Raw genomic sequence first — 57671 nt, forward strand, 5'->3', positions numbered from 1 at the left:
GCGATCAGGCCCTTGAGATTTGTGTGGGTCTTGGGGGCGCTATCGCTGGCAAGCCAGCTCCTACAAGGGGGCTGTGTGAGCGACGGTGACGCACAATCCTGTGGGCGCCGGCTTGCCGGCGATGAGGCTCTTGAGATTTACGTGGGTCTTGGGGGCGCTATCGCTGGCGAGCCAGCTCCTACAACGGGGGTTAGGCTCGGGCGCGTAGGAGGTCGTCGGCGAGGCTGGCGGCGCGGTCGCGCAGTTCGACGAAGCGTTGGTTGAGGTCGCCATAGCCGGCTTTCCAGGACAACACGCCCCCTGCATAGGCCTGGCCGAGGATCAGGTCATTGATCGAACCCATGCCGCCATAGGCGCGGCGCAGGTAATCGAGGCCCGAGTCATCGCCGTCCAGCAGGCGGGCCCGGGCGGTGCGCATCCAGCGGCTCCAATGGGTGTCGCCGTCGCTCTCCAGGACCCAGGCCAGTTGTTCAAGCACGTCGATCAGTTCGGCAGTTTTTGCATCCATGGCGGGGCAACTTCCAGGGGGGAACGGGGCGGCGCTACTTAGCGCGCCGTCAGCAGGGCTTCGAGTTTTTCCTGGTCACGGGCGAACTGGCGAATGCCTTCGGCCAATTTTTCGGTGGCCATGGCGTCTTCGTTGGACGCCCAGCGGAACGCCGCCTGATCCAGGTGCTGGCGCGGTTCGCCGGCCTGGCCGGGAAGCAGTTTGCGTTGCAGCGGGGCGACGTCTTCATCGAGTTTTTGCAGCAGTTCGGGGCTGATGGTCAGGCGGTCGCAGCCGGCCAGTTGCTCGATCTGACTGAGGGTGCGGAAACTGGCGCCCATGACCACGGTGGGGATGGCGTTGGCCTTGTAGTAGTTGTAGATCCGCGTCACCGACTGCACGCCCGGGTCCTCGGCGCCGGTGTAGTCCTGGCCGGTGCTTTTCTTGTACCAGTCATAGATGCGGCCGACAAAAGGCGAAATCAGGAACACCCCGGCATCGGCGCAGGCCACGGCTTGGGCGAAGGAAAACAGCAGGGTCAGGTTGGTCTGGATGCCGGCGCGCTCCAGGCGTTCGGCGGCACGGATGCCTTCCCAGGTCGAGGCCAGTTTGATCAGCACCCGCTCGCGGCTGACGCCCGCCTGGTCGTAAAGGCCGATCAACTGGTTGGCCTTGGCCCACAGCGCCTCTTCATCGAAGGACAGGCGTGCATCGACTTCAGTGGAAATGCGCCCCGGAATCACCTCAAGAATGCCGCAGCCCACCGACACCGCGAACTGGTCGCAGGCCAGGCCGACATCGCCCTTGGCGTGGGTCACCGCGCGCTGCAACAGCTCGGCGTATTGAGGAATGGCCGCGGCCTTGAGCAGCAGGGACGGGTTGGTGGTGGCGTCCACCGGGCGCAGGCGGGTGATGGCGTCGAGGTCGCCGGTGTCACAGACGACGGTGGTGAATTGCTTGAGTTGTTGCAGTTTGGAAGTCATGGGCAGGGTCTATCCACGTCGCAGGTGATTGATAAGGGGCTACTGGTTCAGGGCCTGGGCGGTTTCCAGGTCGGTGATCAGCACGTCCAGGTAGCCGCCCTGGAGTGCGCCGCGAATGGCCTGCACCTTGCGCTGGCCACCGGCCAGGGCCAGCACCCGGTTGATCGAGCGCAGCTTGGGCAGGGCCACGGAAACCACGAATTCTTCGTCTTCTTCCAGCACCGGGCGCCCCTGGGCATCGAAGTAGCGCAGGCAGATGTCGCCCACCGCACCGCGCTCGGCCAGCAGGCGCAGCATGTCTTCGGTGTAGTAGTTGCCGCTGTTGCGCAGCAGTTGCGAGGGCTCCAGCTCACCGATGCCGACAATCGCCAGGGTGATGCTGTCGAAGCGGTTGAGCACCTCCTTGACCTCTTCCATCTCGACGATGCGCTGTTTGCTTTCCACCGACTGCTCGATGCTTTGCGAGGGCAGCAGGAAGGCCGGGCAGTTGAGCAGGGTGGCCAGGCGCTGGGTCAGCAAGGTGGCTTCGAAGGCGCCCTTGTTGCCCACGCCCCCCAGCAGTTGCACCACTTCCTGGGCCCCTTGCTTGCCTGGCTGGGCGTGCATATGGCCGACCATGGCGCGGATGGTGCTGCTCCAGGACGAGATACCAATGTGGTCCTGAGGGCTGAGGCTGGTTTCCAGGTAATGGGCGGCGGCCGAGCCGATGGCCTGCTTGATGCTTTCTTCGTTGCCGGCTTCGGTGGCTTCGACCACGATCACCCGGCGCACGCCGTACAGGCGCTGCAACTGGTTTTCCAGTTCCAGGTGCAGGCCCTGGGGGCGCATCACGGTGATTTTCACCACGCCTTCCTGCAGGGCACGGCGCAGGGCGCGGCTGATAAAGGACTGGGACAAATCGAGCTGCGTGGAAATCTCGGACTGCTTGAGCCCTTCTTCGTAATAGAGGCTGGCGATCTTGGTGATCAGCCGTTGTTCTTCGATTTGGCTCATGCAGGCCCCAATAAATGAAATCAATACCTAACGTGCCGGCGAGGATAGCAAACCGACGGCGGGTCGTGCCCGCCGCCGAAATCACGACATGATCAGCCCGCCGTCGATATTGATCGCCTGGCCGGTCAGGTAGGCGGCGTCATCGGAGGCCAGGAACGCCACCAGCCCGGCCACGTCCGAAGGCTTGCCGGCGCGGCGCAGGGGAATGTTCTTCACCCACTCGGCCATCAGCTCGCCCTTGGCGTAGCGTTTTTCCTCGGTGCTGAGAATCTCGCCCCAGACCCGGTCGTTGTAGTCCCACATTTCGCTTTCGATGATGCCGGGGCAGAACGCGTTGACCGTGATGTTATGCCGCGCCAGCTCCAGGGCCAGGCTTTGGGTGATGCCGATCACACCCATTTTGCTCGCGGCGTAGTGGGGGGTGTAGATGAAACCCTGGCGGCCCTGTCCCGACGAGGTGTTGATCAGCCGGCCGCTGCCTTGCTTGACCATGTACTTGGCGGCCTCGCGGCAGCCGAGCCAGACCCCGGTGGTGTTGACCTGCAGGACTTTGTCGAAGTCGGCCCGGGGCATGCTGTCGAAGTGGTCGATGGTGATGATGCCGGCGTTTTGCACCGACACGTCGATGCTGCCGAAACGCTCATGGGCGCTGCGGTACAGGCGCTGGATATCGCCTTCGTCGGTGACGTCCAGGCTCAGGGCCAGGCTGCTGACGCCGTATTCCCGAGCCAGTTGGTCGGCGGTGAAGGTCACCCGTTCCAGGTCGTTGGACGCCAACACCAGGTGGGCGCCTTCCTGGGCGAAACGCTCGGCGATGCCGGCGCCGATGCCTCGGCAGGCACCGGTGATGACCACGGTTTTTCCGCTAAAACGTTGGGACATGAGGGGTGCTCCAATTGTTCGCAGGGGCTGGCTTACCAGCAGACAAAACCACCGTCCACCAGCAGGTCGACGCCGGTGCAGAAGGACGAGGCCTGGCTGACCAGGAAGATCGCCGGGCCGACCATTTCTTCCACGCTGGCCATTCGGCCCATGGGCGTGGTCTGTTCAAAGATCTTCACCTGGTCCGTCACTTCGGGGCGCGAGTTCATCGGCGTGGCGGTGTAGCCGGGGCTGATGCAGTTGACCCGCAAGCCCTTGTCCGCCCATTCCATGGCCAGGCTTTTGCTCAGGTGGATGACCCCGGCCTTGGACGTGTTGTAGTGGGCCTGCAGCAGCCCGCGGTTGACAATGCTGCCGGACATCGAGGCGATGTTGACGATGGCCCCTTTGCCCCGTGGCAGCATCACTGCGGCCTGGGCCTGGCAACTGAGGAAGATCCCGGTCAGGTTGATGTCCAGGGTGGTTTGCCAGCGTTGCAGTTCCAGTTCTTCGGCCGCCTGGGCATTGGCGATGCCGGCGCAGTTCACTGCCACGCTGAGCGCCCCCAGCTCGGCTTCGGTGCGGGCCACGGCGGCATCCAGCGCCGCACGGTCGGTCACGGTGCCAGCCAGGGCCAGGCCGCGGCGGCCCAGGGCGTTAATGCGTGCCACGGTGCTGTCGATGCCCGGGCTGTTGGGCAAGTCAAAGCAGGCCACATCGGCCCCGGCTTCTGCCAGGCCCACGGCGATGGCCTGGCCGATGCCGCTGCCGGCGCCGGTGACGAAGGCTACCTGGCCTTGAAGACTAAAAAGTTGCATGGGTTGCTCCGTGTCAGTCGTGATGTCCATCCCGCCGCACCCCCCCTTTGTAGGGGCTGGCTTGCCAGCGATGACGGTGTGTCAGTGGATCGTTATGCCAGCCTTGCCGGCCATATCGCCGGCAAGTTGGCCTCTACAGTTAGGCGTTAATCGCCTTTGCAGCGTTATGCCGTGGCCATTTCCATGACCGACACCGGGGTGGCGGCGCCGCGTTCGAGGATGCCCATCTGCCGACCACGGCTCATGACCATGACCCGGTGGGACAGCCCGAGCACTTCGTCGAGGTCGGAACTGACCACGATCACCGCCATGCCGGTGGCCGCCAGTTCGGCGATCACCTCGTAGATCGCTGCCCGGGCGCCGACGTCAATGCCCCGGGTCGGCTCATCGAGGATGAACACCTTGGGGTTGCGCGCCAGCCACTTGGCGATGATGACCTTTTGCTGGTTGCCCCCCGACAGGGCGCCGATGCGTTGCTCCGGCGCGCCCTTGACCCCCAGGCGCGACACCGCGGTCTGGGCGAACTCCCGCAGGCGCTTGGGCAGCACCCAACTGCCGCTGTGCAGCAGGTCGGTGTTGCCGTAGACCAGGTTGTCTTCGATCCGGTGTTCGACCACCACCCCTTGCTGCTTGCGGTCCTCGGGCACCAGCACCACGCCGGCCTGGATCGCTTCCGAAGGCGAGCGCAACTGACGGGGCTGGCCATCGAGTTGCATCTGCCCATGAATGTCCTGGGCGGCGCCGGCGATCACCCGGACCAGTTCCGTGCGACCGGCACCGACCACTCCGGCAATGCCGAACACTTCCCCGGCGCGCACGCTGAAGTCGATGCCGTGCAAGGCGAACTCCCGGCACGTCAGGTCCTTGACCTGCAACATCACCCGTTCCTGGGGCGCTTGCAGGGTCGGGAATATCCGTTCCAGGCTGCGCCCGACCATTTGCTCCACCAGCTCGCGCACCGGCACTTGGGCGTTGGCATGCAGGGCAATCTGCCGGCCGTCGCGCAGCACCAAAATGCGGTCGGCGATCCGGGCGATCTCTTCCAGCCGGTGGCTGATATAGATGAACGACACGCCTTCGGCTTTCAGGCGTTCGACCTGCCGGAACAGCAGCTCGGTTTCCTCGCCACCCAGGGCCGCGGTGGGTTCGTCGAGGATCAGCAACCGGGCGTTGAGGGTCAGGGCCTTGGCGATTTCCACCAATTGCTGTGCGGCGACGCTCAGGCCTTCGACCTTGCGCGACGCCGGCACATTCAGCCCCAGGCGCTGCAGTTGCTTCTGCGCCTGGGCCTCGATGTACTCGCGGTCGACCCGGCCATGGCGCATGGGCAGGCGACCGACAAAGATGTTTTCGGCAATCGACAGCTGCGGCAGCAAGCGAATCTCTTGGTGGATCAGGCCGATGCCAGCGCCCAGGGCGGCCCCCGGCGAGGCGGGGGCATAGGCCTCGCCGAGCCAGGTCATGGCACCGCCCGGCTCGGGTTGGACCACGCCGGCGATGATCGACGACAGGGTCGATTTGCCGGCGCCGTTCTCGCCGAGCAGGGCCAGCACCTCGCCGGGGCGGATGTCGACGTTGATCTGCGCCAGCACTTGCACCGTGCCGTACGACTTGCCGATGTCGCGCAGGCACAACACCGCAGGCGGCGTGGTGTCCTGGCGCTGGCGGTTATCCAGAGCTGCTTGCATACCGAACTCCCGGGCTCAGGGGTGCTGTTGCAGGAAAGGCGCGACGTTGTCTTTGGTGGTCAGCACTGTTTCCAGCAACTGTTCCTTGGGCACGGCCTTGCCCGCCTTGAGGTCCAGGGCGGAGGCCACGGCCATGCGGCCCATTTTCTGGGTCTGCTGGGTCATGGTCGCTTGCAGCACGCCGCTGGCCACGGCCTTGAGCCCGGCCACGTCACCGTCGAAACCGACCACCACCACGGGCTGCGGCAGGTTGGCGACTTTCACCGCTTGGGCAGCACCCAGGGCCATGGCGTCGGCGCGGCCGAAGAACACGGTGATGTTGGGGTCACGCTGCAGCAGGTCCTGGGCCACGGCAAAACCTTTGTCCTGGGCCCACTCAGCCGGTTGTTCCGCCACCACCTTGAGGCCCGGGAAGCCTTTCAGGCCTTCCTGGAAACCCTTGGCGCGATCGTTTTCCGGGGTGGTGCCCAGTTGGCCCTGGAGGATCGCGATGCGGCCCTTGCCTTCGGTGATCTTGCCCACGTACTCGGCCAGGGTGCGGGCGCCGGCCACGCTGTCGCTGGCAATAAAGGTATCGCCCGGGGCATCGGGGGCGTTGCGGTCCACGGCAATCACCGGAATCCCGGCAGCCTTGGCGGCCTTCACCGGCACGCCGGCGGCGGTGGCCCCGGCGGGGATGTAGATCAAGGCATCGATCTGCCGAGTGATCAGGTCTTCAATCTGGCTGACCTGGGTCGAGGAGTTGCCCTGGGCATCGACGGTGATGATCTTCACCCCGCGCGCCTTGCCCTCGGCTTCCACCGACTGTTTGATCTGGTTGAAGAAGTCGGCCTGCAGGTTGGCCACGGCCAGGCCGATGGTCAGCTCCTTGGCCCAGGTCGAGCCGGCGCTGGTGAGGGTGGCAGCGGCCAAGGCCGTCGCGAGCAGCAGTTTTTTGGTCATGAACATGGCGGTGACTCCTGATTTTATTTTTGGTGGTGTCAACAAGGATCAAGCGCACAACGAGACAGCTTATCGAGCAGTGTTGGAACGGCGACGCAAGGTATCGATGGTCACGGCGAGGGCAATCACCACGCCAATCACGACCTGTTGAATAAAGGGGGAAACCCCGAGCAGGTTCAGGCCATTGCGCAGCACGCCAATGATCAGCACACCCACCAGGGTGCCACCGACACTGCCGACGCCGCCGCTGAGGCTGGCGCCGCCAATCACTACGGCGGCAATGGCGTCCAGTTCCAGGGTCAGCCCGGCGCTGGGTTGGGAAGAGTCGAGGCGGGCGGCCATGGTGACCGCAGCGATGCCGGCCAGGGCGCCGCTGATGGCGTACACCCAGAGGGTGATGGCCCGCACCTTGATTCCGGAGAGGCGCGCCACTTCAGGGCTGCCGCCAATGGCATAGAGGTTGCGGCCACCGGCGCGAAAGCGCAGGAACACCCAGGCCGCCACCAGCATGATCAGGAACAGCCCGACCGTGGCCGAGAGAAAGCCGAAGTGACGCACCGTGGCCAGGCTGGTGAACCACTCCGGGTAGCCGACAATCTGCCGGCCTTCGGTGAGGATATTGGCCAGGCCCCGGGCCACCGACATCATGGTCAGGGTGGCGATAAAGGCCGGCAGCTTGGCGTAGCTGATCAGCAACCCGGAGACCAGCCCGGCGAGCATGCCGGTGGCGATCGACACCGGGATCGCCAGGCCTAGGGGCAAGCCCTGATCCTGGTACAGCCAGCCGAGCATCATCATCGAGAAGGCCAGCACCGAGCCCACCGAGAGGTCGATGCCGCCGATCACGATCACCGCGGTCATGCCGATGGCGAGGATGCCCAGCACCGTGACCTGATCGAGGATGTTCAGGCCATTGCGCAAGGAGAAGAAGAATTCGGAACTGAAGGAGAAGACCAGCACCAAGAGGGCGAGGCCGATCAGCGGGCCGCCGATGTTGCTGGGCAGCAGTTTGAGTAACCGCGAACGGCCGGACGGCTTGACAGCGGCCTGATGGACAGAGGCTTTGGCGTCCACATTGTTCTCCTGATTTATTTTTTTTGGAGTTCGTTCGGGCTGCTTGAATATTTATGCATGCCTGACTGTTAATTCAGATTCCGGCTCCGGCGAGGCAAAGTCAAGCGGTTTAATTTTCTGCGCTGCCCCTCGGCACCGTTGCGAATATCCCTGTAAGCCTCTTTCCAGACGCTCGCGCCGGCTATTCAGGCTACCTGTCGAGGCGACTGGCGGTGTGGTTTTTTGATTTTTCCGTACCGGGCTCCCTTGACCTGCTGAGCGAACGGCGTCTAAATAGAAATATATTGTCACTGCTGAATAAATATTCAAAAGACAGCCTTGGACACTTTTACCCCGCGTGGTCAGCCCCACAGGAGCCGCTGCATGAATGCCTTCCAGTACGACGCCCAGCAGATCAAAGAACAGGCCCGCCTGATCAGGCGCCATGTGATTACCCTGAATGCCGAGTCGCCGGCGGGCGGGCACACCGGCGCCGACCTGTCGGAAACCGACATCCTCGCGACCCTGTATTTCCGCATTCTCAATACCGGGCCCGAGCGCACCGAAGACCCGGAGCGCGACATCTACATCCAGAGCAAGGGCCATGGTGTCGGCGGTTTGTATTGCTGCCTGGCCCAGGCCGGCTATATCCCCAAGGAGTGGCTGGCGACTTACCAGCACTTCAACTCCCATCTGCCGGGCCACCCGGTGCGCCAGAAAACCCCGGGCATCGAACTCAATACCGGCGCCCTGGGCCACGGTTTGCCGGTGGCGGTGGGCCTGGCGCTGGCGGCGAAGATGTCCGGCAGTGCGCGGCGCATTTATGTGCTGACCGGGGACGGCGAGCTGGCTGAAGGTTCGAACTGGGAAGCGGCCATGGCGGCGGCCAAGTACGGCCTGGATAACCTGTTCGTGATCGTCGACAAGAACAAGTTGCAGCTGGCCGGCCTGACTGCCGAGATCATGCCCCTGGACCCTTTGGACGTGAAATGGGCGGCCTTTGGCTTCCAGGTCAGCGAGTGCGACGGCAACGACGTCAGCCAACTGGTGGCCACACTGGAGCAGATGCAGAGCCACAAGGGCTCGCCCCAGGTATTGATTGCCCACACCATCAAGGGCAAAGGCGTGTCGTTTATCGAAGGTCGCCCCGAATGGCACCACCGGGTGCCCAAGGGTGATGAAATCAACGCGGCACTGGAGGAGTTGAATCATGGCGAGTGAACATTTGGCCAGTGTCATGGTGGAGGCGTTCATCGCCGCCGTCGAAGAGGGGCTGGACCTGGTGCCGGTGGTCAGCGACTCCACGTCCACCGCCAAGATCGGGCCTTTCATGCAGCGTTTTCCTGAGCGCCTGATCAACGTCGGCATTGCCGAGCAATCCCTGGTGGGGGTGGCCGCCGGCCTGGCCCTGGGCGGCAAGATCGCCGCCACCTGCAACGCGGCGCCGTTCCTGATTTCCCGGGCCAACGAGCAGATCAAGGTGGACGTTTGCTACAACCAGGCCAACGTCAAAATGTTCGGCCTCAATGCCGGCGCCAGTTACGGCCCGCTGGCCAGCACCCACCACAGCCTGGACGACATCTCGGTGATGCGCGGCTTTGGCAATGTGCAGATTTTTGCCCCGGCCGACCCGCTGGAATGCCGGCAGATCGCCGACTACGCCTTGCGCTACCAGGGGCCGGTGTACATCCGTCTCGACGGCAAGGCCCTGCCCGAACTGCATGACCCCAGCTACCGTTTCGTGCCCGGGCAGGTGGACATTCTGCGCCAGGGCCAGGACCTGACCATCGTCGCCCTGGGCTCGGTGGTCCACGAAGCGGTAGACGCTGCAGCGCAGCTGGCAGAGCAGGGCATCCAGGCCCAGGTCATCAACCTGTCGTCGATCCGCCCGTTGCAGCGCGACGTATTGCTTGAGGCCCTGCGCGGCACGGGCGGGGTGATTACCGTCGAGGAACACAACATCAATGGCGGGTTGGGCAGCCTGGTGGCGGAAGTGCTGGCCGAAGGGGCGCTGGGCATTGCCCTGATCCGCCTGGGCATCGGCGACGGTGAGTACGCCGCCGCCGGCGCCCGCGAGCCCACCCGCGCCTTGCATTGCATCGACGCGGCTGGGATTGTGGCGGCCGCTGCACGTTTGCGCTGAGGCGGTCCATGTCGAGTAACCAGACCATGAATGAACACTCCCCGCTGATCCTGGCGATCGATGAGGGCACCAGCAACGCCAAGGCGGTGCTGGTCAACGAGCACGGCCAGATGATTGCCCGCGGTTCGCGGCCCCTGAGCATCAGCCATCCGCAGCCCGGCTATTCGGAGCAGGACCCGTTGCAGATCTGGCGCGCTACCCTGGCCGCCATTGACGAGTGCCTGGCGGGGTTGGAGCGGCCCATCACCGCCCTGGCCATCAGTAACCAGCGCGAGTCGGTGGTGGCTTGGGACCGGGCCAGTGGCGAGCCGCTGTCGCCCTGCATCAGTTGGCAATGCCGGCGCTCGCTGCCGTTGTGCACCGAGCTGCACGCCCAGGGCCATGAAGCGACGATCCTGGCCAAGACCGGGTTGGCTCTGGACCCGATGTTTTCCGCCGGCAAGTTCCGCTGGATCCTCGACCACCTGGACAACGGTCACGCCCGTGCTGCCGCCGGGGACATCTGCCTGGGCACCATGGACAGCTGGCTGTTGTGGCAGCTCAGTGGCGGCCAGGTCTTTGCCACCGACGGCTCCAACGCCGCCCGTACCCAACTGTTCAATTTGCAGACCGGCGCCTGGGACGGGCAATTGCTCGAACTGTTTTCGATTCCCGCCGAAGCCCTGGCGCCGATCCAGCCCAGTGCCGGTCTGTTCGCTCACACCGTGGCCTTGGGCCGGCTTGCCGCAGGCATTCCGGTGCTGTCGATGATCGGCGATTCCCATGCGGCGTTGTTTGGCCAGGGTGGGTTCGCTCCGGGGCTGGTCAAGGCCACCCTGGGCACCGGTTCGTCGCTGATGACCCCGATGGCCGGGCCGATTGCTTCCCGTCACGGGCTGTCCACCACCCTGGCCTGGCACGACGGCACGGCGCCGACCTACGCCATGGAAGGCAATATTGTGCACACCGGCGCAGCGGTGCAGTGGGCCTCACGGCTGGTGGCCGGCGAATCCCTGGACCAACTGACCGAGCACGCCGCGCAACTGCCGGACAATGGCGGGGTGTACTTTGTCCCGGCGCTTTCCGGGCTTGGCGCGCCGCACTGGCAGGCCGAGGCCCGGGGGCTGATCTGCGGCCTGACCGAAGGCACCTCCGGTGCGCACATCTTGCGTGCCGCGCTGGAATCCATTGGTTATCAGATTCGTGATGTGTTTGACGCCATGCAGGCTGACATCGTCAGCCCGCTCAAGGAGCTGTGGGTGGACGGCGGCGCCACGCGCAATCGCTGGCTGATGCAGTTTCTTGCCGACCTGCTGCAACGCCCGGTGATTCGCAGCCTGTCTCCGGAAGTCTCGGCCCTGGGCGCCGCGCACCTGGCGGGCAAGGCCCTGGGCATCTGGGCCAGTGATGCGGCGCTGCAAGCCCTGGAGCGTCCGCGTGAACGCTTCGAACCTAACCCCGGCTCGAACCTGGACGGCCTGTACCTGGAGTGGAAAAAAGCCCTGCAACGAACCCTGTGTTAAGCCCTGACTGCCGCCGGGGCTGAAAAGGGTGGGGCGCCGCTACGGCAACGGCCCCAGCACCTGGCGATAGCGTTCCTCACCCTGGGCGGTCTGCCGGGTCAGGATGATTTCCAGGCCCCGGGGGTTGTCCTTGCGGTTGCCGCTCAGTTGCCGCCAACCCTCGTCCGGTTCCCAGACGCGCACCTGCAGGTCACGGACCTGGGTCAACACCGCCACCGCGTCCTTGGGCGCCGGCAGCGGATAACGATCACGGGCCGGCGCCGCCGCGCGGTACAGGGTGTCGCCCTGGAGCCACCAGCGCACCCGCTGCAAACCATCCCCTGGGGTGGCCGCGCTGCGAATCACGTCCAGGCGAAATACCCGGGCATCGGAACTGCGCACGCTCAGCGCTGCCGGTGTGACAGCCTCCGCTGGCGGGCTGTCGTTCAAGGTCGGTTCGCGCAACTCGACCCCGGCGCGCAGGGCCACATCACGCTCCAACTGATTGAGGGTGCGCAGCAAGGCTTCGGTCTGTTCGGCGCTGGCCTGCAAATGACTGTCGGCGCGGGTCACGCTGTCCAGGCCACGCCAGGCGATCAGGCTGACAATGGCCATCAACATAATCGCCACCATCACTTCGATCAGGGTAAATCCGCGTTGCCGACTGTTCATGGGCGGTTCACCACGCGCAGTTCGCCGGCGCCGTTACGCTCCATGCTGACGCGGTGCTGGCCGTCGGAAAGCACCACCCGCAAAGGCGGGTTGATCCATTCGGCGGTGAGCACCAGGGTTTGTCGAGGGGTGATGCGCACCTGCATCGGCACTGACTGCCAAGGCCGTGGCCGCAGTTGCGGGTCGTTGTCGAAACGTTCGATACCGGTTCCCTGTTCCTGGTGTCGGCTGAACGCAAACCCCTTGGCATTGGCCTGCCAGGTGATCGGGCGGCCATCGGCCCGGGCCTCGGCCTGGGCACCCGCAGCAGTTGCGCCAGGCGTTCGGCGTCCTTGCGCAACACGGCTGCCGGGTCGGGGCGGATGCTCAGGCTGACTGCGGCGCTGGCGATACCGATGATCACCAACACCACCATTAATTCGATCAGGGTGAAGCCGCGCTGACGGATGTTGCGCATCAAACCGGGCTCCTGTGCCGAGGGTCAAGGCCGTTGCCGGGAAGAATCGCGCGCTGGAAATAGCCAGGCGCGCGTTGTCCTGTAGACTGCGCCCACGGACAATCAGGAGGTCCCGCCATGGCATTTGCCACTCGTCTATCAGCCCCACGTCTGCTGCAGGCCGTGGCCTTGTTCGTGGCCCTGGCCGGTGTGGTCACCTGGTCCTCGCTGCTGCTGACCCGCGCCGAGTCATCCGCGCCGGCAGCAGTACCGCCGATGCCGGCACCGCGTTCCGATAACCCGTCGTTGCAGTGGTTTTCCAGCCAGCCGGCGGCGGTGTCGATCAAGGTGTCCGGGGTTATGGCCGGGGCCCATGGTTCGGTCGCGGTGCTCAGCATCAATGATGGCCCGCCGCGCAGCGTCATACCGGGCGAGCGCCTGACCCAGGGCGTGCGCCTGGTCGCCATCGAGGCGGACGGGGTGGTGATCGAGCAAGGTTCGCAGCGTTCGCGGCTCAAGGTCGGCACCTTGCCCGACAGCGTGGCGCTGCCGTCGTTGATCCGCCGTTGAAGACCTTCACAGGCGCTGCACCAGGGGCCGGCTGAGCAGGGTGTCCAGGCGCGCCAGGGGCGGTGCCTCACGGCTGCGGTCCCAGACCCGCAGGCTGACCCGCAGCAACTGTTCATCGGCGCTGGGGCTGATGGCTTGCTCGCAACGCAACTTGAGTGGGCCCTGGTCGCAATCGAAGGCTTTGCGTCCGGGGCGCAAACGCTCTTCCAGGCGCAATTCCGCCAGCCGGTTCTGCGCGGCCAACTGGGCCAGGGAGCGGTCTCGCAGCAGGCCGTTGCTCTGGGTCATCACGCCGGCCACACGCACGGCCGCCGACATGGCCACGGCAACGATTGCCAAGGCCACCAGCACCTCGATCAGGGTAAAACCACGCTCCTTGCGCAACCGCTCCATGGGTGACTCTTTGCGGCAAAAACAGGTCGGCAGAATAGCACTGGGACAGGGCGCGATGGCGAGCAAAAACGGATGTTTATTTTCCCTTTTCCAGCCATGTAGTTTTGCTACACTGCGCGCCGAATACGAATCACTCAAGGAAGTCGATATGGATATCGCTTGTGTAAAGTCCCTGCCCGGAGGCCCTCGCGGCCAGCGCGGTTTCACCCTGATCGAAATCATGGTGGTGGTGGTGATTCTCGGGATTCTCGCGGTCATGGTGGTGCCCAAGGTGCTTGACCGCCCGGACCAGGCGCGGGCCACCGCCGCCAAGCAAGACATCGCCGGCCTGATGCAGGCGCTCAAGCTCTACCGTCTTGACCACGGCTCCTACCCCAAGCTCAACCAGGGCCTCAAGGTGCTGGTGGAACGTCCCGCCGATGCCCAGAACGGCCAATGGCGTTCCTACCTGGAACGCCTGCCTAACGACCCCTGGGGCCGTCCTTACCACTACCTCAATCCAGGCGCCAACGGCGAAGTGGATGTGTTCTCCCTCGGCGCCGATGGGCAGCCGGACGGTGAGGGTGTGAACGCTGATATTGGGTCCTGGCAGCTCTAAGGGCTGCCCGTGAACATCGCTTCGCCGCCAACGGCGAAACAACGTGGTATGGCGATCATCGGCGCCTTGCTGATCGCTGCCGTGGTCGCGGTCATCGCCGGCGGCATGCTCACGCGCCAGGCCGCGCTGACCCGTACCCTGGAAGCCGAGCAGTCCCGGGTCCAGGGCAGCGGCGCCTTGCTCGGCGGGCTTGAAGCCAGTCGGCAATTGCTTTGGCAGGCCCGCCAGCAGAACGCCGTGACCCGCCTCGACCAGCTCTGGGCCCAGCCGATCCAGACCACCGCCTTTGACCCTCAAGAAGGGGGCTTTTCAGGGCGCCTGGAAGATCAGCAAGGCAAGTTCAACCTGCGCAATCTGGTCAGCGAAGAGCAAGTCGATGGCGGCCAGGTGCGCAACCTCGAACGCCTGTGCGCCTTGCTCGGGGTCAATGCGGTGATCAGCCAGCGCATCAGCCAGCGGGTTATCGCGTCTTATCCCCGGCGCCTGCCTACGCCCCCTGGCCATTCGGGCAGCGCGTCAACCTTCAACAGTGGCCGTGACACCTCGCCCAATGGCGGCCAGCAATGGCTGCCGGCGACCCAGCCGATGCTGCGCAGCCTGGAAGAGTTGCGCGGTATCGACGGGCTTGACGACACCGTCCTGGCCCGCCTGACCCCGTACCTCAGCCTGTTGCCGGGCAACACCCGGCTCAATGCCAACACCGCCAGCGCTGAAGTGCTGACAGTGGCCGTGCCCGGGCTGTCGTTGCCCCAAGCCAAGGCCCTGGTGGCGCAGCGTGACGCCGGGCAGTGGTTTATCAATCGTGGGGATTTTCTCAACCGTCTGCAGATTCCCGGGTTGAGCGTGGACAGCCTTAATGTCGGTATCAGCAGCGACTGGTTCCTGCTGCGCGGCCAGGCCCGGCATGACCGGCGCCGGGTAAGCGTGCAGGCGTTGCTGCACCGTCCGGAAGATCGCCTGCCCCAGGTCATCTGGTCGCGGGTGGGCGTATGAGCCGGGTACTGCTGGCCTTGCCGCCGCTGCACAGCCTGAGCCTGGACAGTGCCTGTGAATACGCTCGTCTGGACCGCAACGGCCAGGTCAGCGCCACTGGCCAGTGCACCCTGGCGCAGTTGGGCCAGGGCGCTAAAACCCCGGCGTTGGAATGCTTTCTCCACCCCCAGGACAGCCTGTTGGCCAGCATCGAACTGCCGCCCTTGTCGGCGTCGCGGTTGAAGTTGGCCGTGGCCTGCGCCGCTGATGCACTGATCCTCGGCCAGCCGCAGCAGATGCACGTGGCCCACAGCCCGCGAGAGGCCAGCGGCCAGGTGCACCTGGCCTGGCTCGGCACATCCAGCCTGCAGGCGTTGGGTGGCCTGTTGGCTGAGGCCCGCCTGAAACTGCGCGGCCTGTACCCGGCGCCTTATGTGTTGCCGGTGCCGCCGCCGGGCCAGGTCAGTGCCTGTGTATGGGAGGGGCACTTGCTGCTGCGTCACAACCTTGGGCAAGCGGCCGTACAACCTTTGCTTGGTCAGCCGCTGGAAACCTTGTTGAACGACGGCCTGGGCTGGTCATGGATCGGTGACGGCGCGCCGCCGTCGGTGGACCAGGCCCTACCGGCGCAGCAGCGCTGGAGCGGGGCGCGGCCGGCCTGGGGGCTGCACGGCGGTGTTGCCCAGGCCCCGCAGTCGGCGCCGGGCTGGGGGCGGGCGTTGGTTTGCTGCGCCCTGGCGCTGGCGGTGTGGACCCTCGGCCTCAACCTGTATGCCGCCCGTGAGGCTGCCGAAGGCCAGCAACTCAAGGCGCACATGAGCCAACGGGTCAAGCAGGCCTTTCCGGAACTGCCGGTGATCCTCAACCCTTTGCAGCAGGCCCGTCAGCAACTGGAAGCCCGGCAGAGCGGGGCGCAGGCTGATCCTCAGGATGCCTTTGCCGCCCTGGTGCAGCAGGCCGGTGCGGCCATGCCGTTTATGGTGGGCAATGTGCAGCGTCTGGACTACGACCAGGGCCAGTTGCACCTGACGCTGCTGGCCGACGCCGCCAATGCCCCGGCCGATGCCACCTGGCAAGCCGCCCTGGCCCAGGCCGGAGTGGACGCCAGCCGTGAGGCGGACAACTGGACCTTGCGCCTGGCGGCTGAAGCGCCGGCCAGTGACACGGACACCCGCCCGGAGGACGACGATGAATAAGCCACTCCTGGCCCTGTATCGACAACGCTGCCGCGACCTGCTGCAGCAGGCCCGGGTGGCTTGGCGCGGCTTGTCGTTGCGTGAACAGCGCTTGCTGGGCGCCAGCATGACGTTGTTGCTGGGCTTGGCGGTCGGTTTACTCTGGGTGCAGCCGGCCTTGCAGACCATCGATCACTGGCAGGCCGAGACCCCCAAGTTGCGCTCCCAAGCCCAGGCCCTGGACGCGCTGCTACAGGAGCAGAGCGGTGCCGGCCAGGCCCAGGGCGAGGACTTGGAGCAGGCCTTGCGTCGCACCCTGGACGAGGCCGGGCTCAAGGACCATTACCAGTTGCAGGCGGCCGACCCGGCGACATGGCAGTTGAGTTTTACCCAGGCCCCGGCCGATGCCGTGGTCGGTTGGTTGCTGGGCTGGCCCCGGCAGTTTTCGCTGCGGGTGGTGCAGGCGCAACTGCAACGCGCCGCCGGCGCTGACACCCAGGACTCGGCAGGCACGCTGTCCGGGACGGTTCGTATGGATCACACGCTGAACGCTAAGGAAGCTTCATGAAGTGGCAAGGTTCCAATTATCTGCGTCAGTGTCGCAAGGCCGCGCCGATCCTGTTGCTGGCACTGGGTGCCTGCAGCACCAGTCCCTCCGCCACGCCGCCCTTGCTGGTGGACAGCGAGCTGGGCCAACCCCTGGCCGATACCCGGCGTGGCGGTGACGCCCTAGTGGATCGCCAGCGCCTGCAACCCCGACAAGAGTCGCGGCCACGGGTGCAGCACCCGGTCACCGCCAGTGCCCGAGGCACGGCGGGGCGGGGCGGCGCCGGCACGCGTTCGCCGCTGGGCGATCAGCCGGTGCAATTGAATTTTCTCGAAGTCGATATCCAGGCAGTGATCCGCGCTTTGTCCCGCGCCACCGGGCAACAGTTCCTGGTGGACCCGCGGGTCAAGGGCAACCTGACCCTGGTCAGCGAAGGCCCGGTCCCGGCCTACCAGGCCTACGAGATGCTGCTGGCGGCCCTGCGCATGCAAGGTTTCAGCGTGGTGGATGTGGGCGGGGTCGCCCAGGTGGTGCCCGAAGCCGATGCCAAGCTTCTCGCCGGCCCGATCTACAGCGCCGACAAGCCGGGGGGCAATGGCATGCTGACCCGGACCTTTCGCCTGCAATACGAAAACGCGGTGAACCTGATTCCGGTGCTGCGGCCCATCGTTTCGCCCAACAACCCGATCAACGCCTACCCGGGCAACAACACCATCGTGGTCACTGACTACGCGGAAAACCTGCAACGGGTGGCGCAGATCATCGAAGGCATCGACACCCCCAGCGCCATCGACACCGACGTGGTGACCGTGGAAAACGGCATCGCTGTGGACATCGCGAGCATGGTGGCCGAGCTGCTGGATACCCAGGGCAGCGACCCGACGCAAAAAATCAGCCTGGTCGGCGACCCGCGTTCCAACGCCATCATCATTCGCGCCGGCAGCCCGGAGCGCACCGAGCTGGCGCGCAACCTGATCTACAAGCTGGACAACGCCCAGAGCAACCCCAGCAACCTGCACGTGGTCTACCTGCGCAACGCCCAGGCCGGCAAGCTGGCCCAGGCCCTGCGCGGGCTGCTGACCGGCGAAAGCGACAGCGGCACCAGCGACGGTGCCCGGGCCATGCTCAGCAGCATGGGCGGCAGCGTCGGCGGCAGTCAGAGCAGTGGCCAGAGCAGCAGTTCCAGCTCCAGTTCCAGCAGCTCCGGCAGCGTCGACGGCAGTGCCAGCAGCAGTTACGGGCAAGCCAGCGCCAGCAGTGCCCAGGCATCGGCGAACCAGAACACCGCGTTCACGGCCGGCGGGGTCACGATCCAGGCCGACGCCACCACCAATACCTTGCTGATTTCCGCACCGGAGCCGCTGTACCGCAACCTGCGCGAAGTCATCGACCAACTGGACCAGCGCCGGGCCCAGGTGGTCATCGAGAGCCTGATCGTCGAGGTCGGCGAAGACGATGCCAGTGAGTTCGGCGTGCAATGGCAGGCCGGCAACCTGGGTGGCAGCGGCGGCTTCGGCGGCGTCAACCTGGGGGGCAGCGGCCTGGTCAGTACCCCGGCCAGCAGCACCGCGATCGATGTGTTGCCCCAGGGCCTGAACCTTGGTGTGGTCAAGGGCACCGTGACCATCCCGGGCGTCGGTGAAGTGCTGGACCTCAAGGTCCTGGCCCGGGCCTTGAAGAGCAAGGGCGGAACCAATGTGTTGTCGACCCCGAACCTGCTGACCCTGGACAACGAGGCAGCGAGCATTTTTGTCGGCCAGACCATTCCCTTTGTCACCGGCAGTTATGTCACGGGCGGGGGCGGCACCAGCAACAACCCGTTCCAGACGGTGCAGCGCGAAGAGGTGGGGCTCAAGCTCAATGTGCGGCCGCAGATTTCCGAGGGCGGTACGGTCAAGCTGGACATCTACCAGGAGGTCAGCAGCGTGGATGTGCGGGCCTCGGTGGACGCTGGCACGGTGACCAACAAACGGGCGATCGACACCAGTATTTTGCTCGATGACGGCCAGATCATGGTGCTCGGTGGTTTGCTGCAGGACGGTTACAGCCAGAGCAATGATGCGGTGTCGTGGCTGTCGAGCATTCCCGGGATCGGCGCGCTGTTTCGCAATGAGAAGCGGCAGATCACCAAGACCAACCTGATGGTGTTTTTGCGGCCTTACATCATTCGTGACAGTGGGGCAGGGCGCGCCATTACCCTCAATCGCTATGACTTCATGCGGCGGTCCCAGGGGCAGTTGCAGCCCGAGCGCAGTTGGGCCATGCCGGATATGCAGGCGCCGCAATTGCCATCGGTGGAGAAGGCGATTCCTGGGGCGGCTTCTGCACCGGCGCCCGTACCGGGGTTGCGGGCGACGATTCGCGCGGTGCCGGTGCAATGAATGGCCTAGGGATCCGGCGTTGTGCTGATAGCGACATCGAGGGTCCGCCGCCCTTGCCACTTCCCTTCATCCCAGAGGTGCACCCGTGACCCAGTTGCCTTACGCCTGGGCCAAGGCCCAGCGTGTGCTGTTGCGCAGTGACGAACAGGGCACGCTGTTGTTGGTGTGCCCGTCGACACCGGGCTGGGCGATCAACGAGGTGCGGCGCCAGTTCGGCCCGACGCGCCTGGAGTCGATCCGCGAGGAGCAGCTCGAAGGGTTGCTCAACAGCGCCTACGCCGACACCGGCAGTGCCGCCGCCGTGGTGGGCGCGGCTGAGAACGAGGTCGACCTCGACCGGTTGATGCAAGACATCCCGGAGATCACCGACCTGCTGGACACCCAGGACGGTGCGCCGGTGATCCGCATGATCAACGCCTTGCTGACCCAGGCGGCGCGGGACGAGGCCAGCGATATTCATATCGAACCCTATGAAAGCCATTCGGTGGTGCGCTACCGGGTCGATGGCACCCTGCGTGACGTGGTGTCGCCGCGCAAGGCGTTGCACGCGGCCCTGGTGTCGCGGATCAAGATCATGGCCCAGTTGGACATTGCGGAAAAACGCCTGCCCCAGGACGGTCGCATTGCCCTGCGGGTGGCCGGGCGGCCCATTGATATCCGGGTGTCGACGGTGCCCACCGGCCATGGCGAACGGGTGGTGATGCGCCTGCTCGACAAACAGGCCGGGCGTTTGCAATTGGAGACCCTGGGCATGGACGCCCAAGTGCTGGCCCGGCTCGATGGGCTGATCCGCCAGCCCCACGGCATTGTCCTGGTCACCGGGCCCACCGGCAGCGGCAAGACCACCAGTCTGTATGCGGCCCTGGCCCGCCTCGATGCCAGCACCAGCAATATCCTCACCGTCGAAGACCCGGTGGAATACGACTTGCCGGGCATCAGCCAGATCCAGGTGAACGCCAAGATCGACATGACCTTTGCCCTGGCCTTGCGCGCCATCCTGCGTCAGGATCCGGACATCATCATGATCGGTGAAATCCGTGACCTGGAGACAGCGCAGATCGCTGTGCAAGCGTCCCTGACCGGGCACCTGGTGCTGGCGACGCTGCACACCAACGACGCGGTGTCGGCGGTCAACCGCTTGATCGACATGGGCGTGGAGCCGTTTCTCCTGGCCTCGTCCATGCTCGGCGTGCTGGCCCAGCGCCTGGTGCGGCGTCTGTGCCCGCACTGCAAACAGGAAGACTTGGCGGTGCCCGGCACCTGGCGCCCGGTGGGCTGCACGGTGTGTAACCAGACCGGTTACAGCGGGCGCACCGGGATCCATGAATTGTTCTGCATCGACGATGATATTCGCAGCCTGATCCACCAGGGCGCTGACGAGCAGGCGCTGCGAGCGGCGGCGCGCAAGGTGGGGATGTTGAGCATGCGTGAGGACGGCGAGCGCTGGGTGCGCAGCGGTGCCACCGCGCCGGAAGAAATCCTCCGTGTGACACGGGACGCCTGATGAATCGCTATCGCTACGAAGCTGCCAATGCCCAGGGCAAGGTCGAGTCCGGCCACCTTGAGGCCGAGAGCCAACGGGCGGCCTTCGCCAACCTGCGCAGCCGCGGCTTGACCGCCTTGCAGGTGCAACTGGACAGCAATCAGGGCGCCAGTGGTGCGGGAGGCTTGTTCAGCCCCAGGCTCTCGGACAACGACCTGGCCTGGGCCACTCGCCAGTTGGCCAGTCTGCTGGGAGCCAGCCTGCCGCTGGAAGCGGCCTTGAGTGCCACGGTGGAGCAGGCCGAGCGCAAACACATTGCCCAGACCCTGAGCGCGGTGCGCGCCGATGTACGCAGTGGCTTGCGCCTGGCCGATGCCCTGGCGGCACGGCCCCGGGACTTTCCGGAAATCTACCGGGCGCTGATTGCCGCCGGCGAAGAGTCCGGTGACCTGGCGCAGGTCATGGAGCGCCTGGCGGACTACATCGAAGAGCGCAACAACCTGCGGGGCAAGATCCTGACCGCCTTTATCTACCCCGGGGTGGTCGGGCTGGTGTCGATCGGCATCGTGATCTTCCTCCTCAGTTACGTGGTGCCCCAGGTGGTCAGTGCCTTTTCCCAGGCGCGCCAGGACCTGCCTGGGCTGACCCTGGCCATGCTCAATGCCAGTGACTTTGTCCGGGCCTGGGGCGCGCTGTGTTTTGCCGGGCTGGTCACCGGGTTGTGGGGCTGGCGCCTTTACCTGCGCAACCCCCAGGCGCGCTTGCGCTGGCACAGCCGGGTGTTGCGCCTGCCCTTGATCGGGCGCTTCGTCCTCGGCCTGAACACCGCGCGTTTCGCTTCGACCCTGGCCATCCTCGGTGGGGCCGGGGTGCCGCTGTTGCGCGCTCTGGAAGCGGCGCGCCAGACCCTGTCCAACGACCGCCTGAGCCAGAGCGTCAGCGATGCCACGGCCAAGGTCCGCGAAGGCGCCAACCTAGCGGCGGCGTTACGAGTGGAGAAAGTGTTCCCGCCGTTGCTGATTCACCTGATTGCCAGCGGCGAAAAGACCGGCTCCTTGCCGCCGATGCTCGAACGCGCCGCGCTGACCCTGTCCCGCGACATCGAACGCCGCGCCATGGGCATGACCGCCTTGCTCGAACCCCTGATGATCGTGGTCATGGGGGGAGTGGTGCTGGTGATCGTCATGGCCGTGCTGTTGCCGATCATCGAAATCAACCAACTGGTGACCTAGATCTTTCACGGACGCTCCGCCAAACCCCACCCTGTGTAGGCGCTGGCTTGCCAGCGATAGCGATTTCAAGGGCCCCATCGCCGGCAAGCCGGCTCCTACAGGAGGATTGTGTTGGCCGTGCCATCGAGCAGGTGACGCAGAGCGTGGGAATGCCGCCACGGACGCCCCACCCTGTGTAGGAGCTGGCTTGCCAGCGATAGCGATTTCGAGGACGCCATCGCCAGCAAGCCGGCTCCTACAACGACAAAGCCCTCGTTTCCGAGGGCTTTGGTTTTTACGGTGTTACGCGGCTAGATCAGATCTTGCCGGCGCCGGCCTTGGCCTTGACGTCAGCAGCGACTTTGTCGGCTGCCAATGGGCTGTAGCTGTAAGGCGGGGTCCAGCCGATGCTCGAACTCCAGGAGCAGCTCAACGCGCTGCCGTTGAGGGTCGAACCGCTGTCACGGTAAACGCTGCCACCGTAATCGCCGGCGATCTTGTCACAGCCGCTGATGCCGCTGATCTCGAACGCGTTTTTCTCGGAGAAGATCTTCGAGCTCTTGCCCACGCCGTGGGCGTAGGAGAACGGGTAGACCTTATGGCTGGTGCTGCCCACGTGGTAGTTGTTGTACAGGTGCACCTGGCCGAAACGTACGCGCGGCGCACGGGCGGAGATGTTTTCAAACAAGCTGTTATGGATGGTGACCTTGAGCTTGCCATCATCGGTGGTCCGGCTGTCGCTGGAGCCGATCAGGTTGTTCTTCTCGTGGGACTTGAACGCCGTGTACGAAATGGTCACGTAGTTGGCGCCGTTCTTCACGTCCAGGGCACCGTCGTGGTGCTGCTTCGGACGCCCGTTGGCGGTGCCGTTCTGATCATCGGTGCGGCGGCCGTCGGTGAAGGTGACATGGTCGACCCAGACGTTGTTGGCGCCTTCGATGGTCAGGCCGTCGTATTCCGAGTTCCAGTTACCGGCGCTGCCGTCGTTGGCATCCCAGATAGGCTCCGGATCCCACGGGTTCTCGATGGTCAGGTTACGGATGATTACGTCGTTTTCCTTGGCATAGAAGAAACCCTCGCGGATCTCTGCAGTGCTGCTGGTGCCCACGATGGTGGTCTTGCCGGGGATGTCCAGACGGCCGCGTTTTTTCATGTCCGCGGTGTTGGTGTAGGCCTTGCCTTCACTGACGTCGATGATCCCGGTGATCTTGATGATGCGGCCGTTGGTGCCTACCGAAGCCGCCAGGGCGGTTTTCAGTTCAGCGGCGTTTTTAACGGTGTAGATGTTGTTAGCCGCGGCGCGGGAGCCGCCTTTGGTGCCGCCGTTCTGCGTGGCCCAGCCTGTGGTTGCTACATCCAGCCAGATATCGGCGGCATGTGCAGGGACGCTGGCAAGCAGGAGTGAACCGAGAAGGCCACCGGCGATTTTGCAAGACGCGGTCTTTGAAGACTTCACCATAATTAATCTGATCCTTAGATTAAATTGAGTCGGTCACGCAGCAGATACTGCGTTTCCATAAGCGGACGTTCCTTCTCCACTGAAGCGAGTTGGGCGCCCGCTGCAGGGGAGAATATCCATTCTCGTAGTAAGAATCATTACTGGAAGGGCCCCAAATGAAAAAAATCAGAAACTAAATAACTTGGCAAAAAATGCTCGCTGTGCTTACACGCAAGTGTGCGTTGCAGCTAACCAGAGCCCCGGAATCATTGGTCGACGCCGGGTATAGGTGCTCGAGAGGATGCTTGCTCGATGGGCAGCAACGGCTGTTGTTGCCTTGCTGCCTGTGCAGCAAGTACGGCCTGGTCGAGGTGGGAAAACAGACTAAATATCTTGTAAATCAAGGACCTGGATTTTTGGCGTGGACGTTGCACCGGGGCCGGTACAGCGCACTTCGCGCCGGCCTGAGGAATCCAACCTGATGTCTCCCCACCTTCCCCTTAATAAACTGGCCTGGGTCATTGCCAGCCTGATCACCTTGCAGGCCCAGGCGGCAGAGGCGCCCCCGGAACAGGCTGCCAGCAGCGACGCCTTGCCCACTGTGACGGTGACCGCGCAGAAGCGCGAAGAGTCGGTGCAGGATGTGCCGGCCGCCGTGTCGGCGGTCAGTGCCGACGACATCGTCAATACCGGCGGCGGCTTCAGCGCCGGCAAGGCCTTGAGAAATGTGCCCAATGCCATCGCCCCGGAGTTCGCCGGGCATCAGCGTCCGCGCTGGTACATCCGTGGCATGGGCTCCGGCGACATGGCCTCGACCACGGTCTACCCCGTGGGCATCTACACCGATGACGTGTACATCGATCCCCATGTGGCCACCGGTTTCCCGCTGTATGACATGGAGCGGGTGGAGATCTTGCGCGGCCCCCAGGGCACCCTGTGGGGCAAGAACACCACCGGTGGCGCCATCAACTTCGTCTCGCGAAAGCCGACCCTGGACAGCGCCGATGGGTATTTCAAGGTGGACGCCGGCAACTACAACTCGCGGATTTACGAAGGGGCCTATGGCGCGCCGCTGGTGGAGGATCGCCTGGCCGCCCGTGTGGCCTTCATCGACCAGAGCAGCGACGGTCAATTGAAGAACCAGGTGGACGGGCACACGGTAGGTGATCTCCACGACCAGGCGGTGCGCCTGCAACTGCTGGCCAAGATCAACGACGACCTGCAGGCCACCCTGCAATTGCATGGCCGTGACTACAAGGGCCAAGGCATCGCCACCCGGGCTTGGGGCGCCGGGCCGGGTGGCAGCACGTTGTTCGGCCCCGCCCCCAAACCGGACACTGACGAAGCGGCGTTCACCGGCAAGGCTCAGGACTTGATCGAGCATTACGGCCTGCAACTGGCCTTGAAGTGGGACCTGGGGAACTTGCATCTGGATTCGATCACCGCCTTCGACAATGTCACGGAGCGGGCCCAGGGACCGAACATGAGCATCTATGAGTTCGGCCGCTCCTATTCCGACGATCACTGGCAACAGGTCTCCCAGGAGCTGCGCCTGTCATCGTCCAAGGACCAGGACGTGAGTTGGATCGTTGGCACCCACTTGTTCCATGAGCAACTGGACAGCCAGTCCAGCAGTGCCTTGTTGCCCACCGCCTACAACCAGGCGTTCGGCGTGGCCGATTACGGCCAGACCCGCATCGATCAAAGCACCGACAGCGTCGCGCTGTTCGGCAGCAGCACCTGGCGGGCCAGCGACAACCTGAGCCTGACCGCCGGGCTGCGCTGGACCCGCGAAACCAAGGACATCGACCTGCGGCGGGTGGCAGCGCCGAGCGCGGCGGATGTGTCGTTCGGCGGCAGCGGTGACTGGTGGAAAAATTACACCGGGTCCCTGGCGACCACCGTGGTCCAGGATGAAAAACGCACCTGGAACAAACTCACCTACGACTTCACCCCCGAGTACCAGCTCAATGACAACGCGCGGGTGTATTTCCGCTACGCCAAGGGCTTTCGCTCCGGCGGTTTCAGCGGCGGCGCCCAGGTCCAGGCCGAGGCCACGGTGGTGGCGCCGGAGAACGTCGATGCCTACGAACTGGGGATCAAGAGCGAGTGGTTCGATGAGCGCCTGACGGCCAACGCCAACGTCTTTTACTACGACTACTCGGACATCCAGGTGAACGCCGTCTCGGTGCGTAACGGCCAGGTGGTCTCACTCTTGACCAACAGCGGCCAGGGGGTGATTCGCGGTGCGGAGTTCGAACTGGAGGCGCTGCCCTTGGCCAACCTGCACCTGAACGCCTCCCTTGGCCTGTTGCACACCGAGTTGCAGGACTTTGTCTCCGGCGGCGTGGATTACTCCGGCAACCGCATCGCCCGTTCACCGGCACGCACCCTGGCGGTCGGCGCGGCGTACCGGGTGCCCCTGCAAGGCGGTGACAGCCTCAACTTCGGCACTGACTGGCGCTACCAGAGCCGGATTTTCTTCCTGCCGACCGCGCAGGAGGATCACAGCGTGTCCCAGGGCGGCTACACCCTGGGCAATGCCAGCGCCACCTACCACTTCGGCGGGCAGCAGGATCTGGACTTGACCGCCTACGTCAACAACCTCACCGACAAGCAATACAAGACCGACTCGGTGCCGCTGCCCTTCGACATTGCCTGGGATGCCCGGGGCGATCGACGGACCTATGGCATGAGCGTGACCACGCACTTCTGATCATGCCAGGCCGTGCGTACCGCCCCTGTTGTGCGGTACGTCGGTCTGCTCGGGGCTACTTGTAGCCGTTGTTCGCCAGGTAGGTCAGGGTTACCCGCGACAAGGCGCGTACGCCCACGGGCACGGCCTGGTCATCCACCAGGAATTTGGGGGAATGGTTGGGCCAGGCCTTGGCCGGGTCCGTGCCTTCGGGGGTGACGCCCAGGCCGAAGAACAGCGCCGGAATGCGTCGCGAATATTCGGCAAAATCGTCCGCCGCATAGACCCCGGTGCCGAGGCTCACCGGCCCCTTGGACGAGGCTTGCAGCTCCGGCAACAGCTTATCCACCAGGTCGGTGTTGTTGTAGCCGGCCGGGTAGCTGCCGGGCAGGATCTCTACCGTGGCGCTGGCCCCGGCGCTTTCCGCGATCTTGCTGGCGGTGCGTTGCAGGCGGGCGACCACATCGTCGCGCTGGGCGTCGCTGAGGGTTCTCAGGGTGCCTTCCAGGCGCACCTCGGCGGGGATGATGTTGCTGCGGACCCCGGCGTCGATCTTGCCCACGGAAATCACTGGCGCCGGCAGGGCTACCAGGTTCATCTGGCGGCTGGCAATGGTCTGCCAGCCGAGGATGATCTGCGCGGCCAGGGGGAAGGGGTCGATCCCGGCCCAGGGGAACGCACCGTGGGTCTGTTCACCCTTGATGGTGGCGACAAAATTGTCCGAGGCCGCGGTGGTGCGTTGCCGACTCACCGACAGGCTGCCGGACACGCCCGGGCCGACGTGCAGGCCGAAGATCGCCTCGGGGGCCGGGTTGGCCAGCACGCCTTGCTCGATCATCAGCCGCGCGCCACCGGTTTCCCCCACGGGTACGCCTTCCTCGGCCGGCTGGAAAATGAACTTCACCGTGCCCGGCAGGCTGTCTTTGTGCGCGGCCAGCACCTCGGCCACCCCCAGCACAATGGCGATGTGCGCGTCGTGGCCACAGGCGTGCATTACACCGACGGTTTTCCCCGCTTGGCTGAAGTCGTTGCCGCTGTAGGCCTGGGTTACGCGGGAGGCGTAGGGCAGGCCGGTCTGCTCGGTAACCGGCAGTGCGTCCAACTCGGAACGGATTGCCACCACCGGCCCCGGCTTGCCACCGCGCAGCACGCCGACCACGCCGGTGTGCCCGACCTCGGTCTGTACCTCCAGGCCCAACTGGCGCAGGCGCTCGGCCACCCGCTTGGCGGTGCGCACTTCACGGTTGCCCAGCTCCGGGTGCTGGTGGATGTCATGGCGCAGCTCGATCAGTTGCGGCGTGGCTTTCTGAATGTCCTGCTCCAGCACCTGCAGGCGCTGGGGGTCGACGTTGGCGGCGTGGGCGTTGCCCGCCAGCCAGGGGGTGATCAGCAGTCCGGCGCTGATCGCCAGGGTGAGCGGGGAGTGTTTCATGCAAGGCCTCGGTGGTTAATCGGCAGGGCCCGGATCGGGCCAGGGGCGATAACGCAGAAACCATGCCACCCGTTCGGCGCTCGCGTGGCCGGGCCCGGGGTCCTGAATGATGGGGGTTGGCGCTTTGCTGTATGCGCCTGTTGCAGCAGTGCCGTGCTGATCGCCTGCTGGTCTGCCAGCAATCGGGCAGGGCCTTTTGCCATCTGTCGCTGGCGGCTGCCGGGCGGATGGGGAGTGTCCAAGCGTCTTGGTCGGATTATTCTGCTGAACCGATTCTTTTTCTGTGCAAAAATGCGCGCCGAATCCACGGTCGCAGCATGACCGAACAGTGTTCTTCGGCTTTCCTCGGGTGTCCCCGGTCAGTCGCTCGACGACCGGCTAGACTGTCTCCACGGCAGATGCGCCGCCCGTTGGCGCAGGATGAGGAAGGCCGCAGTGGCCGGGTCAGCCCGGTTCACGTCCGGCGTCGCCGACGTATCAAGAAGAATTCATGTCACTCAAGTAGCTGAAGCCAATACGAATAAGAAGTCAGCGCAGGAGCGACATAAAAGTGAGGTCGAGTGTGTCATGTCGGCCTTGTGTGCCCACCGTGCAGTTTTGTGCAGTGAGGGCGTCCACGATCCATTGCGTTGTTCGGCATGTGTCGAGAACACCCCCATCAGCAAGGCGGCAGGGGCGGATGGCGTTCTATCGTAGGTAATTACAATTATGTTGAAAAAAGTGAACACGGCCCTCCTGGGCCTGGCGATGACGATAGGGTTCTCGTCCTCGTACGCTGCTGAGACAAAAAAGGTCGATGTGCTGTTGATCGGCGGGGGCATCATGAGCTCCACCCTTGGCGTCTGGCTCAATGAGCTGGAGCCGAGCTGGTCGATGGAGATGGTCGAGCGCCTGGACGGCGTCGCCCAGGAAAGCTCCAACGGCTGGAACAACGCCGGTACCGGTCACTCCGCCCTGGCCGAGTTGAACTACACCCCGGAAGATGCCAACGGCAAAGTCGAGATCCCCAAGGCCGTTGAAATCAACGAAGCCTTCCAGATCTCCCGTCAGTTCTGGTCCTGGCAGGTCAAGAACGACGTGCTGAAGAACCCGCGCTCGTTCATCAACTCGACACCGCACATGAGCTTCGTGTGGGGCGACGACAACATCAAGTTCCTCAAGAAACGCTACGAGGCCCTGCAAGCCAGCCCGCTGTTCAGCGGCATGCAGTACTCCGAAGACCCGGTTCAGATCAAGAAGTGGGTTCCGCTGATGATGGAAGGGCGTGACCCGAACCAGAAAATCGCGGCCACCTGGAGCCCGATCGGTACCGACGTCAACTTCGGCGAGATCACTCGTCAGTTCGTCGCTCACCTGCAAGCCCAGCCGAACTTTGCCCTGAAACTGTCGAGCGAAGTGCAAGACATCGAGCGCAATGAAGACGGCTCGTGGCGCGTGACCTACAAGAACCTGAAAGACGGTACTGAAACCCAGACCGACGCCAAGTTCCTGTTTATCGGTGCCGGTGGCGGTGCTCTGCACCTGCTGCAGAAGTCGGGCATTGCCGAAGCCAAGGAATATGCCGGTTTCCCAGTGGGCGGCTCGTTCCTGGTGACCGAGAACCCAAGCATTGCCGACCTGCACCTGGCCAAGGCCTACGGTAAAGCCTCGGTGGGCGCACCGCCGATGTCGGTTCCGCACCTGGACACCCGTGTGTTGGATGGCAAGCGCGTGATCCTGTTTGGCCCATTCGCGACCTTCTCCACCAAGTTCCTCAAGGAAGGTTCGTACCTGGACCTGCTGACCACCACCACCACCCACAACTTCTGGCCGATGACCAAAGTCGGCATCAAGGAATACCCGTTGGTGGAGTACCTGGCTGGCCAGCTGATGCTGTCTGATGAAGACCGCCTCAACGCCCTGAAGGAATACTTCCCGAACGCCAAGGCTGAAGACTGGCGTCTGTGGCAGGCCGGTCAGCGCGTGCAGATCATCAAGCGTGACGAAGAGAAGGGCGGCGTGCTGAAACTGGGCACCGAGATCGTTGCTTCCCAGGACGGCAGCATCGCCGGTCTGTTGGGCGCATCGCCAGGCGCTTCGACCGCGGCACCGATCATGCTGAACGTGCTGGAAAAGGTCTTCAAAGACAAAGTCGCGACGCCTGAGTGGCAAGCCAAGCTGCACCAGATCGTGCCGAGCTACGGCACCAAGCTGAACGACAGCCCGGAAAAAGTTGCACAAGAATGGGCTTACACCAGCCAGGTTCTGCAACTGACACCACCGCCAGCCGTCAACGGCCAGGCTGCTCCGGCACAACCTGCCGCCGCCCAGCCCAAGGCTGAGCGTGAAAGCAACGCTGCGACCGACATGGCGCTGTAAGCCAAGGCCTTGGGCAACTGCGGTTGCCTGGGAAGTCGCCGGCGGCTTGTTGCCGCTGTGAAAGAACGCCACTCATTGAGTGGCGTTTTTTTTGCCTGGCATTTACTACGGCGGCGTTCACGGCGTCGGCCGCCGTCGGCCATTAATTGTTTTGCCGGAGGTTTCTGGTTTTTCGCACAAATGTGGTTATCATCCGCGGCGATTTTTAATCAAGGACAAGGCAGCTAATGGATTTGAATACCATCCAGGTCATTTTGTTTGTGGTAGTGCTGGTGTGGTCGGCCTTCAGCCTGATCACCTACGCGGCGCGGCGCAGTGACAACAAGGGAGCCCTGCGCGACCTCAAGCAAAGCGGTGAATCGCTTCGCCAGTTGAGCGCTGAAGAACAGACCCTGGTGCAGCCGTTCCTGTTCCACCCGGCCAACCCGGACAAGCCCGCAAGCCTGATCAGCCCCGAAGTGTTCAGCCTGACTGGCGAGTTTATCCGCCACGGCCTGGAGACGGGGCAGGGCGGCACAACCCTGCACGACACTCTGGGTGACGTCGATGTGGTGCTGCCCTACGACGCTCGCAGTTTCCTGCAGGCCGAATACAACGAAGCCGAAGTGGTGATGACCGAGAAGTTCGCCATCGTCGTCGCCCTCAACGGCCAGTTCGACCTCAGCGCCGGGCGCGAGCGCGAACTGCGTCGGCAGAAGCAACACCAGCAGTGGTCCCACGGCCAAGTCGGGGCCTTGCAGGACGTGGTGGACGGGGATGCCCCGGCCACCGACAGCAACGCTGCCAAACCCGCCGCTGAGGCGACCCCGACTGAGGCGTTCGGGCGGGTCGAGATCCTTAGCCAGCGCGATGAAACCCCCGCCGAAATCGGCTATCGCCGCCAGCCAGGCATTGCCTTCTGGCCCTCCGTGCTGTGGTTGCTGGTGTGCATCTGCCTGGCCTTGACCGACGACGGCGCGAGCCTTATCTGGCTGTTCCTGGCGTTTGCCCTGGGCGCCCTGGCGCTGTGGCTGACCTGGCGCAAACGCTCCCTGGGCACGCCGCAGAAGGTCAACCGTAGCCGTGGCGTGCTGCACAGCGTGACACTGGCCAACCCGGACAACAGCCTGTTCATGACCGAGCACCTGTTTCTCGGCGACAAGGTGCTGGTGAACCTGCCTGCCCATTGGGCCGCCCATATGCTGCTGCCTGACGATGGCCGGGTCGAGGTTGAGATGCGGGTCGAGGACTACGGCGTGCTGCGCCTGGGCCAGCAGTTTTCCGTGGACGAGGAGCAGCGCCTGTTCCCCCACGCCTTTTGGGGGCGCCAACTGAGCCTGAGCCTGGTGGGGCTGCTGGCCGGCCTGGGGTTGTGGGCCGTGGCCGACGACCTGGGGGCCGATCTGGCCCAGACCGGCGCCTGGATCAGCGGCAACGAAGCCCGTTCCTACCCTTCGGCGGCGGCGCTGCTGCAAGACCCTCCGGGCCTGGGCGGTTTCCTTGAGCAACAGGGCCAGGGCCGTTGTGACCTGCAATACCGCCAGGATGGCGTGACCCTGGGCTTTGATTGCCAGCGCCTGCGCTGGGGCGGCGACCCCTTGCCCCAGGCCAGCCTGTCGCTGGACCCAGCCGTGCGCGAGCTGTACTCGGGGACGTTCCTGCGCACCGAGTCCAACGCGATGCTCGACATCATGCTCAAGACCCAGATGTACCGGCAGATGGAGAGCGACCCGTCGGCGATCTACAACATGAGGGACATCAAGGCCCAGTTGTTGGTGGGCCTGAGCGACACGGTGCTGCGGATCGAGAGCGCCTGCGCCCTGGTGATCGACGGCGTCTCGGCCAATTGCACGGCCTTCAAGCGGCGCTTCGTCGAGCGGCTGCTGATCGGCGAGGCCGAGCAGCCCGAGACCTGGGAGCAACTGCTCAAACTGGCCCAGGACGGCGCGCTGAAAGCCAAGGGGCATAGCGATGAGGCCATGATCGTTTCACGCTTTGCCGAGGAGCTGCGGCGCCAGGCCAAGACCAGCATGCAGCCCTTGGTCCAGCAAGCGATCAGCAAGGCCCTGCAACCGGCCTTGCTCGCCCAGCGCGGCGGCGTGGTGCTGATTCAAGAAGGCGTCTACGGTGACCTGGCGGTCAGCTACTCCGATGACGAGGACTTGCTGGAGGTTTGGAAGCAGCAGCAACGGATGATCTCGGGGGAAGTGAGCACGCCGTTCAAGGTCAAAGGCATGGTCGTCTACCTGGGCCGCGACGCCAGCGACACGCCGGAGATTGTGCTGGATCCTTCGCGCACCCTGGATAACCCATGGTCGGCCCTGGCCCATGTGCTTTGGCTGCTCCTGGCCCTGGGGCTGGTGCTGGTGCACGTGCCGTTGCTGATCAAGCTCTGGCGTCAGGAACAGGCCCGGCACGTGGCGTTCCAGGCCCATTTCCAGACGCTCAAGCAGCAGGTGTAGGTGGGCATCAGGGCATCGCCGGGTCGGTCTGACCGGCGCTGCGCCCGCCGTCGTTGAGTAACAACGCCACTCCAAGAGAGTGGCGTTGTTGTTTTTGCGCACCGTGGCCGGCCTGTTACCGCTGCTGCGCCAGGGTGAATCGTTGGTGTGCACCCTGTGTTCGCCGATGGGGCGTTTTTACCCAGGTCGGGCGCCAGCAGGCTGATAAGGCAGCGCTGATTTTTATAAAAAATCATACAAATCAGTTGTTTATGTTTTGTGGCGTGTTTTTTGCTGTCATTCGGCTGTCGCGCCACGCGGCTCGCGTTTCACCCTCCACGTTGTTCCCTCGGAGGGCTGGGCGATCTCAATGGAGAGATCGTCGCCTGTACTGAAACGCACCTCAATCGTTCAGCCGACAGCGTCGTCGGCGGGTGGAATCAGGCTCACATCACGCCCTGCATTCCCCGTGCACCCCACCTCCCTCAAGTATTCCCAGCACGCCTTTGGCGTGGGCGTTCGGCTGAACGCGGGTGACGCTTGGGTCGGGCCGGGTGCCTCCAGGAGCATCCTCCATGGCTATCAATCGTCGTACGTTCCTTCGCGCGTCCGCTGTCTCTGCGGCCGCTCTCTCGACGCTGAGTTTCAAGAGCCTGTCGGCCTTTGCCGCCGACGACGCGATCAATGTCGCCGCGCTGTATGACAGCTCCGGCGGCCTGGACATCTATGGCAAGCCGATCGTCGACGCCTTGACGTTCGCCACTGAAGAGATCAATGCCTTGGGCGGCTTGCTGGGCCGCCCGCTGAACCTGATCAAGTACGACACCCAGTCCAACATGCAGCTCTATGCCCAGTACGCCCAGCAGGCGGCGCTCAAGGATCGGGCGGCGGTGGTGCACGGCGGCATTACCTCATCGTCCCGAGAGGTGATCCGCCCGGTGCTGGACCGCTATAAGACCCTGTACTTCTACGACAACCAGTACGAGGGCGGGGTCTGTGACCGCAACTTCTTCGGCACCGGCGTGACCCCTGCGCAGACCGTGGAAAAGCTCGTGCAGCACGTCACCAAGGCCTGGGGCAAGAAGGTCTACATCATCGCCGCCGACTACAACTACGGGCAGATCGTCTCCGCCCACGTGAAGAAGTACGTGGCCGAGGCGGGGGGCGAAACCCTGGCGGTGGAGTTCTTCCCGCTGGACGTGACCAACTTCGGCGCGACCATCTCGAAGATCCAGGAAGCCAAGCCGGACTTCGTCTGGTCGGCCCTGGTGGGCGGTGCCCACATGTCGTTCTACCGCCAGTGGAAAGCCTCGGGCATGGCCGGCAAGTTGCCGATTGCCTCCACCACCTTCGCCGGGGGCAACGAGCACGTGGTGCTGGCCCCGGAAGAATGCAACGGTATCCTGATCTGCCAGAACTACGTGCAGGAACTGGCGACGCCCAACAACCAGGCGTTTGTCAGCAAATTCCACCAGCGTTTCGGCGCCGATTACCCCTACATCACCGAACTGGCCATGGGCGCCTACCAGGGCATGCAGCTCTGGGCCGAAGGCGTGCGCCGGGCCGGGACCGTGGAGCGCCAGGCGGTGATCGAGGCGCTGGAGCAGGGCGTGAGCCTGGAGCTGCCCAGCGGCAAGGTCTCGGTGGATGCGCAAACCCACCACTGCATTCTCGATGTGCACATTGCCGAGGTCCGTGATCGACGCCTGGAGGTGGTGCAGAGCTTTGCCCAGCAGCCGCCGGCCGACACCGCGTCGGTGTGCGACCTGATCAAGAACCCCCGGGATGCAAAACAGTACAGCGTGACGCTGTAAGGAGGCGGGTATGGATTGGGCAGCGGTTTTTTCCCTGCAAATACTGGGCGCCATCGCCACCTTGGTGCTCCTCAGCATCGGCCTGGCGGTGGTCTTCGGCATGATGAAAATCATCAACCTGGCCCATGGTGAATTCATGATGCTGGGCGGTTATGTGGCGATCCTCGCCACCCATAAACTGCACGTGCCGATCTGGATTTCCATCCTGGTCCTGGCGCCCCTGACCGTGGGCCTGTTCGGCATGCTGGTGGAGCGCCTGCTGGTGCGCCACCTGTACGGGCGGATGATCGACACCATGCTCGCCACCTGGGGCCTGAGCCTGGCCCTGACCGGGATTGCCACGATGTTTTTCGGCAACACCACGGTGGGCATTTCTTCACCCTTGCCGGGCCTGAGCATTGGTGCCTATCAAACCAGCGGCTACGGGGTGTTCGTGATCGGCGTGGCGGTGGCGGTGATCCTCGGCATGTGGGCCTTGCTGCGCTTTACCCATTTCGGCCTGTGTGCCCGGGCGACCATGCAGAACGCCAAGATGGCCGCGGCCCTGGGGGCCAACCCGGGGCGCATCTACAGCCTGACCTTTGGCCTCGGTGCGGCCCTGGCCGGCCTCGGCGGCGCGGTGCTCGCGCCGTTGACCGGGGTGATTCCGACCCTGGGCGCCAGCTACATCGCCAAGGCCTTTATCACGGTGATCGGCGGCGGTAGTGCAGTGATCACCGGCACCCTGAGTTCGGCGGTGGCCTTCGGCTCGATCAACCAGGTGGTGACCTTCCTCAGCACCCCGGTGTTCGGTGAAGTGGCGCTGTTGCTGGCGGCGGTGGTGTTGATCCGGGTCTTGCCCCAGGGCATCACCGGGCGTTTTTTCAAAAGGGCATTTTGATGACTATTTCCTCTCCCAACCTGCTGCCCCTGGGTGGCAGCCTGCTGGCCGCGCTGTTGCTGGTGCTGCTGCCGCAGTGGCTGGACCTGTTCAGCCTGCTGTCGCTGTCGATCTACCTGGTGATGGCCTTGCTCGCCCTGAGCCTGGCGTTTGTCTGGGGTTTTGGCGGCATCCTGTGCTTCGGCCAGGCGGCGTTTTTCGGCCTGGGCGCCTACGCCTACGCCATTGGCGTGCTGAACTTCGGCGACAGCACCTGGGCGGTATTGCTGGCGGTCCTGGTGCCGGCGCTGTTCGCCGCGGCCATGGGTTATTTCATGTTCTATGGCGGCATCAGTGATGTGTACCTGGGCGTGATCACCCTGGCGGTGACCCTGATCCTGTTCAACGTGATGAACTCCACCTCGGGCTCGGCCTACCACATTGGCAGCGCCTTGCTGGGCGGTTTCAACGGCATCCCGGCGATCCCCACCCTGAACATGCCCTTCGACCCGGACCGGGTGCTGGAGCCCGAGACCCTGTTCCAGGTCATCGGCGGCGCCTTGATCCTCTGCTACCTGGGGCTGCGCGGGCTGTTGGCCAGCCGCTTCGGCAAGGTGGTGGTGGCGGTGCGCGAGAACGAGCAGCGTGCCGGCCTGCTGGGCTACGACACGCGGCTGCACAAGCTGCTGGTGTTCAGCCTCGGTGGCGGTATCGCTGGCCTGGCCGGTTGCCTGTTCGCCAACTGGGGCGCCTTCGTCAGCCCCGGGGTGTTCGGCCTGGCGCAATCGGCGCAGATCATTATCTGGGTGATTGTCGGCGGTCGCGGCACCCTGTTCGGGCCGATCCTGGCCTGCATCGCCATCCAGGCGCTGATGGCCCGCCTGGGTGAACAGCAGAGCCTGGACAGCGGCCTGGTGCTCGGGGTGATCCTCCTGACCTTCGTCATGCTCCTGCCCCGAGGCCTGCTGCCAAGCCTGGCCAGCCTCCTGTCAACACTGCGCCGGCCACGCCGCGCCACCCGCCAACCACAGGAGCGCTCGGCATGAGTGAAGTCCTTTTGCAAACCCGTGGCCTGGGCGTCAGCTTTGGTGGCGTGCACGCAGTCAAGGCGGTGGACTTCACCGTCCACAGCGGCGAGGTGCGCTGCCTGATCGGCCCCAACGGCGCCGGTAAAAGCACCTTTTTCAAACTGCTCAGCGGTCAGTTGCAGCCCAGCCGTGGCGATTGCCATTTTCGTGGTCGGCGCATTTCCGGCTTGCCCCTGCACCGCATCGCGCGCCTGGGCATCGGCGTGAAAACCCAGACCCCGAGCGTCTTCGACGGCCTCGATGTGTTGGAAAACCTGCGCCTGGCCGCCAGCCGCCTGCAACGGCCCGCCGAGGCCCGGGCCACCGCTGAAGCGACGCTGGAACGGATCGGCCTGAGCGAACTGCGCCAGCGCAACGTCGGCGACCTGGCCCACGGCCAGCGCCAGTGGGTCGAGCTGGGGATGATCCTGGCGGCCCGTCCAGCCCTGGTGCTGCTGGATGAGCCGGCGGCCGGCATGACCCACCAGGAAGTGCGCAAGACCGCTGCCCTGATCAAGGAAATCAATGCCCACAGCACGGTGATCGTGGTCGAGCACGACATGGAGTTCATTCGCCTGATCGCCGGCACCGTCACCGTATTCAACCAGGGTGCGATCCTCGCCCAAGGCAGCTTTGCCGAGGTCACTCAGGACCCGGCAGTGCGCGAAGCCTACCTCGGCAAGCAGGAGATCAAACATGCTTGAAGTCAAAGGCCTGTGTGCCGGTTATGGACGGGTGCCGGTGTTGCGCGAGGTGCTGCTCAGCGCCAGCGCCAACAGCGGCGTCGGGGTATTGGGGCGCAACGGCATGGGCAAGACCACCTTGCTTCGGGCGCTGATAGGCGAGCTGCCGGTCATGGCCGGGACCCTGCATTTTGCCGGGCAGGATTTGACCCGCGCGGCGGCCCACCAGCGGGCGGCGGCGGGCATCGGCTACGTGCCCCAGGGCCGGCAGATTTTCCCCCAGCTCTCGGTCAGGGAAAACCTGCGCATGGGCTGCGTGAAAAACTTCGCCACGGCGGCCACCACCATGGAGCGGGTGCTGGAATATTTTCCGCGCCTGGAACGCTTGCTGGAGCAGCCGGGTGGTGCGCTGTCCGGTGGTGAGCAGCAACTGCTGGCTCTGGCCCGTTGCCTGTGCGGCGACCCGAAACTGCTGTTGCTGGACGAGCCCACCGAGGGCATCCAGCCGTCGATCTGCGACGAGATCATCGACACCCTGCAACGCCTGCGGCGCGAGCAGGGGCTGGCGTTGATCCTGGTGGAGCAGGACATCGAGTTCCTCGCGGCGCTGTCGGATCGCATCCTGATCATCGAGAAGGGCCAACTGGTGGAAGAGATCGACCCGTCCACCACCAGCGCCTCGGCCATCGCCGAACGTTTCGTGGATTTTCATTCTTAAGGATTACTTCACCATGTCTATTCAACGTCCCTCCCAGGCCGACCTCGACGCGGCCGGTGCTCGCCTGGGCCTGCAGCTCGATGCGTCGTTGCTGAACGAGTACGCGGGCATTCTCGAAGCGGTGTGGCAGGACTACGACCGCCTCGACAGCCTGGGCTCCACGCTGCCACCGCTCAAATACCCGCAGCGCTCGGGCCACGAACCGGCACCCGGCGACAACCCCTACAACGCCTGGTACGTGAAGACCCAGGTGCAAGGCGCGGCGACCGGCAAGCTGGCGGGCAAGCGCATCGCCCTCAAGGACAATATCTGCCTGGCCGGGGTGCCGATGATGAACGGCGCCTCGACCCTGCGCGGCTACGTGCCGGACCTGGACGCCACCGTGGCGACCCGGGTGCTGGACGCCGCCGGGCAGATTCTCGGCAAGGCCCATTGCGAGTACTTTTGCGTGTCCGGCAGCAGCCACACCAATGCCACCGGCGCGGTGCACAACCCGCGCAACCCCGGGCACTCCACCGGCGGCTCGTCCTCCGGTTGCGCGGCGCTGATCGTCGCCGGGGAGGTGGACCTGGGCATCGGCACCGACCAGGGCGGTTCGGTGCGCATTCCCGCGGCCTACAGCGGCATCTACGGCCTGAAACCGACCCACGGGCTGATTCCCTACAGCGGCATCATGCCGGTGGAAATGACCCTGGATCACGCCGGCATCATGAGCGCCAATGTCGCCGACAACGCCTTGCTCCTGGAGGTGTTGGCCGGGGTCGACGGCCTCGACCCGCGCCAGGGGCGGCAGCTGCCCGAGGTGCGCTACACCCAGGCCCTGGGCCAGGGCTGCGCCGGGTTGCGGATTGCCGTGGTGGGCGAAGGCTTCGGCCTGGCCAACTCGGAAGCCGACGTGGACGCGACGGTGCGCCGCGCCGCCGGTCTGTTCCGTGAGCTGGGGGCCGAGGTCGAGGAGGTGTCGATTCCGATGCACGCCCTGGGCCATGCGATCTGGACCCCGATTGCCGTGGAAGGCACCACCCAGCAGATGCTCGGCTGCAACTATTCCAGCAACTGGAAGGGGCTCTACGTGGAGAGCCTGATGCAGGCCCAGGCCGGCTGGCAGGCCAAGGCCGAGGCCTTTCCCCATGACTTGAAAACCTGCCTGCTGGCCGGCGACTACGCTTACCGCGCCCATGCCGGGCAGTACTACGCCAAGGCACAGAATGCGGCGCGGCAACTGCGCGCCGCCTACGACGGGCACCTGCAAGACTTCGACGTGCTGCTGATGCCCACGGTGCCGCTCAAGGCGCCGCGGTTGCCGGAGCCTGAAGCCTCGGCCAGCACCTGGGTCAGCCGCGCCCTGGAGATGAACGCCAACACCGCGCCCTTCGATGTTACCGGTCACCCGGCGATCTCCATCCCCTGCGGCTTGGCCGCCGGGCTGCCGGTGGGCATGATGCTGGTCGCTCGCGACTACGATGAGGCCACGCTGTACCGCCTGGCCCATGCTTTCGAGCAGCACTTCAATTGGGAAAGCCTTACGTCATGAGTACTCAGGGATACAAGGTCGGGCTGTTGTTCTCCGAGCACAGCCTCACCGCCGGGGTGGAGACCACCCAGGCCAATGCCAGCCAACTGGCGATTGCCGAAGTCAACGAAGCGGGGGGCATCAACGGCGTGCCCCTGGTGCCAGTGGTTGCCCACCCCGGTGCCGAGCCGGCCAGCTACCGCGACAGCGCCCTGCAACTCTGTGATCAGGAACAGGTGCGGGTGCTGTTCGGCACCCACATGTCGAGCACCCGCAAGCTGGTCTTGCCGGTGGTGGAAAGCCGTCGTCGCCTGCTGTTCTACCCGACCCTCTATGAAGGCTTCGAGTATTCGCCGTACTGCTTCTATACCGGCTCGGCCCCCAACCAGAACTCCGTGCAACTGGCGCGTTATGTGCTGGAAACCTACGGCGGGCGGGTGCTGTTTGTCGGTGGGCCCTATGTCTACCCGTACGAGTCCAACCGCATCATGCGCGAGCTGTTCGAGCAGGCCGGGGGCGAAGTAGTGGACGAAATCTACCTGCCGTTCCACGCCTGTGAGGAGGACTTCCAGCGGGTCATGCAGCGGGTGGCGGACACCGCCCCGGACGCCATCTACTCAACCATTGTCGGCAGCGACATCCCGGCTCTGCACCGGGCCTACCGCCGTGCCGGGCTGGACCCGGCGCGCACGCCGATCGTCAGCCTGGCCACCAATGAAGTGGACGTGCTCGCCATGACCGCCGAGGAGGCCGAAGGGCACGTGTGCGCGGCGCCCTGGTTCTCGACCCTGGACAACGCCCAAAGCCGGGCCTTTGTCGCCCGCTACCGGGCGCGGTTTGGCGAGCAGGCGCCGATCACCTCGGGGGCCGAGGCGGCGTATTTTCAGGTGCACCTGTTCGCCCAGGCCGCACGCCAGGCCGCGGACGATTCCCTGGAGGCCCTGCGCGAAGCCTTGGCCGGTGCCCACTTCGACGCTCCTCAAGGCCGTGTGAGTATCGATGCCGACACTCAGCACACCTGGCTCTGGCCACGGATTGCCCGGGTCGATGCCCAGCGTCAGTTCCAACTGGTGCTGGAAAGCCGCGAGGCGGTGCGGCCCAGCCCGTACATGGTCGAGTACCAACTGGACGCTGAAGCGTGAGGCGGAGGAGGGCGAGATGAACACTGCACCTTCGCTGCTGCGCGAGCTCAAGGGCCTGCGGGTGTTGGTCATCCACCCCGAGGACGCCGAGGCCCGGGTGGTGCTGAGCCAACTGCAACGCATCGGCTGCATCGTCGAACAGTGCTGGCCGGTGCCCACCTGCCTGCCGGCGGCGTTCGACGCGGTGCTGCTGGCGGTCGAACTCAACCAGCGCGCCAACACCCAGGCATTGGTGGAGAGCCTCGACGAGCAGGCGCCGCCGATCATTGCCGTGGTCGGCTACGAAAACCCCTCGATGCTGCAACTGGTGCTGGAAACCCAACCGGCGGCGGTGATCGAACGGCCCCTGCGACCGTTCGGCCTGCTGACCCAGTTGTTGATGGCCCGGGCGCCTGGCGCGCGCGGATCGACATGCTGGCGCAGATCCGCAAGTTGCAGACCCGGCAACCGGCGGTGTCGAAAATCTCCATGGCCAAGGCCCTGTTGATGGCCCGCTATCGGATTGCCGAAAGCGAAGCCCACCGGCGCATCCAGCGAGACGCCATGGCCCGGCGCATCAGCATGGAGGCGATTGCCCAGGGGATTATCGACGCGGGCTTGCCGACGCCGGACTGAAGGGCAGGGCGCGAAACCCGCGTCGGCGATGGGCTGCAAGGAGGCGGCCCCTTTGTATTATTTTTGCTACACGTGACTGAGAAAGCCTATCAAATGAGAATCTGTATCTATATGATTCGCGGCACAATCTTGCCGGGCTACCGCAGTGCCCGGGATTCTCCAAAAAGGCCGTTACGTCGATGCGTCGAACTCTTGTTTCCCTGTGTGTCATCCAAGCTATTTCCCAGACTGCCTGGGCTGAATCGGTACCGGTGGACCCGGCCTCGATCGAGCTGCAAGCCATCGACATCAACGGCACCGCCGAAGAACAGGCCCAGGGGCCGGTACAGGGTTATCGTGCCACCCGTTCCGCCAGCGCCACGCGCACCGACACCTCGATTCATGAAACCCCGCAGTCCATCAGCGTGGTCACCCGCGACGCCGTGGAAGACCTCAGCGCGACCCGTTTGCAAGACGCCCTCGATTACGCCGGCGGCGTGGGCCGAGCCAACAACTTTGGCGGCCAGGGCCTGACCACCTTCACCGTGCGCGGCTTCACCACCGGCGAGTTCTACCGCAACGGTTTTCCGATCAACCGCGGCTACCCGAACATGCCCGATGCCAACACCATCGAGCGCCTGGAAGTGCTGCGCGGCCCGGCTACCATGCTCTACGGCCGTGGCGACCCGGGCGGCACCTTCAATGTGGTGTCCAAGCAGCCCCTGGCCGAAAGCCGCACCACCCTGGGCAGCCAGATCAGCGACCAGGGCATGCGTCGCGGCACCCTGGACACCTCCGGCCCATTGGACGATGACGGCCGCTTTGCCTATCGCCTGAACGTGATCGGCGAGGGCGGCGACACCTTCCGTGACCATGTGGAAACCGAACGCTACGGCGTGACCCCGGTGCTCAGCTGGCAGGTCAACGACCGCACCAAAATCACCTTCGAAGGCGACTTCATGCGCAACAACGCGCCTTTGGATCGTGGCCTGACCCGCTACCCGACACAGCGTGGCGTGGCCTCGCGGGACACCTTCTTCGGCGAGAAGGACGTCGGCAAACTGCACAACGACAACAACATGGGCCAGGTGCGTTTCGAGCACTTCCTCAATGACAATTGGACCCTGGGCGGCGGCGCGCAAATCCTCGACGGCACCCTGGCCGGCAATGGTGTCGAGGCCAACGGCATTGCGCCCGACGGCCGCACCCTGGGGCGCAACTTCAACTACCGCAAGCTGGAGTGGCGTGACCGCGACTACCAGTTGAACCTCACCGGGCATTTTTCCACCGGCGGTTTCGAGCACACCTTGCTCACCGGTGTCGAGTACGAAGACTACGACTACCAGTCGATCATTCGCCGCTCCAACGCGGCATACCCCATCGATATCTTCAACCCGGTCTACGGCCAGCCACGTCCGGCCCTGACCCGCACCACCACCCATGACAAGGAAAACCTCAAGACCTACGCGGCCTTTGTCCAGGATCAGGTCAGCCTGACCGACGACCTCAAGGTTCTGCTGGGCGCGCGCCTGGAGCGCTTCGAGCACCACTACGACAACTACCTCAACAACTCGTCCTGGGAAAAGAGCGACAACGCCGTCACCCCGCGGGCTGGCCTGGTCTACAACCTGACGCCGACCGTGGCGCTGTATGCCGACGCGGCGCGCTCGTTTAAACCCAACTCGGGTGCCGACCGCACGGGCAATGGCTTCAAGCCGGAAGAAGGCAAGTCCTATGAAGTGGGGGTGAAATGGGAAGCCCTGGAGCGCCAGTTGAGCGTGGACGCGGCGATCTACCAGATCGACAAGCAGAACGTGCTGACCAACGATCCGACGGACCCGAACGGTGTGTTCAAAGTGGCCGCCGGTGAAGTGCGCAGTCGTGGCCTGGACATCAACGTGGCCGGCAACCTCACCCCCGAGTGGCGGATGATCGGCGGCTACGCCTATGTGGATGCCGAGGTCACCAAGGACACGGCGATCCCGACCGGCACGCGCCTGATGAACATTCCGCGCAACAGCTTCAGCCTGTTGAACGTCTATGAGTTCCAGGACGGCGGCCTCAAGGGCCTGGGCCTGGGGTTGGGGGCCAAGTACGTGGATAACCGCGCCGGGCAAACCTCCAGCACCGCCTTCGACATGAGCAGCTACCAGGTCTTTGATCTGTTGAGCTACTACAAACTCAACGAGCACGTGCGTCTGAACCTGGACGTGAAAAATCTGTTCAACGAAGACTACGAGGAAGGCGCTTTCGGCAACGCCTACGCCTACCCGGGCGCACCGCGTACCGTGCAACTGGGCATCGCCTACACCCTGTAAACCCGATAGCCGCCAAGCCTCTGCCATCCCCCAGCTTCCGGTGCGTAAAGCGCCTGGGACTTGGGGGATTTTGCTATGGGGCGGAGCAGTCCGAACCCCGGGCCTGGGGCCTGCACCGCGCGCGCAAACGCCTGAAGTTATTCACTAAAACCGTGGGTATCTCTGTGGATAACTGCGCAGGAGGCCGACAACACAGGTGATACGGGGCACGGTCAATAAATAGACAAAACCCCGCTTGCCTGGCCCGCGAGGCCTTCGAGTGCGCCACCTTTTCGGTCATGAACTCCAGTAGCTGCTTGGGCAGGTTGAAGACTGGGTAGGCCAGGGACTGCACCTTGATCATGGTGTCCAGCACCAGGGTGCTGGTGCCTGGCTTGCCTTGCTCCTCGCGTGGGCCTAGAAATCCACCGTGGCCGACAGTTGCAAGGTGCGTGGCGAGGCCTGGGAGAAGGCGCCATAGGACGCCACCCCCGACCAGTAGCTGCGGTCGAAGAGGTTCTGCACCGTGGCCCGCAGGGTGGTGGGGCGGCCGTCGATGTGGGTGCTGTAGCGGGCGCCGGCGTCGATCCGGGTCCAGGGGTCGAGTTCCTGGGTATTGTCCTGATTGATGTACTGGCTGCCGGTGTAGATGGCGCCGCTGGTCAGGGTCAGGCCCTCGATCCACGGCGTGTCCCATTCCGCCCAGAGGTTGGCCTGGACCTCGGGCACGCCCACGGGTTTGTTGCCGCGGTAGGCCGGGGTGCCGCTCTGGGTCAATTCGGCGTCGAGCAGGGTCACGCCGCCGAGCAGGCGGGTGCCTTCGCTGAGTTCGCCGAACAGGTTGAGTTCCAGGCCGCGGTTACGTTGCTCACCCTGCACCGAAAAAATCTGTCGGTTATTGCTCTGGGCCACCAGTTCGCCCGCTGGCTTCTTGATCTGAAACAGGCTCAGGGTTGAGGTGAAGGTCCCGTAGTCGACCTTGACCCCGACTTCCTGCTGGCGGGAGATGTAGGGCGCGAACACCTCGCCGGAGTTGTCGGCGTTGGCCGGCGCGGAGTCGCCCTTGCTCAAGCCTTCGATGTAGTTGTAGTAGAGCGACACGTGCTCCCAGGGTTTGATCACCAGGCCGAACAGCGGCGTGGTGGCGGTTTTGTCGTAGGTGGTGACTGCGACTGCGGGGTTGTAGTTGTGCGACTCGATGCTTTGCTGGCGCAGGCCGAGGGTCAGCTGCAAGCGTTCATCGAGCACCGACAAGGTGTCGGCCAGGGCCACGCCGGACAGTTCGCTGGCCGAGACCTTGAGCGGGTCAGGGGTGGCAATTTCGGGCTCCGGGCGCTGCACCGGGTGGTAAATGTTGGACAGGATCGCCGGCCCGGAAATGATCGCCCGGGACAAATCATCGCGATAGCGGGTGACTTGCAGGCTGGTGTTATGGCTCACCGGGCCGGTGTCGAAGCGCACCCGGGCACCGGCATCGACGGTGTAGCGCTCGACCTCGAACTTGTAATAGCCGGGAATCGACGAGGTGTCGCCGGCGCTGTTGAGCAGGTTCGGGGTCTGGTCGGAAAGCCGCGACACTTGCGAGCGCCCACCGCCGGCGTGGGCGAACAGGGTCAGTGCGTCGTTCACCTCGTATTCACCGCTCAGCAGGGTGGCGCGGTCGCGGGTCTTGGCCCAGGACCATTCCTGGGTGACGTTGCGCCGGCCATTGGCGGCCGAGGGAATGTCCAGGCCTCGGTTGATCAGGAAGGGCCGGGATGGGGCGTCGAACTGTTCTTCCTGGCTGATCATGTCGAGGCTGGCACGCAGGCGCTCGCCCTGGTAATCGAAGGCCACGGCGCCGAGGTTGATCTCCCGCGATTGTTTGTCGATAGCGGTGTCGCCTTGCTGCACGCTGCCGTTGATGCGCACACCAAACTGGCGCTGGTCACCGAAGCGCCGGCTCAGGTCCAGATGGCCGCCAACCTGGCGGTCGCTGGCGTAGCTGGCGGTGAAGCGGGTCAGGTCTTCGTCCAGGGAGCGCTTGGGCACAATATTGATCACCCCACCGACCCCGCTGTTGGGCGACATGCCGTACAGCAGCGCGCCGGGCCCCTTGATCACCTCCACGCGCTCGGCGTACTCGGTGAACACCCGGTAGTTGGGGGCCACGCCGTAGACGCCGTCGAAAGCCAGTTCCCCGAGGTTGCCTTCGCCTATGGGAAAACCGCGGATAAAGAACGAGTCCACCACGCCGCCGGTCTGCCCGGTGGAACGCACCGAGGAGTCACGCTCCAGCACGTCGGCGACGGTGATCGCCTGCTGGTCCTTGATCAGGGTGGAGGTGTAGTTGCTGACGCTGAAGGGCACGTCCATCAGGTCTTTGTTGCCCATCAGGCCGAGGCGCCCACCACGGGCCACCTGGCCGCCGGCATACACCGGCGGCAGGCTGTCGGGGGCCTGGCCATTGGCACTGATGGTGGTGGCGTCGAGGGTCAGCCCGGTGTCTGCGGCGGCTGGGCGCCGGGCCAGGGTGTAGGTGCCGTCGGTGCGCGCCACCAGTTCCAGGCCGCTGTCGGCGAGCAATTGTTCCAGGGCTTCCCGGGGGCTGTAGCGGCCTGACAGCCCGGGGCTTTCCAGGCCGTCGGTGAGGTTGGGCTGGAACGACAGGGGAAGGCCGGTGGCCAGGGCAAAGCCAGACAGGGTCGGGCCCAGGGGGCCGGCCGGGATCTCGTAGCTGCGCGGTGTGCTGTCCAGGGCCGGTGTGGCGGCGGCCCAGGCCGCTGTGCTGCAAGCGGTGCCCAGGCTCAGGCACAGCAGGGCGTTGCGCAGGGCGGGTCGGAGGGGGCGGGCCGGACGCGGAGGGCGGTTAACGAACATGGGGGAGGACCTATTCGACAAGGTTGAGAAGTGCTTCCTTCCCTAGCCAGCCGAGCGCGGAAAAAGTATCACCCCCCAGGCTGTTTTTTTTCAGGCGGCGGAAAGCATCACCCAGTAACCCTGCCAGTGCTGACGGATAACCAGGGGATAGGTCTGCTGCAGCATGTCCAGGGTGCGCTGGCTGTCGCTGATGGGGAAGGCACCGGAAATGCGCAGGTCGGCGATGGCCGGGTCGCAGCGCACGAAGCCCTTGCGGTAGCGCGCCAGTTCCACGAGGAAGTCCGCCAGGCGCAGGTTGTCGGCCAACAGCATGCCCTGGGTCCAGGCACTGGCAGCGGGGTTGGCGGTTTCCGGCGGGGCCAGCTGGCTGGCGCTGAAGGTGGTGCGCTGGCCGGCGTTGATCACCTGCTGGGCACCGCCGGCCTCGGCCAGTTGCACCCGCACCGCGCCTTCGAGCACCACCAGGCGGGTGCTGCCGGCCTGCTCGCGCACGGTGAAACGGGTGCCCAGGGCCTGCATCCAGCCGGCCTCGGTGGTCACCAGGAACGGCCGGTCGCCAGGATCGCGGGCGGTCTGTACCAGGATCTCGCCCTGGCGCAGGTGCACCCGGCGTTGCTGGCTGTCGAAGCGCACGTCGATCGCCGAGTCGGTGTTCAAGGTGATCTGCGAACCGTCCGCCAACTGCAGCTCCCGGCGTTCGCCCACGGCCGAGCGGAAGTCGGCGGTCCATTGCTGGGTTTCCAGGAGCTTCCAGGCGCCGAAGCTGCCGGGCAGCAGGGCCAGCAATGCCGCCAGCTTGGCCACGGCGGCGCGTCGGCCCGGGTTGGCAGGGCGATCCAGGGCTGACATGGCCAGGGCCGGGGGCAGGCCGCCGAGTTTGCCCAGCAGCACCTGCGCCCGCTCCCAGGCCTGTTGGCGTTCCGGGCTGCTGCCGCGCCAGTGCTGCCATTGCTCATGTTCGTCGGCGCTGACATCGCCTTCGCTGAAGCGCAGCAGCCAGTCGGCGGCTTCGTCCAGGGCTTGCTCGGCCAGGGGGACAGTCGGCTGGGCGGGCACTTAGTGCACCAACGCCAGGCACTGGATAAAGGCCTGCTTCATGTAGCGCTTGACGGTGATCAGCGAGACCCCCAGTTGCTCGGCGATTTCGGCGTACTTGAGGCCGGCGATCTGCGACAGCAGGAAGGTGCGTTTCACCGGGGCCGGCAAGGTGTCGAGCATGGCGTCGATTTCGTGCAGGGTTTCCAGGATCAGGTAGCGCGCCTGGGGCGAGGGCGCCTCGGCTTCCGGCATCTGCGCCAGGGCTTGCAGGTAGGCGCGTTCCAGGGCCTGGCGCTGGTACCAGTTGACCAGGATGCCCTTGGCCACGCAGCTCAGGTAGGCCCGGGGTTCGTCGATCACCGCGACCCCGGAGGCGAGGATCCGGGTGAAGGTGTCATGGGCCAGGTCTGCGGCGTCCAGGGCGTTGCCGAGCTTTTTCCGCAGGCGCGCGTAGAGCCAGCCATGGTGGCCGCTGTACAGGGCTTCGACGGTACGCAGGTGCTGGGCGTGGATCGCGGCGGGGCTATCGCTCATGGCAGGTCGGAGTTTGCAATTGAGAAGTATTCCCAATGCTAGTGTAGGGCGAAGTCCCTGCGCAAGGATTCTCTGTGGCGCACAAGCGGCGGCGGGTGTGGCGGGGCAGGGGCTGCCTGGGCGGGGAAGGAGGGCGGTTGCGGCGCAGCAATCGGTGGAGAGGGGCGTTGCCGACGGGCCAGGGCGATAGTCGCCCTGGCCGGTTGTCAGGCGTTGGGGGTTATTTGCTCGACCAGGCAATAAAGCGCTGTTCCAGGCTTTCGCCGTGCTCGGTCCAGAAGTCCACGTCCATCTGCAGGGCGTTCTGCATGTTCTGCGGCGCCGTCGGCAGGTCGGCGGCCAGTTCCGGGCTCAGCAGGCTGATGGTGCCTTTGTTCGACGGGCCGTACGCCATGTGCTCGGTGTAGATTTTCTGCTGCGCCGGCTGCATGGCGAACTTGATGAACTTGTAGGCCTCGTCCAGGTTCGGCGTGCCCTTGGGAATGGCCCACTCATCGAACTGGTAGAGGTTGCCGTCCCAGACGATTTTCAGCGGTGCGCCGGATTGCTTGGCGGCATAGATCCGGCCGTTGTAGGCCGAGCTCATGACCACGTCGCCGGAAATCAGGTACTGCGGCGGCTGGGCGCCGGCTTCCCACCACTGGATGTAGGGCTTGAGTTCGTCGAGCTTGGCGAAGGCGCGGCTCACGCCGGCGTCGGTGGACAGTTCCTTGTACACGTCCTTGGGCGCCACGCCGTCGGCCATCAGGGCGAATTCCAGGGCGCCGCGGGCGGATTTGCGCAGGCTGCGCTTGCCGGGGAATTTCTTCACGTCCCAGAAATCTTTCCAGCCCTGGGGCGCGGTCTTGAGCTTCTCGGTGTTGTAGGCCAGGACGTTGGACCAGACGAAAATCCCCACGCCGCAGGTCTGCACGGTGCCGTCGATAAAGTCTTCCACCGGCCCGATGCGGCTCATGTCGATTTTCTCGAACAGGCCATCGTCGCAACCACGGCTGAGGTCGTTGTCTTCGATGTCGAGCACGTCCCAGTTGACGCTCTTGGTGTCGACCATGGCCTTGACCTTGGCCATCTCGCCGTTCCATTCGCCGGCGATGATCTTGGTCCCGGTGGCTTTTTCGTAGGGTTTGTAGAAGCCCGCCACTTGGGCGTCCTTGCTCGCGCCGCCGTAGGAAATCACGGTCAGATCCTTGGCCATGGCCTGGCCCACAGCCAGGCTCAGGCAACCGCTGAGCAGCACAAACTTCAGTGTTTTCGACATGGTGAAACTCCCAAAAAAAGTAGTACCGCAATGGAGTGCTAAGGGCAGTGTCAGCTCGACGGGGCGGGAACGAATCGGCGCCGCGCCGGTTGCTCTACCGGACATTCGAAGTTCCGGGCTGATTTGTTGTTATGCAGAGCGTCAGTGTCGGGATGGTCCCTCTTCAGTAGCCTTGGTGTTTTTCGATGACACCGGACATGGCCTGGCCCCGTTGGTGGCGGCGCAGGTTGTCCAGCAATGGAGCGAACGCCGACTCGGGCAGGGTCACTGCGCCGATGTGCGGGGTCAGCCAGATGTTCGGGTGTTGCCAGAACGGGTGCTGCTCGGGGGCCGGTTCTTCTTGCACCACATCGACAATCGCGTGGCTCAGTTGCCCGCTGTCCAGGGCTTGCAGCAGATCCTGCTCCACCAGGTGCGCGCCACGGCCCAGGTTGATCAGGCTCGCGCCCCGGGGCAGCAAGCCCAGGGTGCGGGCGTTGAGCAGGCCACGGGTGTGCTCGGTCAGGGGCAGCAGGCAGAGCAGGGTGTCGCACTGGCTGAGGAAGGCCGGCAACTGCTCGACGCCGGCAAAACACTCGACGCCGTCCAGTGGTTGCAGCGAACGCGACCAGCCCCGCAGGTTGAAGCCGAACGGCCGCAAGTGTTGCAGCGCCGCCTTGCCCAGCATGCCCAGGCCCATGACCCCCACGCGGCGTTGCCGGGCCGGGACCCAGGGCTGTTCCTGCCATTGCCCCTGGCGTTGCTGGTGCAGGTACAAGGGCAATTGCCGATGCAGGCTGAGCACCGCCATGCAGGCGTATTCGACAATCCCCTGGACAATGCCCGGGTCTTGCATGCGCACCACCGGCACCTGCTCGGGCAACTGCCGCAGGTCGAACTGATCGACCCCCGCCGAGGTGGCGAACACCACTTCAAGGTTGGGAAAGTCCCGCAGGTTTTCCGGCGGCTGCCAGGCCATCAAGTAACGGATGTCCGCAGGGTTGCCGACGTCCGGCCAGAGCCTGACTTCGATGTCCGGGGCGTGCTCGGCGAACAAGGCCTGCCACTGCTGGCCACGCTCGGAATCGGCTTTGTAGAGAAGGGCCATGGAAGGCTCCGCCTGAAGGACTGTGCTCAGCCTATCCCAGCGCCGACAGTAGATTCTTTTGAATCGCTGCGCCGCGACGGCAGCTTTTGAATTTTATCCCACCGGCCGCAGCAGCCGCCCGAATGGGCGGCCACTCGGGGCTCAGCAGAGGGCGGCGATGGCCTTGCCCAAGGCTTCGGTGGTGCCTTTGCCGCCGATGTCGGCAGTCAGCGGCGCCACCTCCGGTCCTTGTTCGAGTACGGCTTCGATGGCCTTGACCACGGCGGCACCGGCTTCGGGGTGGCCCAGGTGCTCAAGCATCATCGCCCCGCACCAGATCTGCCCGATGGGGTTGGCGATGCCTTTGCCGGCGATGTCCGGGGCCGAACCGTGCACCGGTTCAAACAGGCTGGGGAAGTTGCGCTCCGGGTTGATGTTGGCCGAAGGGGCGATGCCGATGGTGCCGGTGCAGGCTGGGCCGAGGTCGGAGAGGATGTCGCCGAACAGGTTGCTGGCCACCACCACGTCGAACCAGTCCGGGTGCAGGACGAAGTTCGCGGTGAGGATATCGATGTGGTACTTGTCCACCTTGACCTCGGGGTAGCGCTTGCCCATCTCCACCACGCGTTCATCCCAGTAGGGCATGGTGATCGCGATGCCATTGGACTTGGTGGCCGAGGTCAGGTGCTTCTTCGGCCGGCTCTGGGCCAGGTCGTAGGCGAACTTGAGAATGCGGTCGACCCCGACCCGGGTCATCACGGTTTCCTGCAGCACGATCTCGCGCTCGGTGCCAGGGAACATCTTGCCGCCGACACTGGAGTACTCGCCCTCGGTGTTCTCGCGCACCACCCAGAAATCGATGTCGCCGGGCTTGCGGTTGGCCAGTGGCGCCTTGACCCCGGGCATCAGCCGGCAGGGGCGCAGATTGACGTACTGGTCGAATTCGCGGCGGAACTGCAACAGCGAATCCCACAGTGAGATGTGGTCCGGCACCACGTCGGGCCAGCCCACCGCGCCGAAGTAGATGGCGTCGTAACCCTTGAGCATCTCGAACCAGTCGTCGGGCATCATCTTGCCGTGGGCCAGGTAGTAATCGGCACTGGCGAAGTCGAACCAGTCCCACTGCAGTTCCAGGTCGTGGCGGCGGGCCACGGCATCGAGTACGCGCACACCTTCGGGCATCACTTCCTTGCCGATGCCGTCACCAGGGATCACGGCGATTTTGTAGCTGGACTTGCTCATGGTTCGACTCCAGGGATTGTTGGGTAGCGGCACTGAGTGTATGTATGGTCGCGGAATAAATAATTAGCCTGAAACGAAAGCCATTCTTAGATTTTTGGAAAGAATCCATGAGCACCATCGACGACTTGAGTTTCTTCCAGCAGGTGGCCAGCCGCGCCAGCCTCACCGAAGTGGCGCGCCACCTGGGCCTGTCGCTGCCGGCGGTGAGCAAGCGCCTGAGTCAGCTGGAACAGCGCCTGGGGGTGCAGTTGCTGCAACGCACCACGCGCAAGCTGGCCCTGACCCCGGAGGGCGCGTTGTACCTGGAAGGCGGTCGGCCGATCCTGCGGCAACTGGAAGAATTGGAGAGCGCCTTGAACCAGCGTCAGCCGACCTTGCACGGGCGGCTGCGGATCAATGGCACCCTGGGTTTTGGTCGCCGCCACCTGGCGCCCATCGTTTCCAGCTTCGCCCGCTTGCACCCGCAACTGGAGATTTCCCTGGAGCTGAGCAGCCAGCCCCTGGCCCTGCTGGACGATCAGTTCGACATTGCGGTGTGCATGGGCGAGCCGCCGGATTCGCGTTTGATCAGCGTGCGGCTGCTGGAAAATCCGCGGCTATTATGTGCAGCGCCTGGATACCTTGAAAACATGCCTGAGCCGAACGTGGTGGCGGACCTGGCCCAGCACAATTGCATCGTGCTGCGGCAGTTTGCCGGGGATTACGCGATCTGGCGCTTCCACAAGGACGGCCGCGAGTACGCCCATAAAGTCAGCGGCACCCTGTCCAGCAACGACGGTGAAGTGGCCCTGAGCCTGGCCCTGGAGGGGCATGGATTGATCCTGCGATCCCGCTGGGATGTCCAGCAATACTTGGAGGATGGGCGTCTGCGTGGGTTGTTGCTGGATCACCAGGCACCGCGGGCGGACATCTTCGCGGTGTACCAGCATCGCCGTCATATTCCCCAGCGCATCTCGGTGTTCAGCCAGTACCTGGTTCAGCAGCTGGCCAAACGCCTGCCTTATGCGGTGCATCCATGACTGGTCAGGGTTGCGAGGGTTTTTGCATAACTTGAAGCTATGCTGGTCCTGACTATTGGTGAGTTGTCCGGCACGGCACACTCTTGTAACGTCGGTGGGGCCCGCTCGGTAAAAACAAAAAACAGACCGAAGCCGCCACAAGGTTCCAAGGTGTTCAGTCGCATTTTTTGAGTCTGCCGAATCAAATGACTTAATAGGATGATTGCCATGAAAGTCTTGTCGCTCGGTTCAGTTTTCTCCGTGATGTGCCTGACTGCCGGGGCCGCATTGCCGGCGCTGGCGGCACAGATCACCTTTGTTTCCCAGGGCGGCACTTACCAGGAGGCGCAGACTAAGGCCATCCTCGACCCCGCCGCCAAACGCCTCAATATCACCATCAAACAAGACAGCGTTCCCGATGCCTGGCCCATGGTCAAAGCCCAGGGCGAGGCCGGCAAACCGCTGTGGGATGTGATCGACACCCCGCCTTCGAACTGCCTGCGCGGCGGTCGCGAAGGGCTGATCGAACCCCTGGACCTGAGCAAGCTGCCAAACGTGCAGAGCATGCCCGAAGCCTATCGCACCCCGTATTCGGTGGCCTACGAGTTCTACTCCTCGGTGCTGGCCTACAACACCAAGGCCCTGAAAAAAGTGCCCCAGAGCTGGGCCGACTTCTGGAACGTCAAAGACTTCCCCGGCGTGCGCGCCTTGCGCAACGACCCCATGGGCACCCTGGAGGCCGCGCTGCTGTCCGACGGCGTGCCCCGGGACAAGCTTTACCCCCTGGACGTGGACCGGGCCTACAAGCGCCTGGAACAGATCAAGCCGGACATTGCTGTGTGGTGGAGTTCCGGCGGCCAGTCGGCGCAGCTGCTCAGCGACGGCGAAGTGGACATGCTGATGATCTGGAACGGCCGCGCCAGCGCGGTGCGCAAGGACAAGCCGGAGGTCGAGTTCACCTACAACGACGGGCTGTTGCAGAACACCCAGTTGTGCGTGCTGAAAAACGCCCCGAACTACGCCACCGCCTTGCAATTCATTAACGAGGCCATGTCCCCGGACCTGCAGGCCAACCTGCCGCTGCACATCGATTACGGCCCGGGCAACCCGGCGGCCTTCAGCACCGGCAAGATCAGTGCGGAACGCGCCAAGGAACTCCCGAGCGCCCCGGATAACGCCGCCAAGCAAGCGTTGCTGTCCGAAGAGTGGTGGGCATCGCCGGCCGGTATTGCCGCCAAGGACCGCTGGCTGAAGTTCGTTCAGTAACGCCATGCCGTACCCGGCGGCGAGCCGCCTTGTGGCGGTGCCGGCCGGGGTTGCTGATTCGATGGGTCGTCCACAGGGAATGCCATGAGCACGATGATCGACTACCTCATCCTCGGGGGCGGTTCTGCCGGTTGCGTAATGGCGGCCCGGCTCTCCGAGGACCCGGACAAACAGGTGTGCCTGGTGGAGGCCGGGCGCGATATTTCGGCGTCGAGCATGCCGCCGGAGATTCGCAGTCGCTACCCGGGCCGGGCTTACCTGGACCTGGGCAATATCTGGCAGCGCCTCAACGCCTTGATGGGCACTGGCGCGCGTCAGCAGCGGCGTTACGAGCAGGCACGAATCCTTGGCGGCGGCTCGGCGATCAATGCCCTGATGACCAATCGCGGTGCTCCCGCCGACTATGACGAATGGCAGCAACTGGGCGCCGAAGGCTGGGGCTGGGACAACTGCCTGCCGTACTTTCGCAAGCTGGAAAACGACACGGATTTCAACGGCCCGCTGCACGGCCAGGACGGCCCGTTGCGCATTCGTCGGACCCCGGACGCGGCCCTCTCGCCCTTTGTCAAAGGGGTGATTGGCGCCTTGGGCGAGCAGGGCCTGCAACGCAAACCGGACCAGAACGGCCCCTGGGAAGACGGGGTGTATGTCGGTGCGATTGGCGTCAGCGAGGCGGGCGAACGCATTCCCACCTCGGTGTGCTACCTGACCGATGAGGTGCGCCGGCGCAGTAACCTGAGCATCCGCACCGATTGCCTGGTGGAGCGCGTGCTGTTCAAGCACAAGCGTGCGGTGGGCGCATGCCTGCGCCTGGCCAATGGGCAAGTCCTGGAGCTGGAGGCACGTGAGGTGATCATCTGCGCTGGGGCAATCCACAGCCCGGCGCTGTTGATGCGCAGCGGCGTCGGCCCGTTGAACGAGCTGCTCGATCTGGGCATCGAGTTGGTGGCGGACCGCCCTGGTGTGGGGGGCAACCTGATGGAGCATCCGTCGATTGCGGTGTCGGCACTCTTGACTCGCGAGGGCCGCACGCCCTTTGCCAACGAACACCATGAGCAGGCGATCGTGCGTTTTTCTTCCGGCCTGGCGCAGACGCCGAGCGGCGATATGCACGGCGCCATCCTGTCCCGTTCGGGCTGGCACTCCATCGGCTATCGCCTGGGGTCGATGTTTTTCTGGGTCAACAAATCCTATTCCCGTGGGCGGGTGCGGCTGGTCTCAGCGGACCCGTTGCAAGAGCCCGATGTGCAGTTCGACATGCTCTCCGACCCGCGGGATTTTCAACGCCTGAAAGACGCCTTGCGCTTTGGCGCTCGCACCCTGGGGGCCGCCTCCCTGGATGCGCAACGCAGCGTGGTGTTCCCTTCCAGCTATTCGCCTCGGGTGGCCAAGGTGGCGCGCCCGGGAGGGATCAACGGGCTGTTGCGTGGCACCTTGAGCGGCTTGCTGGACCTGGCCGGGCCGTTGCGTGGCTGGCTGATCCGGCGCCTGGTGACCCAGGGCGTGACCCTGCAAGGGTTGCTGGCCGACGACGCGGCGCTGGGGGCGTTTGTGCGTAGCCAGGTCGGTGGCACCTGGCACCCGTCCGGCACCTGCCGCATGGGCCGCGCCGATGATCCGCAGGCGGTGACCTTGAGCGATGGCCGGGTGATCGGCGTCAGTCGGTTGCGGGTGTGTGACGCCTCGCTGATGCCATCGATCCCCTGTGCCAACACCAACGTGCCGACCCTCATGCTGGCCGAACGTATCGCAGACCTGATCAAGGCCGACGCGGCACAGGAGGCCCGGAAGGCCGCGACCGCCTGAGGGGCGGTCGCGGTTTTACTGCTGTAAGGTCAGTGGCCGTAGCCGACAATGCCCTTGGTTTCCAGAAAGGCCTCCAAACCCCATTCGGCGTATTCCCGGCCATTGCCCGACTGCTTGTAGCCGCCAAAGGGCGCGGCGCTGTCCCAGTCCGGGTAGTTGAGGTAGACGCTGCCGGCACGCAATTGCAGGGCCACTTTGCGCGCCCGTTGCAGGTCCGCCGATTGCACGTAGGCGGCCAGGCCGAACACGCTGTCGTTGGCCATGGCAATGGCGTGCGCCTCATCGCTGTAGGGCAGGATCACCAGCACCGGGCCGAAGATTTCCTCGCGGGCGATGGTCATTTGCGGGGTCACTCCGGCAAACACCGTGGGCTGCACGTAGTAACCGCGCTCCAGGCCCTGGGGGCGCCCCAAACCACCGGCCACCAATTGCGCGCCCTGTTCCAGGCCGATGCCGATCATGCGCTGGATGGCCAGGTACTGCCGTTCGCTGATCACCGGGCCCAGGGTGGTGTCGTCGGCATCCGGCGGGCCCGGGCGATGGGCCTGGGCCGCGCGGGCGGCAATCGCCACCACCTGGTCGTGCAGGGCCTCGGGCACCAGCATGCGTGTCGGCGCGTTGCAGGATTGGCCGCTGTTGTTGAAGCAGGCATTCACCCCTTGGGTCACCGCGGCCTCCAGGGCCACGTCGTCGAGCAGGATATTCGCTGACTTGCCCCCCAGTTCCTGGTGCACGCGCTTGACCGTGGGCGCTGCCAGTCGGGCGATTTCCACCCCGGCCCGGGTTGAACCGGTGAACGACACCATGTCGATGTCCGGATGGGCGGCCAGGGCGCGCCGACCGTGGGGCCGTCGCCATTGATCAGGTTGAAGACCCCGGGCGGCACCCCGGCGCTGTGCAGCACCTCGGCGAAAATCAGCGCGTTGAGCGGGGCGATTTCACTGGGTTTGAGCACCATGGTGCAGCCGGCGGCCAGGGCCGGCGCGACCTTGCACACGATCTGGTTGATCGGCCAGTTCCACGGGGTAATCAGCGCCACCACGCCCACCGCTTCCTGGTTGATCAGGGTGGTGCCCCGTTGCAGTTGAAAGTCGAAGTGCTCCAGGCTGCGGATCAACTGTTCCAGGTGCATACGGCCGATCCCGGCCTGCCAGGCGTGGGACAGTGCGCGGGGTGCGCCGACCTCGCGGGTGATGGCATCGGCAATCTCGTCGTAGCGTTGCAGGTACGCCTGCAGCACATCCTGCAGCAAGGCCTTGCGTTCGGCGGGGGAGGTGGCGGAAAAATCCGGAAAGGCTTTTTTCGCCGCCTGCACGGCGGCCTCGACGTCGTTGCGGTCGCCCAGGGCGATCTCGCTGAAGGCGGTTTCAGTGGCCGGGTCGATCACCGCCAGGCGTTCGCGACCGTGGGGCTCGACCCAGCGACCGTCGATGTAGAACTGCAGAGCGTGTTCCATGAAGTTGGCGCCTCTTGCTGGTCTTGAAAAGTACGCCGCGAGCCGGGCACAGGAACGGGGCGGGCGGGGCGTCTGGCGTCGCAAGATTAGTCGCGGCTTTTGTGCGACGGCAATTTACTAATAGTTGGGCCAGGCATAATATCAAGTCATGTCAAATCTCCGTCGTAAACTCCCCAGCTCCAGTTCCCTGTTCGTTTTCGAGGCAGCCGCTCGTTGTGGCAGCTTTACCCGGGCGGCGGAAGAACTTTGTGTCAGCCAGCCGGCGGTCAGTCGCATGCTGGCGCGCCTCGAAGAGCACCTCGGGGTGCAGTTGTTCGAACGTGTGCGGGGCGGCGCCCGGCTCACTGAAAGCGGCAGCATTCTCTATCGCCGGGTCCAGGAAGGGTTCGCCACCATCGAGACCGCCATCAGCGAAATCGAGTCCCGGGCCACGGGCCTGGAGACCATTACCTTGTCGGTGTCCACGGCCTTCACCACCCACTGGCTGATGCCGCGCATGAGTCGCTTCAGCGAAGCCTTTCCCAGTGTCGACCTGCGCTTCCAACTGATGTCGGGGAAGATCGGCGGGCCGTTGGTGGACGTCGACCTGGGCATGCGCTACCTCGAGGTCGGAAGCCTGAAAGCCACGGATATGCTGGTGTTGCCCGAAATCACCATTCCCCTGTGCAACCGCCAGTACCACGCTGACCTGCTCCAGCAGGGCACGCGTAAACAGCCCCGGACCCTGATCAGCATGGACAGCCAGGAGCGCGGTTGGGTCGAGCATTTCGACACCCTGGGCCAGCGTCCGGGGGTGGCTGACAACAGCCTGGTGTTCTCCGATTATGCGGTGGTGGTACAAGCCGCCTTGCTCGGCCAGGGCATGGCATTGGGCTGGTTGAATGTGGTTTCCCATTGCCTGGCCAAGGGCGAGTTGCTGCCGGCGGCGGACCAGGTTCGGGTCAGTGCGCGACGTTGTTGCCTGGTGTCGCCGGGCAACCGGCCGTTGCGTCCCTTGGTGGCGGCAGTGAGGGACTGGATCGTTACCGAAATGCACAATGACCTGGCGCAAATCGATGCCGCCTACCCACATTTGCGCCTGGCTGAGGTCATTCGATCGACGCTATAAGGGGGCTGTGCCGCCGCAAGTAAAAAAACAGTAGGTTATGCCTCAGGGGTGGCTGAAAACGGAATATTGCTTGCCGCGGCGAGGTCGATAATCCATCCAGACGGATTTTCCGATCCCCCCTGA

46 protein-coding genes and 2 pseudogenes are annotated in these 57671 nt (G+C 64.5%); 28 read left to right on the forward strand and 20 right to left on the reverse strand.

The features are described from left to right. Positions 1–190: 190 nt before the first annotated feature. From M1B34_RS26225 to M1B34_RS26260, 8 genes are all read right to left on the reverse strand, one after another. Positions 191–508: a DUF6966 domain-containing protein gene (locus tag M1B34_RS26225; protein ID WP_268266646.1), complete on the reverse strand. Its 318-nt coding sequence runs from the start codon at positions 506–508 to the stop codon at positions 191–193. A 38-nt stretch (positions 509–546) separates the two neighbouring features. Further along, positions 547–1470, reverse strand: coding sequence for a transaldolase (tal, locus tag M1B34_RS26230; RefSeq protein ID WP_268266647.1), 924 nt, complete (start codon positions 1468–1470; stop codon positions 547–549). 39 nt (positions 1471–1509) lie between these two features. After that, the gene (locus tag M1B34_RS26235; RefSeq protein ID WP_123333832.1) at positions 1510–2463 is read right to left on the reverse strand and encodes a sugar-binding transcriptional regulator; all 954 of its coding nucleotides are present in this window, start codon (positions 2461–2463) and stop codon (positions 1510–1512) included. 81 nt (positions 2464–2544) lie between these two features. Continuing rightward, entirely contained in the window at positions 2545–3345 is an 801-nt protein-coding gene (locus M1B34_RS26240; protein ID WP_268266648.1) for an SDR family oxidoreductase, read from the reverse strand. A gap of 32 nt (positions 3346–3377) precedes the next feature. After that, entirely contained in the window at positions 3378–4142 is a 765-nt protein-coding gene (locus M1B34_RS26245; RefSeq protein ID WP_268266649.1) for an SDR family oxidoreductase, read from the reverse strand. 164 nt (positions 4143–4306) lie between these two features. Next, a complete protein-coding gene (locus M1B34_RS26250; protein ID WP_123333826.1) occupies positions 4307–5830 on the reverse strand; it encodes a sugar ABC transporter ATP-binding protein in 1524 nt (507 codons plus the stop codon). A gap of 15 nt (positions 5831–5845) precedes the next feature. Continuing rightward, positions 5846–6778: a sugar ABC transporter substrate-binding protein gene (locus tag M1B34_RS26255; RefSeq protein WP_123333824.1), complete on the reverse strand. Its 933-nt coding sequence runs from the start codon at positions 6776–6778 to the stop codon at positions 5846–5848. 63 nt (positions 6779–6841) lie between these two features. Next, positions 6842–7846: an ABC transporter permease gene (locus M1B34_RS26260; protein ID WP_123333822.1), complete on the reverse strand. Its 1005-nt coding sequence runs from the start codon at positions 7844–7846 to the stop codon at positions 6842–6844. Between the two features lie 363 nt (positions 7847–8209). On the opposite strand from M1B34_RS26260, the gene M1B34_RS26265 reads away from it, so the two are divergent. From M1B34_RS26265 to M1B34_RS26275, 3 genes are read left to right on the forward strand one after another with little or no spacing between them, the layout of a single operon-like run. Continuing rightward, on the forward strand, positions 8210–9046 hold the full coding sequence (locus tag M1B34_RS26265; RefSeq protein WP_268263909.1) for a transketolase: 837 nt from the start codon (positions 8210–8212) through the stop codon (positions 9044–9046). Then, positions 9036–9968 (forward strand): transketolase family protein, encoded by a 933-nt coding sequence (locus M1B34_RS26270; protein WP_268266650.1) that lies wholly within the window; start codon positions 9036–9038, stop codon positions 9966–9968. Before M1B34_RS26265 ends, M1B34_RS26270 begins: the two co-directional genes overlap by 11 nt. Before the next feature lie 26 nt (positions 9969–9994). Beyond that, on the forward strand, positions 9995–11470 hold the full coding sequence (locus M1B34_RS26275) for an FGGY family carbohydrate kinase (RefSeq protein WP_268266651.1): 1476 nt from the start codon (positions 9995–9997) through the stop codon (positions 11468–11470). A 39-nt stretch (positions 11471–11509) separates the two neighbouring features. Here the strand turns inward: M1B34_RS26275 and M1B34_RS26280 are convergent, their stop codons facing one another. Together M1B34_RS26280 and gspH are read right to left on the reverse strand one after the other, a co-directional pair. Next, complete coding sequence (locus tag M1B34_RS26280) at positions 11510–12121, reverse strand: prepilin-type N-terminal cleavage/methylation domain-containing protein (protein ID WP_268266652.1); 612 nt, start codon at positions 12119–12121, stop codon at positions 11510–11512. Further along, positions 12118–12578: pseudogene (gene gspH, locus M1B34_RS26285) on the reverse strand (type II secretion system minor pseudopilin GspH). The gene M1B34_RS26280 and the pseudogene gspH overlap by 4 nt, the downstream one beginning before the upstream one ends. A gap of 117 nt (positions 12579–12695) precedes the next feature. On the opposite strand from gspH, the gene M1B34_RS26295 reads away from it, so the two are divergent. Beyond that, entirely contained in the window at positions 12696–13127 is a 432-nt protein-coding gene (locus tag M1B34_RS26295; protein ID WP_268266653.1) for a general secretion pathway protein GspC, read from the forward strand. A 6-nt stretch (positions 13128–13133) separates the two neighbouring features. Here M1B34_RS26295 and gspI read toward each other — a convergent pair whose 3' ends face one another. Next, positions 13134–13520 carry a type II secretion system minor pseudopilin GspI gene (gspI, locus tag M1B34_RS26300; RefSeq protein WP_268266654.1) on the reverse strand — a complete coding sequence of 129 codons (387 nt, stop codon included), beginning with the start codon at positions 13518–13520 and terminating at the stop codon, positions 13134–13136. Positions 13521–13668: 148 nt separating this feature from the next. Between gspI and gspG the strand changes: the two genes are divergently transcribed. The 7 genes from gspG (at position 13669) to gspF (ending at position 21908) form a co-directional block, all read left to right on the forward strand. Then, positions 13669–14118, forward strand: coding sequence for a type II secretion system major pseudopilin GspG (gene gspG / locus M1B34_RS26305; protein WP_268266655.1), 450 nt, complete (start codon positions 13669–13671; stop codon positions 14116–14118). A gap of 9 nt (positions 14119–14127) precedes the next feature. Further along, on the forward strand, positions 14128–15111 hold the full coding sequence (gene gspK, locus M1B34_RS26310; RefSeq protein ID WP_268266656.1) for a type II secretion system minor pseudopilin GspK: 984 nt from the start codon (positions 14128–14130) through the stop codon (positions 15109–15111). Next, the gene (gspL, locus tag M1B34_RS26315) at positions 15108–16286 is read left to right on the forward strand and encodes a type II secretion system protein GspL (RefSeq protein ID WP_268266657.1); all 1179 of its coding nucleotides are present in this window, start codon (positions 15108–15110) and stop codon (positions 16284–16286) included. Before gspK ends, gspL begins: the two co-directional genes overlap by 4 nt. Continuing rightward, the gene (gene gspM, locus M1B34_RS26320; protein WP_268263912.1) at positions 16279–16833 is read left to right on the forward strand and encodes a type II secretion system protein GspM; all 555 of its coding nucleotides are present in this window, start codon (positions 16279–16281) and stop codon (positions 16831–16833) included. The genes gspL and gspM overlap by 8 nt, the downstream gene beginning before the upstream one ends. Further along, positions 16830–19193 carry a type II secretion system secretin GspD gene (gspD, locus tag M1B34_RS26325; RefSeq protein ID WP_268266658.1) on the forward strand — a complete coding sequence of 788 codons (2364 nt, stop codon included), beginning with the start codon at positions 16830–16832 and terminating at the stop codon, positions 19191–19193. Before gspM ends, gspD begins: the two co-directional genes overlap by 4 nt. An 85-nt stretch (positions 19194–19278) precedes the next feature. Next, entirely contained in the window at positions 19279–20697 is a 1419-nt protein-coding gene (gene gspE / locus M1B34_RS26330) for a type II secretion system ATPase GspE (RefSeq protein WP_268266659.1), read from the forward strand. Continuing rightward, a complete protein-coding gene (gene gspF / locus M1B34_RS26335) occupies positions 20697–21908 on the forward strand; it encodes a type II secretion system inner membrane protein GspF (protein ID WP_123333798.1) in 1212 nt (403 codons plus the stop codon). Before gspE ends, gspF begins: the two co-directional genes overlap by 1 nt. A gap of 295 nt (positions 21909–22203) precedes the next feature. Here gspF and M1B34_RS26340 read toward each other — a convergent pair whose 3' ends face one another. After that, positions 22204–23346, reverse strand: coding sequence for a pectate lyase family protein (locus M1B34_RS26340; RefSeq protein ID WP_268266660.1), 1143 nt, complete (start codon positions 23344–23346; stop codon positions 22204–22206). 460 nt (positions 23347–23806) lie between these two features. Here M1B34_RS26340 and M1B34_RS26345 point away from each other — a divergent pair, with 460 nt between their 5' ends. Continuing rightward, on the forward strand, positions 23807–26041 hold the full coding sequence (locus M1B34_RS26345; protein WP_268266661.1) for a TonB-dependent receptor: 2235 nt from the start codon (positions 23807–23809) through the stop codon (positions 26039–26041). Between the two features lie 55 nt (positions 26042–26096). On the opposite strand, the gene M1B34_RS26350 is transcribed toward M1B34_RS26345, so the two are convergent. Next, complete coding sequence (locus tag M1B34_RS26350; protein ID WP_268266662.1) at positions 26097–27452, reverse strand: amidohydrolase; 1356 nt, start codon at positions 27450–27452, stop codon at positions 26097–26099. Between the two features lie 708 nt (positions 27453–28160). On the opposite strand from M1B34_RS26350, the gene mqo reads away from it, so the two are divergent. The 12 genes from mqo to M1B34_RS26410 all read left to right on the forward strand — a co-directional run bounded on the left by mqo (position 28161) and on the right by M1B34_RS26410 (position 42938). Further along, positions 28161–29810: a malate dehydrogenase (quinone) gene (gene mqo, locus M1B34_RS26355; protein ID WP_123333790.1), complete on the forward strand. Its 1650-nt coding sequence runs from the start codon at positions 28161–28163 to the stop codon at positions 29808–29810. A gap of 227 nt (positions 29811–30037) precedes the next feature. Beyond that, the gene (locus M1B34_RS26360) at positions 30038–32251 is read left to right on the forward strand and encodes an IgaA/UmoB family intracellular growth attenuator (protein WP_268266663.1); all 2214 of its coding nucleotides are present in this window, start codon (positions 30038–30040) and stop codon (positions 32249–32251) included. A gap of 554 nt (positions 32252–32805) precedes the next feature. Continuing rightward, the gene (locus tag M1B34_RS26365) at positions 32806–34044 is read left to right on the forward strand and encodes an urea ABC transporter substrate-binding protein (RefSeq protein WP_123333785.1); all 1239 of its coding nucleotides are present in this window, start codon (positions 32806–32808) and stop codon (positions 34042–34044) included. Between the two features lie 10 nt (positions 34045–34054). Further along, complete coding sequence (locus tag M1B34_RS26370; protein WP_268266664.1) at positions 34055–34924, forward strand: ABC transporter permease subunit; 870 nt, start codon at positions 34055–34057, stop codon at positions 34922–34924. Continuing rightward, entirely contained in the window at positions 34924–35949 is a 1026-nt protein-coding gene (locus M1B34_RS26375; protein WP_268266665.1) for an ABC transporter permease subunit, read from the forward strand. Before M1B34_RS26370 ends, M1B34_RS26375 begins: the two co-directional genes overlap by 1 nt. Further along, positions 35946–36674: an ATP-binding cassette domain-containing protein gene (locus tag M1B34_RS26380; protein ID WP_268266666.1), complete on the forward strand. Its 729-nt coding sequence runs from the start codon at positions 35946–35948 to the stop codon at positions 36672–36674. Before M1B34_RS26375 ends, M1B34_RS26380 begins: the two co-directional genes overlap by 4 nt. Continuing rightward, positions 36667–37371: an ABC transporter ATP-binding protein gene (locus M1B34_RS26385; RefSeq protein WP_268266667.1), complete on the forward strand. Its 705-nt coding sequence runs from the start codon at positions 36667–36669 to the stop codon at positions 37369–37371. Before M1B34_RS26380 ends, M1B34_RS26385 begins: the two co-directional genes overlap by 8 nt. A gap of 13 nt (positions 37372–37384) precedes the next feature. Then, positions 37385–38905 (forward strand): amidase, encoded by a 1521-nt coding sequence (locus tag M1B34_RS26390; RefSeq protein ID WP_268266668.1) that lies wholly within the window; start codon positions 37385–37387, stop codon positions 38903–38905. Continuing rightward, positions 38902–40026 (forward strand): transporter substrate-binding domain-containing protein, encoded by a 1125-nt coding sequence (locus tag M1B34_RS26395; RefSeq protein ID WP_268263921.1) that lies wholly within the window; start codon positions 38902–38904, stop codon positions 40024–40026. Before M1B34_RS26390 ends, M1B34_RS26395 begins: the two co-directional genes overlap by 4 nt. A gap of 16 nt (positions 40027–40042) precedes the next feature. Then, positions 40043–40513: an ANTAR domain-containing response regulator gene (locus M1B34_RS26400; protein WP_268266669.1), complete on the forward strand. Its 471-nt coding sequence runs from the start codon at positions 40043–40045 to the stop codon at positions 40511–40513. Then, positions 40495–40641 (forward strand): ANTAR domain-containing protein, encoded by a 147-nt coding sequence (locus tag M1B34_RS26405; protein ID WP_268266670.1) that lies wholly within the window; start codon positions 40495–40497, stop codon positions 40639–40641. The genes M1B34_RS26400 and M1B34_RS26405 overlap by 19 nt, the downstream gene beginning before the upstream one ends. A 179-nt stretch (positions 40642–40820) precedes the next feature. Continuing rightward, positions 40821–42938 (forward strand): TonB-dependent siderophore receptor, encoded by a 2118-nt coding sequence (locus M1B34_RS26410; protein ID WP_268266671.1) that lies wholly within the window; start codon positions 40821–40823, stop codon positions 42936–42938. Positions 42939–43334: 396 nt separating this feature from the next. Here M1B34_RS26410 and M1B34_RS26415 read toward each other — a convergent pair whose 3' ends face one another. The 6 genes from M1B34_RS26415 to M1B34_RS26440 form a co-directional block, all read right to left on the reverse strand. Next, positions 43335–45776, reverse strand: a complete 2442-nt coding sequence (locus tag M1B34_RS26415) for a TonB-dependent receptor (protein ID WP_268266672.1) — start codon at positions 45774–45776, stop codon at positions 43335–43337. Positions 45777–45866: 90 nt separating this feature from the next. After that, entirely contained in the window at positions 45867–46832 is a 966-nt protein-coding gene (locus M1B34_RS26420; RefSeq protein WP_123333756.1) for a FecR domain-containing protein, read from the reverse strand. Beyond that, entirely contained in the window at positions 46833–47348 is a 516-nt protein-coding gene (locus tag M1B34_RS26425; RefSeq protein ID WP_123333754.1) for a sigma-70 family RNA polymerase sigma factor, read from the reverse strand. Between the two features lie 220 nt (positions 47349–47568). Further along, positions 47569–48606 carry an ABC transporter substrate-binding protein gene (locus tag M1B34_RS26430; protein WP_123333751.1) on the reverse strand — a complete coding sequence of 346 codons (1038 nt, stop codon included), beginning with the start codon at positions 48604–48606 and terminating at the stop codon, positions 47569–47571. Positions 48607–48769: 163 nt separating this feature from the next. After that, positions 48770–49693, reverse strand: a complete 924-nt coding sequence (locus M1B34_RS26435; RefSeq protein ID WP_268263926.1) for a 2-hydroxyacid dehydrogenase — start codon at positions 49691–49693, stop codon at positions 48770–48772. Between the two features lie 141 nt (positions 49694–49834). Further along, positions 49835–50914, reverse strand: coding sequence for a tartrate dehydrogenase (locus M1B34_RS26440; protein ID WP_123333748.1), 1080 nt, complete (start codon positions 50912–50914; stop codon positions 49835–49837). A 107-nt stretch (positions 50915–51021) separates the two neighbouring features. Here M1B34_RS26440 and M1B34_RS26445 point away from each other — a divergent pair, with 107 nt between their 5' ends. The 3 genes from M1B34_RS26445 to M1B34_RS26455 all read left to right on the forward strand — a co-directional run bounded on the left by M1B34_RS26445 (position 51022) and on the right by M1B34_RS26455 (position 54984). Next, on the forward strand, positions 51022–51933 hold the full coding sequence (locus tag M1B34_RS26445) for a LysR substrate-binding domain-containing protein (protein WP_268263928.1): 912 nt from the start codon (positions 51022–51024) through the stop codon (positions 51931–51933). Positions 51934–52140: 207 nt separating this feature from the next. Further along, positions 52141–53178, forward strand: coding sequence for an ABC transporter substrate-binding protein (locus M1B34_RS26450; protein WP_268266673.1), 1038 nt, complete (start codon positions 52141–52143; stop codon positions 53176–53178). An 84-nt stretch (positions 53179–53262) separates the two neighbouring features. Continuing rightward, positions 53263–54984, forward strand: a complete 1722-nt coding sequence (locus M1B34_RS26455) for a GMC family oxidoreductase (RefSeq protein WP_268266674.1) — start codon at positions 53263–53265, stop codon at positions 54982–54984. A 29-nt stretch (positions 54985–55013) separates the two neighbouring features. Here M1B34_RS26455 and M1B34_RS26460 read toward each other — a convergent pair. Beyond that, positions 55014–56440, reverse strand: a pseudogene (locus tag M1B34_RS26460) (aldehyde dehydrogenase family protein). 148 nt (positions 56441–56588) lie between these two features. Here M1B34_RS26460 and M1B34_RS26465 point away from each other — a divergent pair. Further along, positions 56589–57548: a LysR family transcriptional regulator gene (locus M1B34_RS26465; RefSeq protein WP_268266675.1), complete on the forward strand. Its 960-nt coding sequence runs from the start codon at positions 56589–56591 to the stop codon at positions 57546–57548. Positions 57549–57671: the final 123 nt, after the last annotated feature.

It is taken from the genome of Pseudomonas morbosilactucae (assembly GCF_023241715.1).
GTDB lineage: Bacteria > Pseudomonadota > Gammaproteobacteria > Pseudomonadales > Pseudomonadaceae > Aquipseudomonas > Aquipseudomonas morbosilactucae.

Bases quoted from the DNA above. Each gene is read 5' to 3' on its own strand.
- tal (WP_268266647.1), bottom strand. From the start codon at position 1,470: ATGACTTCCAAACTGCAACAACTCAAGCAATTCACCACCGTCGTCTGT.
- gspD (WP_268266658.1), top strand. From the start codon at position 16,830: ATGAAGTGGCAAGGTTCCAATTATCTGCGTCAGTGTCGCAAGGCCGCG.
- M1B34_RS26370 (WP_268266664.1), top strand. From the start codon at position 34,055: ATGGATTGGGCAGCGGTTTTTTCCCTGCAAATACTGGGCGCCATCGCC.
- M1B34_RS26270 (WP_268266650.1), top strand. From the start codon at position 9,036: ATGGCGAGTGAACATTTGGCCAGTGTCATGGTGGAGGCGTTCATCGCC.
- M1B34_RS26380 (WP_268266666.1), top strand. From the start codon at position 35,946: ATGAGTGAAGTCCTTTTGCAAACCCGTGGCCTGGGCGTCAGCTTTGGT.
- gspG (WP_268266655.1), top strand. From the start codon at position 13,669: ATGGATATCGCTTGTGTAAAGTCCCTGCCCGGAGGCCCTCGCGGCCAG.
- mqo (WP_123333790.1), top strand. From the start codon at position 28,161: ATGTTGAAAAAAGTGAACACGGCCCTCCTGGGCCTGGCGATGACGATA.
- M1B34_RS26235 (WP_123333832.1), bottom strand. From the start codon at position 2,463: ATGAGCCAAATCGAAGAACAACGGCTGATCACCAAGATCGCCAGCCTC.
- M1B34_RS26255 (WP_123333824.1), bottom strand. From the start codon at position 6,778: ATGTTCATGACCAAAAAACTGCTGCTCGCGACGGCCTTGGCCGCTGCC.
- M1B34_RS26455 (WP_268266674.1), top strand. From the start codon at position 53,263: ATGAGCACGATGATCGACTACCTCATCCTCGGGGGCGGTTCTGCCGGT.
- M1B34_RS26410 (WP_268266671.1), top strand. From the start codon at position 40,821: ATGCGTCGAACTCTTGTTTCCCTGTGTGTCATCCAAGCTATTTCCCAG.
- M1B34_RS26265 (WP_268263909.1), top strand. From the start codon at position 8,210: ATGAATGCCTTCCAGTACGACGCCCAGCAGATCAAAGAACAGGCCCGC.
- M1B34_RS26400 (WP_268266669.1), top strand. From the start codon at position 40,043: ATGAACACTGCACCTTCGCTGCTGCGCGAGCTCAAGGGCCTGCGGGTG.
- M1B34_RS26280 (WP_268266652.1), bottom strand. From the start codon at position 12,121: ATGAACAGTCGGCAACGCGGATTTACCCTGATCGAAGTGATGGTGGCG.
- M1B34_RS26350 (WP_268266662.1), bottom strand. From the start codon at position 27,452: ATGAAACACTCCCCGCTCACCCTGGCGATCAGCGCCGGACTGCTGATC.
- gspF (WP_123333798.1), top strand. From the start codon at position 20,697: ATGAATCGCTATCGCTACGAAGCTGCCAATGCCCAGGGCAAGGTCGAG.
- M1B34_RS26295 (WP_268266653.1), top strand. From the start codon at position 12,696: ATGGCATTTGCCACTCGTCTATCAGCCCCACGTCTGCTGCAGGCCGTG.
- M1B34_RS26395 (WP_268263921.1), top strand. From the start codon at position 38,902: ATGAGTACTCAGGGATACAAGGTCGGGCTGTTGTTCTCCGAGCACAGC.
- M1B34_RS26250 (WP_123333826.1), bottom strand. From the start codon at position 5,830: ATGCAAGCAGCTCTGGATAACCGCCAGCGCCAGGACACCACGCCGCCT.
- M1B34_RS26360 (WP_268266663.1), top strand. From the start codon at position 30,038: ATGGATTTGAATACCATCCAGGTCATTTTGTTTGTGGTAGTGCTGGTG.
- M1B34_RS26430 (WP_123333751.1), bottom strand. From the start codon at position 48,606: ATGTCGAAAACACTGAAGTTTGTGCTGCTCAGCGGTTGCCTGAGCCTG.
- M1B34_RS26340 (WP_268266660.1), bottom strand. From the start codon at position 23,346: ATGGTGAAGTCTTCAAAGACCGCGTCTTGCAAAATCGCCGGTGGCCTT.
- M1B34_RS26425 (WP_123333754.1), bottom strand. From the start codon at position 47,348: ATGAGCGATAGCCCCGCCGCGATCCACGCCCAGCACCTGCGTACCGTC.
- M1B34_RS26440 (WP_123333748.1), bottom strand. From the start codon at position 50,914: ATGAGCAAGTCCAGCTACAAAATCGCCGTGATCCCTGGTGACGGCATC.
- M1B34_RS26435 (WP_268263926.1), bottom strand. From the start codon at position 49,693: ATGGCCCTTCTCTACAAAGCCGATTCCGAGCGTGGCCAGCAGTGGCAG.
- M1B34_RS26445 (WP_268263928.1), top strand. From the start codon at position 51,022: ATGAGCACCATCGACGACTTGAGTTTCTTCCAGCAGGTGGCCAGCCGC.
- M1B34_RS26245 (WP_268266649.1), bottom strand. From the start codon at position 4,142: ATGCAACTTTTTAGTCTTCAAGGCCAGGTAGCCTTCGTCACCGGCGCC.
- M1B34_RS26375 (WP_268266665.1), top strand. From the start codon at position 34,924: ATGACTATTTCCTCTCCCAACCTGCTGCCCCTGGGTGGCAGCCTGCTG.
- gspM (WP_268263912.1), top strand. From the start codon at position 16,279: ATGAATAAGCCACTCCTGGCCCTGTATCGACAACGCTGCCGCGACCTG.
- M1B34_RS26275 (WP_268266651.1), top strand. From the start codon at position 9,995: ATGAATGAACACTCCCCGCTGATCCTGGCGATCGATGAGGGCACCAGC.
- M1B34_RS26450 (WP_268266673.1), top strand. From the start codon at position 52,141: ATGAAAGTCTTGTCGCTCGGTTCAGTTTTCTCCGTGATGTGCCTGACT.
- M1B34_RS26415 (WP_268266672.1), bottom strand. From the start codon at position 45,776: ATGTTCGTTAACCGCCCTCCGCGTCCGGCCCGCCCCCTCCGACCCGCC.
- M1B34_RS26345 (WP_268266661.1), top strand. From the start codon at position 23,807: ATGTCTCCCCACCTTCCCCTTAATAAACTGGCCTGGGTCATTGCCAGC.
- gspI (WP_268266654.1), bottom strand. From the start codon at position 13,520: ATGGAGCGGTTGCGCAAGGAGCGTGGTTTTACCCTGATCGAGGTGCTG.
- M1B34_RS26405 (WP_268266670.1), top strand. From the start codon at position 40,495: ATGGCCAAGGCCCTGTTGATGGCCCGCTATCGGATTGCCGAAAGCGAA.
- M1B34_RS26390 (WP_268266668.1), top strand. From the start codon at position 37,385: ATGTCTATTCAACGTCCCTCCCAGGCCGACCTCGACGCGGCCGGTGCT.
- gspL (WP_268266657.1), top strand. From the start codon at position 15,108: ATGAGCCGGGTACTGCTGGCCTTGCCGCCGCTGCACAGCCTGAGCCTG.
- M1B34_RS26240 (WP_268266648.1), bottom strand. From the start codon at position 3,345: ATGTCCCAACGTTTTAGCGGAAAAACCGTGGTCATCACCGGTGCCTGC.
- M1B34_RS26225 (WP_268266646.1), bottom strand. From the start codon at position 508: ATGGATGCAAAAACTGCCGAACTGATCGACGTGCTTGAACAACTGGCC.
- M1B34_RS26385 (WP_268266667.1), top strand. From the start codon at position 36,667: ATGCTTGAAGTCAAAGGCCTGTGTGCCGGTTATGGACGGGTGCCGGTG.
- M1B34_RS26465 (WP_268266675.1), top strand. From the start codon at position 56,589: ATGTCAAATCTCCGTCGTAAACTCCCCAGCTCCAGTTCCCTGTTCGTT.
- M1B34_RS26365 (WP_123333785.1), top strand. From the start codon at position 32,806: ATGGCTATCAATCGTCGTACGTTCCTTCGCGCGTCCGCTGTCTCTGCG.